Origin of the sequence: Sphaerisporangium sp. NPDC049003, assembly GCF_043197795.1 — a bacterium.
Classification (GTDB): Bacteria; Actinomycetota; Actinomycetes; order Streptosporangiales; family Streptosporangiaceae; genus Sphaerisporangium.
Map to the genome: position 1 here is coordinate 1 of NZ_JBICTU010000040.1, position 53,877 is coordinate 53,877.

The following is a 53,877-nucleotide window of genomic DNA, read 5'->3' on the forward strand; positions in this document are numbered from 1 at the left end:
GACGAACTGAGGGAGATCATTATGATCGACTACACGACCAGGTGGTCCCTTCCTCGTGGCAACTGGGTGGTCCCATCAGGCTGGCAAGCGACAGCACGGTGCTCCAGCGACGGATGCGCCTGTACGCGTCCGATGAGCTGATCGAGGTAGGCGGCATGCTGCCTTGGGGTGAGGGCGACATTGGCGGCGAGCGCTTGCGCGAGCAACTCGAAGGCGCTGTTGTCCCGATGCGCCCACAGCGCCCGCTCGACGGCTCCCGCACCTTCGGGTTCTGAAAGATCTGCAGTTGTGCCGACGGTGACCGCGTCGAGCAGACTCTTCACGTGCGACCGCACGATGTGTGCGCTCAAGGCCGACAGCAGTACATCCCCCCACGCCGGGTCGGCCACCCGCTCGATCATGACACGCTCTTGCTCTTGGAGCGGCAGGGTAGCTAAGTGCAGGCCGGCGAGATGGTCGAAGATGACCCGATGCAGGAATCCGACCTGGCCGGCTCCCTGGGAGACCAGGATCCCGAACTCGTGCTCACCAACCCTCAACGCGGCATCGGCTATACGCCGCGCCTGTTCCAGCGGATACCCCAGGACGTCCTCGTCGATCAGCGCCTCCCGGAAGTGACCGCGGATCTCAGCGCGCGCGACTGTGCCAGCGCTTCCCCGCGACCGCAGCCGGTAGGCCACCGCCTGGAACAATGTTTGGAATTCGTCCGACGAGATGGCGCCGCCCCGAGCCCGAGTGGCACGTCGGCGCATCTGCGGATGCTTCTCGATCAGCAGCTCGATCAATCGGCCGTACAGTTTAAACCGCTGGGCGGGGAGTGGTTCCCCTCGCCAGGTGGCGGCTAGCAAGGTGAGGAAGAGCGGGGAACGGGATAACTCGCTCAGCTCGGGGACCTCATCGAGTTCCTCCAGGAACGGGTCCAGTCGAATCCGTGTGTAGTTCGCGTCATCGGTCCCTTGCACGGTGAGAATCGTCTGAGCCGCGATCGCCCGCCGCTGAGCATCTGTCAGCGCAGTGAGTGCGCCGCGGGTCCACGGCAGCGTCCAGTTCAGACGCGATATGGCATAGGGCCGGGTCGACACGATAGCCACCGCCTGGGAGCGGCCGAGGAACGTCTCCAGTACATAAAGGGCGTGTTCGGCCTCATCGACGTCGCTCCATTCGTCCACGCCGTCGATCAGCAGCAGGAGGCGGTCATCGCTCAAGGCACGTTCAACGAGTTGCCACAGGTTCTCAGCGTCGTGTCTAGCCAACCATGCCCGGGCGGCGGAATGCAGCGAATGAGTCGTAGATTCGGCCAGATGACGGCACAGGTAGCCGAACGGCAACCACACCGGTAGCCGGCCCGCGTGCTCGCGTTGCAACACCACCGACTGAGGCTCGGCAGCCAGCAAGTCACCGGCAGCGAACCGCAGCAAGCTGGACTTCCCAGAGCCGGGAGCACCGATCACCAGGGCGTGCCGGCACTCGGCCAGCCAATCATCGGCTGGCCGATTCATCTCCCCCGTGCCCGCCGGGACGCCCGGACGGTTGAGAAGGCGACGCAACGGCCGCAGCGTGCGCCGTCGCTGGCCGTAGCGCGATCGAGTCACGAATCCGGCGTCGTGCTCGTCGAAGTGCGCAAGCGCCTGCGGGTGTTGGTTCGGCACCGGGTCAGCCAGGGGCTCCAGCTCCTGTCCGACGGGCTGAGGCAGATCATCGCCGGGTACGCCTGGAGCGACGTCGAGAATAACGAACCGGCCATCGTGTCCAGGCTTGGTGCGCGCGTCCTGCGCGGCGAAAACAGCCGAGTACAGGCTCCGTAACTCGTCGCGCAGCCGGGTACTGTCCTGCGGGGTGAGCCGGTGCCGAAGCCCTGATGCGGCGTCCCGACCGCAAAACAGCTCAACCCAAGGGCGGCCGAAGAAGTCGTCGACGATTTCCGGGTGAGGGCGCAACAGCGCAGCCAGTTCCTGAGCCCCCCAGGGGATGAACTCAATTCGATGCTCACCCAGCTCGTCCGTCGCCTCGCGGACGGCGACGTCCAGCGTCCGTTCCTGCAGGTTGGCGGATGTAGCGAAGTAGAACCGCTGGGAGCGCCCAGCCCACTCCCTGCTCAGAAAGTCCTTAACGGCGCGCTTGATACCGGCAGGGGTCAGCTTCTTGACCCGCCGTGACTGCAACGCGACATAGGCGCGGCTATCCGGGGCTGCTGAGGCGAGGTCCAAAGGGAGCCTGGCGTAGGCGTCGATACCCGCCTGGTTCTGTCCCGGCGTCCCGAACAGCTTCGCGTACTGGATACGCCCCTGCGTCTCCAGCAGTCGCACGAAAAGACGTTCGGCGTTCTCCCACGCTAAGTCACCGATCGGCAGCAGCGGCGCCTTCGACTCAACAGGAGGGGGAGGTAGGCGACCATCGGGCACCGACCAAAGCCACGCATCCATTTCCAGAGCATCATCGCCCGCCACGCGACCATCATCACCTATCACGGACCATGAAGTAAGCCGAAATTACGGCCGCCCTGGGCGGCGGTGTGCAGAGTGCCCTCGCACGCGGTCGAGGTCGCCCGCGGCTGATCTCTGGGCGCCCGCGCCCTGCCTTCCACGGGCGCCGTCTGCTTGGACCAGGTGCACCACGTCCACGCTATATACCCGACGTCCTCCAGCGGGTCGCCCGGGGCCCGCAGTGTCAAAGTGATGAATACGACAAGATTGTCATGCTGAAAGACCGCATTATTCGGCCTGAGGCAGTAACGGTGCGCGATGGGGAAGCGATCTGGCAAATGGCTCCCGGAGGTGGCTATATCAGGGAGCAGTAAGGGTCGGCGGCTGCGGTCTGCTCATACGTCCACGTACGATGCGTGTGGCTGTAGTTTGGTCAATGTGACAGACGATGCCCAGACCAAAGCCCTGCCGGAGATGGGCGGGCGGCCGTCGAATTACCTTAGCTCGAAGATTCTTAGAGATGCCGAAACGAATTTCGCAGGAGCTGTAGAGGCTTCGCTCTTCGGTTTGAGCGCTAATGAGGTGATCATGTAGTCGATAACGATCAGATGGAGGGTCCGGTGGCCCGGGCCCGGGCACCAGCCGGCCTCAACTCGACGAAGAGGAAGGGTCTTGCGTTGAGGCAGGTCAGCTGATCAGCGTGATGGGGCCTTACCGATGCCCTGGCGCCGGGATGGATTGCTTGGTGTGGCATGATCTACGTTGTGCATTCCAAACCCTTTCCACATGCTCTTTCCACTGTTGAGATTCTCCGCCGCAGGATGGAAATGCTTGCCGAACGTCTTCATCGTTGCTCCACGTACGTCGTCAACCATCTGACAGCGTCGCCTGTTTCACTGGTTAACATTGCTTAACCACCTCTCAGGCGTTGCTTATTTTTGCTTAAGTGCGTCAGTAGTCAGAATGGGCTCACTGGCTCCAGTTCCACTGGGTCGAGCTTAACGCTTGTCTATGACCGCGAGGTCAAGAGGGCCTGGCAATCCCTTCAACCGTGGAGACGTGTTATGCCGCGATGGCGTCCTGAGACGTTGCTCCGGTTGCCGCTCGGGCGGTCATGATTCGCTCTTCGTAGTCGATCGTAGGGTAGCCCGTCGGCGGCGCTGTGCCGGCGGCGGGCGTTGTAGAAGTCGGCGATCCAGGTGGCGATTCTGACACGTCGTCGGAGGTTATCGGGGCATGCGCCGGCTTGGTCGTCGGCCCCGCCTTCTCCGGCGCGGTGCCCGCCGCCTGGGCCTGGCGCACCCACAAACGCAGCGTCTCCCGGCTGACGCCCAGGTCCCGGGCTACCGAGGCGACCGTCCGAGCCGGATCCGACAGATACAGCGTGACGGCATCGGCTTTGAACTCAGCCGAGTAGACCTTCATGACCACGAGGAACTCCTTGGTCTCCAGATCTCCATGATCTGGCACTCAAGGTGTCCACACCTCGGGGGGAGGCCCCGGTAGCCCGAGGGAATCTCACCCCCGGGCTGCCACAGATCCGTGCGTAACAGTCTCCCGTTACACGGCTCTTGTCGTTCTGATCATCTGACGGCCGGTTTTGCCAAGGCCCAGTGTGCGAAGTACCGAGGGTGCCGGGCCACCGCGTCACGCATCGCCCGGGTGGCCTTCTTCCAATTGCTCAACCTCTTGTACTTGTTCATGATCCACCGCAGCAGGTAGGTGCTGATGCGATGGGGCAGGGGATGCAGCCCATGGCGGTAGAAGGCTCCGTAGTAGGCCATCCAGCCCCGCACCACCGGATTGATCATCCGGGCGAGGTCCGCCTCGGTGCTGTTGACCCGGAGGTGTAACCGCCAGGACCGCACCGTCGCGCTCATCTTTCTTCAGGGCGTCATTGCTGACCGCCGGGAGAAAGGACGTGAAGTGCTTGCCGTTCTTCCCTACTGCCGCCTGCGGTTGGAAGGTGTATCCCAAGAAGGTGAACGACATGCTCGCTTGTTGTTATTGGCTGAGCCGACGTTCCTGGCGCTGGTTCTGCTGCTCAGCCGGTGGTTGGAGGGGGGGCGCAGCCTGGGTACCTTGGGCCTGCTGACGGCGTTGCTGGGCGCGCTGTTGTTGCTGTTTGCGGCGGGCTTGAGTCCTCAGCTTGGACAGGCGGGCTCGCTCCATGCGGGCGGCGCGTTCGGTGTCCCGTTGCGCTTTGCGGTGGGCGGCAAGCTGGGCTTCGACCGGCTGCTGCTCGGCTGTACGGCAGTCTTGGGGACGGTTGTCGGTGGCTTCGTGCCTGGCGCCGTCTGCGGGGGACTGGGTGAGATGGCCGCGTTCGACGAGGACCTGATGTAGTTCCCGGGAGTTGATGGGCTGAGTGACGGCGTGATCGTCGATGCTGTGCCGGTCGCCGAACCAGAGGTCTCCTCGTCGCTGAACGACGGCGGCGTGGACAGCGGCTCGGTGGTCGTCAGGGAGTGCGAGATACACGTCTACGGCGACCTGGATGCGAGCAGGATCGGGACCAGGCCGCTGTGGCTCGGGGTCGAGTCCGGTGATCGTACGGGCGGCGACGATCGAGTTGACGGCGTGCCAGTACGCGGTGCGCTCGGGCCGGCCGGGCTCAGGGTAGGGGCCGAGGATTTGACGCGGATCGTTGGTAAGGACCTTCTGCTGGTCGCGGTAGGCGGCGATGATCCCGACATGGCGGGTCCATTCGGTCTGCGGGTGCAGCTCTTGTGGAGCGTCGCCCAGCGGGGTGGACCAGGCCGGCCGGGTGCTGGTCGTGATGTCGGCGAGGTGTCGGACGCGCGCCGAGATCAGTGCCTCGGCCTGCCCCATGTAGCGGACGAGCTGATGGTCGGGATCACGGTGGGGGCCGCCGGTGATGAGCCAGGGCAGGGGCGCGCTCTCCTGCACGGCCTCGACACCGGAGATCTGGGCGGCAACGTTCTGGGCTTGGTGGAGAACGTCGGGCAGCGTCGCCTCCTGGCTCAGGTTGAGGACCTGAGTGAGGTCGGCTCCGTCCTGTTCCAGCCCCTTGAGTGTCCAGGCGAGCAGCCGCCAGTCGCCTTTTACCTGGGGCTGTTCGCTCGCCTGGTCGGGAACGGTTCGGGTGCTGAGGTAGCGGCCGAGCCTCCAGGCCAGGAGCCGGCTGGCGCCCACCTCGGCCGAGGAGAACTCGCGGGCTTGGGCCACGCGCCGGAGCATCTCCACGGGGTCGTGGCCGTCGCGTTCCGCGCGGCGCAGGGCCGCCTCCAGAGCGGGCCAGGTCGGCTGGGCTCGTAGCCGGTCAGCGGTCTCAGCGCCGAGCGCTTCGGCAGTTATGACGGCGGGCTTGAGCTGGGCCGGGACGGTGATCAGACCGGTAGCTGTGTCTGCGTTCAGAAGGCGTCGTACGGTTCGCGCGAGCGGCGCGAGATGGTCGATTCGATGTTCCGCGTTGCCAGCGGCCATGGTGAGGGTGGCGGTGAGGGGTCTGATAAGTCCGGGGATGTCACGGCCGCTGCGGTGGGCGGCGACCAGGCTCGCGGCCAGATGGGGCCAGGACCGGTGGGTGGCGACGTGTGCGACGGGCACGCCGAGGGCGTTCGCGGTCGTCTCGGCGTAGCCTGCCAGCGCTTCGGACGAGACATAGGGGCTGCGGCTGGTGGCGGGAACCCCGGTCAGGATTGCAGGAGTGCGGGTCGCGTCGGCGGGGTCCAGGGCGCTCTGTCCGGTGAACGTGCGCAGCAGGTCGGCGTACCGGATGGTGTCGGCGAGGGTCGGCTGGGCGAGCGGGCCGGGTGCGGGATGGTCCTGGATGTAGGCGTTGATCCGCCATGCCAGCAGCCGTCCCGGTGTCTCGGCGGCCGGCAGATCTGCGTCTCGGGCGGTGGCGGCGAGCAGGTGGCGGGCTGGCCAGCCGAGAGCTTCGGCGTGGGCGAGGGCGGTGACGGCTGAGGACCAGCCGTCGCAGTTGGTGAGGGCATGGGCGAGTGGCCGGGCCAGGATTTCGGAGGCGAGCTGGGTGTAGTGCTCGGTGGCCAGCAGCGTGGCGGCGTACTGGTGGCGGGGGACGAGTACGGCCAACGATCGGGAGTCTTCGGCGGCCTGGCGGATGCTTTCGGTCGCGGAGATCTCGTTGCCCTCGTGGGCGAGGATGTTGTGCAGAACTTCGCGGGCGGCGTACTGGCGGGCGTCGTGGCGGACCCGGTCGAGGCGGTCGTCGGGGTCGTAGGCGAGTAGCTCGTGAGTGACGACGTGCAGAACGGTTCGCTGGCGGGCGCGGGAGAGGATGACGTACAGGTTCTCCCGGGTCATCTCCGGAGTGATCAGCGGGTGGGCGGTGTCGACGGTGGAGCCCTGCGCCCGGTTGGTCGTCGTGGCGTAGAGCAGCTCGACGTTCGCGGCGATGTAGTCGGCGGGCAGGTGTACGGTTCCGCGGTGATCCAGGTGCCGGACGGTCAGTGATCCGTCGTCGTGGCGGGACAGAACAGACCAGGCGTCGCCGTTCTTCACCCAGTCCTTGCCACGGTGGACGCGCAGTTTTCGGTCGTTGTGGCGGGTGACGATCCAGTCCCCGGCGCCGGCGAGGTTCCCGTCATGCAGTTGCACGCCGTCGGCTTCTACCTGCCCGGCTTCGACGCGGTCCAGGCGGGCCTGGGCGGCGAGCGCGGTGACGTTCACGCCGGTCGCGGCGGCCATCAGGGTGGTGCGCCCGGCGAGCATGTCCGCCTTCCAGCTCGCGTAGGACTCCTCGATCATGGCCTGTTTGGAACCCGACCTGATCCGGTCCTCGCTGGCGTAGAAGTCCAGCCCGGCGGAGTCTCCGACCCGGATCTTCAACGTGGCCTCGGCCTCGTCGGGGTTGTCGAACCGGTAGAGGACGTTCAGCTCGACGGCGCCGGCCTCGGTGGCGATCAGGCGCAGCGCACCGCCGGACTCGACCGCGCCGAGCTGCCGGTAGTCACCCAGCAACCGGACGACCGCACCCCGTTCAGCCGCGATTTGAATGAGCCGGTCCAGCAGGAGGGTGCCGGCCATCCCGGCCTCATCCAGCAGCACCACATCGCCCGGATTGAGCGCGAACATGCCCGCCTGCTCGGGCACGGGCTGCCCGCACCGCAGCTGGGCGGAGTAGGGTCCCCTGGTGTACTCGTGGACGAATTTGTGCAGGTTGTCGGCTCGGACGCCCAGCTCCTTGCCCAGAACGTCGGCGGCTGCCGAGGAGGTGGCGAGGGCGACGATCCGCTGCCCGGCCTGCCCAGCGACGTGGGCGTATGCCCGCATGGCGGTGGTCTTTCCGGCTCCGGCAGGGCCGAGCCCCGCGACGATCAGCCGGTCGTCGGTCGCGAACGTGGTCACCAGTTGCCGCTGCCCGGCGTCCAGCTTGACGCCGCGGGCGTCGAATCCCTCCAGCGCCGCAGCGACCGCGCTGCCCGCCAAGCCGACCGCGGTCCGGGTTTTCGCCGCGGCGACCAGGCGGTCTTCGGCGTCCAGGATGAGGCGGCTGGTGAACCGCGCGGAGGCATGTTCGACGAACACCGACGACCCGTCGGACCGCTGCAACACCTCCGGCTCCGGCAGTAGACCGGGCCCGTCAACGGTCACCGACAACGCCGGCGACAGGCACGCTTCAACGATGCGGGCGACCGTCGCATGGTGCTGATCGGGAGAGTCGAAGACCAGCTTGGCGCGGGCCAGCCGTTCGGCTTCGGCGCGCAGATTCCACACGGTCCACGTGGAACGCATTTCCGAAACCCTCGCCACGACCTGGCTCGCCATTGCCGCGAGGTCGACCTCCGCGGAGGGTTCACGCACGAGAGGCATGCCGTCGGGGACGGCGCCCATGAGCCGGCCGATCGCCTCCACACCGAACTTCTCGGTGAAGGACTGCGTCCAGTCGGTCCGCATCTCCGCAAGCGAGCGCGCGGTCTTCTTGGCGTCGCGGGTTTCGAGGTTGGCTTGCCGGGCGAGCTGATGGGCGACCTGTCTGTTCGGGTCGTAGCCGTGCTCGCGGCGGAACTGGCGCAACAGCTGCTCGTACCGCGCCTCGATATCGGTGCGCCGGGATGAGAAGAACTCGATGAAGCCCAGCGGGATCCCCGCGATCTCCCGGATCGGCTCTCGCTCGTCGCGGGTGTCGGATCGCTCGGTGAAGGTGACCGGAATCCGCTGCTGGAGCTGAGTCTCGAACGCGGTGTTGTAGAACTCGCTGGCCGCGACGGTGACCCGGTAGAGCGCGCGGGCGTCCAGGCTGCGCCACTTGCCGTCCACGCCCTGGATCTTGCTGGAGATAGCGACGTGGGTGTGCAGGTTGGGGTCGCCGGCCCGGCTGTCGTAGTGGTCGAAGACCGCAGCGATCAGGCCGTTCGTCTCGACCTGGGCGACGCCGCCCCTGCCGGTACGGGTGAACGCGGCGTGCTGCTCCAGCATCTCCAGCGCGGCGTCCCGCGCGGCCTCATGGGCTTGCCGGACTGCCTGCCGTACCTGCGGGCGAGGGTCCAGCGCCCACAGCAGGGCGGCGGACTTGACCGGCGCGAAGACCACGTCGAAGCCCGCCACGGCAGCCCTGGCCCGGCGAGCCTCCTCGGCGTGGATCCGCTTGACATCGGTCGCGGTAGCCGGTCGGCCGGTCTCTTGCTCGATCACCTGAAGGCGACGGTCAACGCGGGTCTTGAAGTGCTCCAGCGGCGTGTAGACCGGGAACCGCGCGCCGAGTGTCGCCGCACGGATCGCTCCTTCCTGGAGCGCTTCCAGCTGCCGTTCGGTCATGTGAGCCGTGATGTTCTTGGCGAGGTACTCGGACACGATGGCGTCCGCGCGAGGGTGCATCCCGGCCCCGAACAGGGCCTTCATCTGGTCCTCGGTGACCTGCTCACCGTCCAGGCCCAGCAGGGGAGCGCCGCGCCCCATCCATCTGCCCGGGGGGTTGCCCTTGGCGGTGTAGTACTCGGCTGCGGCCTGGCCCTGTTCCCACTGCACGTCGCCGCCCGCGACCTGCCTGGTCAGGTACGTGTAGCCGTCGCCGGCCGTGAGTTTGTGGATGGTCATCATCGCGACCACCTCGCCACAACAGCGCACCGCAGGACGCCCGACCGACGGCTACAAGTGCCCGCGGAAAAGTCGGTTGGTTCCCTTCGAACGATCCTGGTGGAGGGCGACCGGCGCTCCAGAACGCCGGGTCGGCAATGCTCTGAGACCCCTCGAAACGGGCGTTCCGGGGCGTCGCCGCGACACCGGTTCCCGCCGTCAGGCGAACGATCGACCGGCGCCGTCGCGTATTCGACTGTCGCGTGTTCTGGGAGGGGTTGGGTCACTTCTGGTGGTCTCCGGGGGCGTAGTGCTTGTAGGTGTCTCCGGTCTCTTCGGCGATGCGGGTGGTGGTGGACGGGGCGTAGCCGAGCAGGAAGGCCACGATGGGTGCGGGGGCGTGGAGGAGGAGTTGCCGCAGCGCGGCGGTCCGTCCGGTGAGGTTGGGGATTCCGGCGGCGGCCAGGCGCAGCCGGAGCGTGGTGGGGTGCATGGGTTGGCCGGCGCGGCGGCCAGGGAACAGCAGGGTGCTGCCGGGGTTGGTGGCGGTGACGAGGTTGGGCCGGTTGTTGATGTAGCGGACGACCAGGCCGTCGAACGGCGCCGGGATGGGGGTCGGGTCGGTGCCGAGCTTGATGGAGATCTGGTCGCCGTCGCCGACGATGTCGTCGAGTGTCAGGCGGGTGATCTTCACGACGTCCTGGGCGAACAGGAGCACCAGCAGTGCGACGATCCGGTCCCGCAACTCCAGGGAGTCGTCCTCGGTGAGGCGGCGGATGAGGTCCAGTCGCTGCCGGGCGCTGATCGGTGCGCTTGCCTGGGAGCGTGGGGTGGGGATGGTCAGCTTCGGCATGACCCGGTTGGTGAGGCACCACTTCAGGAACATGTGGGCGCCCGGCCGGGTCTCGGTGGAGCGGGCGTAGAAGGTGTCGATGTCGGCTTGGGTGCAGGTGCTCAGGGTTCGGTCGCGGGTGTCGAGCCAGGCGCAGAAGTCGGCGGCTTTGACGAGGGTGTTGCGGGCGCTTTGGTTGCGGCCGTAGCCGAAGGGGCCACGGGCGGCTGCGGTGCGCAGGCGTCGCAGGATGTGCCAGGTGGCGAACCGTTGGAGGACCTTGCGGTGGTCGGGGTCGACGTCGGCGAGCCAGCCGTCGAGCCACTGCTGGAACAGGATCAGGAACCGGTCGGCGGGTGGCAGGACGCCGCTGGCGATCAGGAGATCACGGACGTGGGCGACCGACCGCCAGGGGGTGAGGGTGCTGAGCCCGTCGTGGGTGAGCGGGGTCTGGCCGGTGGCCAGGGCGCGCAGGATCGGCGGGACGTGCGGCTTGGTGAGCCACAGAATCCCGCTGCGAGGCCGCGGCATGGCGCAGAAATGGTCGTAGAACGGCTTGAGGTCCGGGTTGATCTGGCCGGTCCCGTCGTCGAGCAGGACGGCGAGCCGGTCGGCCAGCACGCAGTGTCCGCAGAGGTTCTTGGAGTGGCGCAGCGCTTCCCGGCCGCAACGCTGGCAGCGGTAGGAGACGTTGATCCCTGAGCAGGGAACGCAGAGCAGCGCGCCGTCATCGTCCCGGCCGGGAGCCAGCCCGTGGTGTCTGCAGCGGGTGCAGGGGGCGTAGGTCTGCATGGCGGTGGCGTAGCAGCCGAAGCAGATCGGGCCCTCGGGCCAGCGGCGGCCGGAGAGCTTGACCACCCGCTGGCAGCGGCCGCAGGCGGGCGTGGAAGGCGTCGTCGTGGTCATTTCGCGGGTCCGATCTTCGCCCGGCGTGGCCGCAGGTCGGCGACCTTGGCGAGGTCGGCGCGGTCGTCGGTGGCGGTCTTGCGAACGCCGGCGTTGGTCGCCTCGGTGATGATGAAGGTGTCGGGCGTGCCGCCGAAGATGTCGCAGAGCGCGGCCAGGACCTGCAACGACAGCCGTTCCGGGGTGCCGGTGACCAGCCGGTGGACCTGGGAGGACGACAGGTCGATACCACGCTCGGCCAGCAGCGGGCCGAGCTCGACGGTGGTGAACATGCCGTGCTCGGCCATGACCTCGCGCAGCCGCCAGGTGTAGGTGACGCGACGCTTCATCGGTTTCCCCTTCCGGTCGTGGCCGGCCCGAGGGCGGCGCTGATCGTGGCATCCAGCGCCCGCCGCAGCGTGCGGGTGCGGTAGTCGGAGGACACGCAGGTGTAGATCGAGGTCGTGGAGGCGTGCTGGTGGCCGACCTGCTCCTGGACGAACCGGGCGTCGTAACCGTCCTCGATCAGGTGGGTGACGTAGGGGCGGCGCAGGGAGTGGAAGTCCAGCAGCTCGTCCAGGCCGAGCTCGTCGCGGTACTGGCCGAACCGCCGGTTGATCTGCGGCGGCCCGACCCGAAGCCCCCGCTCTGACGGCCAGGCGGCGGGGTTGTCGTCCGCGCCGAAGTAAGGCCAGACGTCGGTGAACCACTCCTCCAGGACGTCTGCGGTCCACTCCCAAACGGTCAGCACGCTGCGGCGCTTGGGCGGCGATCCCTTCTGCGCCTTGCCGTAGCGGACGAAGCAGACCCCGTAGTCGCCGAACTCCGGGCCGGAGGGGTTGCGGCCGAAGTCGACGGCGTCCAGCATCCTCGTCTCGTTGCGGCGGGTGCCGAAGCCGTAGGCGGTCTTGAAGATCGTCGCGTCCCGGAACGCCGCCAGCCAGCCCTTGCGGCCGTCCCTGCGCTTGCGCGTCACCTCGTCATCGGCGTGATCGAAGAACGCCTGGAGCTCGTCGCGAGTGAAGGCCCGCTTGCGGGGCCGGGCCTCGCTGTCGGCGACGTGGACCGCGGTGTTCCACTCGTGGTCCACCTGGATCGGGTGCGTCCCGAACCGCATCTCGCACTCGCTCGCCCACCCGTAGGCGGGGTCGGTGACGTAGTCGCAGAACGACTTGATCGCGTGCTGATAGCCGCGCAACGTCGAATGGCTGACGTGCCGGATCGCTCGCAGGTCACCCGACCATTCATCCACCAGCTGCGGCGTCCACTGCCACGGGAACGCGTTGCTGAACCGCAGGAACGCGTTCACCTTGCGGGCCCGGTCCTCGATCGTCGTCGTAGCCAGGTTCCGCGCCAGCTGCTGGTTCCGCCAGCCGTCCAGCATCGCCCCGAAGATCTGCTCCTCCGGACGCAGCAACGGCACGCCCTCGGCCAGCAGCAACCGCGCCGAACCCGGCACCGAGCCCTTCAACACCACCACAAACACCCTTCGCATCACTCGCATCTGATGCGAAAGTATCGCATCGGATGCGAGATCAACAAAGAAGCCCCAGGTCGGACGCGGCGCCAAACGAGCCGCCGTCCTTGCGCCGCCGCAGGCGTTCACGACGAAGCGGTGAGCGAGCTCGGCACCGTAAACGCCCTGGCCCAGCGCGTCCGCCGAGCCGCAAACCGAGCCCCCGAACGCACCGTTGCGAGTTCGCATCTGATGCAAAACGCAGCGCTTTTGCTGGAGGTGCAAGAGGTGTCTTGTTGGCTTTGAGGTTGATGGGAGCAGAACTGCCGGAACGGCGGGCGAGCAGTGCGGAAGCCGGAGCGGGCGTAGGGAGGTGCGTGTGCAGGACGCGAGCGTCCGGGAGAAGGCGTGATGGGGCTGGTGTGCGCGTTCGCACCACGTGAGGTGGCCGGCCCGGTGAGGCCCTACCTTGACAGCTCCCATACACATGAGTTTAAAGTATTGCGAGCTTTTAGCCAATGTAGAGAGATGTGAGGTGTGTGATTGGGGCAACGAACCACATCCCGCCGGGCCGCCGCGCTGAGGAAGGCACGGGAGGCCAAAGCCGCCAGGGACACCGAACGGCTGACGCGCGAGCGGCAAATCGAAGCGGCACTCGCCGACTTCTTCGAGTTCTCGGGACGGGCGGAGCAGATCAGACAGGAGGCCGGCCACAGAGCCAAGAAGATCCTCGACTACGCCGAGCGTGAGGCGCGTCAAGCCGACATCGAGGCCGGCGAGGCCGTCCGCGCGCTGCGAAAGCTCGACCAGACCAACGCGGAGATCGCCGAACTGTGCGGGCTGAGCGTCCCCGTTGTCAGGGCCATGGCCAACAGCATCCCCGGGGACGACCCCGGGGATGACCCCGGCGACCAGACCGGCGAGCTATCAGGGGACACGGCGGACGGCCACGATGGTGAGGCCCACGCCGAGCAGCAGGCCGACGCAGGAGCGGCCCGCGTGCTCGCGCCTAGCCGGCAGCCTGCCACGGATGGAGGGTCAGACGCGCATGCGGGCGCGTCATGGGGTCAGTTCCGGTGAGGTAAGGGCGGGGGGACGGCCTCCTGCCCTTACCGGTCACCAGCGGGCGGCCAGCTCCTCGGGCAGTTCGCGGGCGGCGGACTCGGCGCCGGCGATCCACGCCGCCACCTGCGGGTACCACGGGTCATCCGCGCCGCGATCGGTCACTTGCCCCTCCAAGGGCGCGTCCAGCTCCTCGGGGGTGGGAAGCCACGCGGGACGCTCGGCGGTCTGGGTGACAGAAGTCTGAAGGGTGGGCTGGTTCACGGTCGGGCTCCGTCCTGAGGGCGGGAGCCCGAGGGCTCCCGTGCGGTGTTCCTGTGCCTCGGCCCCCAGCGGGCCCGGCCGTGTCGCGCAACTTCCACGCCAGGAGTTCCAAGATGTTTCGGACGAAGGAGAAAGATCTTGGAACTCCGCAGCCGGCGCGGACCCGCGCTTCGGCGGCGGGCCTTGATGCAGGTTGCGCGGCGCGGGTGGGTCTGCTGCGCTCTGGGCGCTGGAATGCCGTGGGGGAGCCCGACGCACGACAACCCGGCGCTCGACAAGCCTGTCATCACAAAGCCTGCCCATCCAGGCCCCGCACCGACCAGAGGTACTCCTTGCCAGGGCGTCCCAGCGCGTTTACGACCGCTCGTCCCATGCCGTGCCGGCAAAGGCTGTCACCTCCAAAGGGACAGGCGGCCGGGGCGGCGGGAGAACACCGCCACCCCGGCGCCGGCCCCTCAGACGTACTCCGCGGAGTCTCCCCACACCTCGGGCAGACTCCCGTGGGTATCGCGGATCTTGTCGCGCACCGTCTCTGGCGGGATACCGAGGTTGAGGCAGTACCCGATCAGCTCGGCCATCGTGTAGGACGGCGCGAGTTGACGGCACCGGTCGAGCGCGATCCTGGCCAGGCTCCCGTTCCCGTTGATATAGGCGAGAAAGGCCAGCAGCACCGCCGGCGCGGCGGCGTACTCACCGGCCGCGCGGCGGGTCACGTCCTGCCACAGCCGCAGTTGCTGCCGTGGATCCAGGGTCGGGATGAGTGCCAATGCCTCATCGCGAACCCGGAGGCTGGTGAGGACGATCGACAGTCGTGCGACCTCGTGGTCGGTGAGCCCGCGGTCCTGGCCGATGAGCGAGCGGACCAGCTGCACCCCCTGCTGGACCAGCAGCGAGGGGGACCGCGTGATGTCCAGTAGTTCCTGCTCGGCGCGCTCGGTCTCGGCCGCCATCCACACCCGGTCCTCGCCGTCGACGGGCGCCACCATCGCCGTCATCTCCTCGCGACTGGCATAGGCGACCAGCCCGGCGAAGGTGGCCTGGGCGGCGAGGCGGGAGGTCGCGATGTCGTAGGGGGTTCCCTCCGCGGGGCAGCACTGTGGGTCGGTGCACATCAGGGACCACCAGCGGCCCCCGTCCACGTGCACGACGTCCTTGACGGTGACGATGTCGGTCAGTGCGTCCCGCACCTCGGCCAGCAGCGGAACCGCGGTCTCCTGCGGCCCGTAGCCGAGCAGGACCGCAGCCTCGGCGTCGTTGCGGGTCAGGAGACCGGACAACTGCATCAGCAGGTCGCTGTAGCGCTCGCGGCCCACCAGATCCAGGCGAAACGCGAAGCTGCCCTCGCCGCCGTGGCCGAGGATCACCAAGGAGTCGTGGGGGTGGAATCCCAGCAGGTAGGGAGTGAGGGCGATGGCGTCGGGAGGGGAGGTGACGGCGAGCTTGCGGGGCAGGTTCACGGCGATGTCCTTCCATGTACGAGGGGGCGTAGTACGAGGGGGCGCAACGGCCCAAGCCGAAGCCGCAGCGGTGGGGAATGGCCCGGTGCTCGAGGCGGACCGGGCTGAAGAGAGGTGAAGAGATGGGGGCTTGCCGCCCCCGGGCGGCCGCGGCCGCCCGGGGGCGGCGGCGGTCAGGACGCGACGCTCACACCGGCGAGGACTTCGCCGCTTTCGGGGGTCTGGACCGTGACGTGGCGGATCTTCTCCAGGGTGAAGACGGCGCTGCCGCGAACCCACTCGCCCTGCTTGTTCTGCCAGGGCTTCTCGACCCGGACGTTGTCGGCGATGATCTCGACGAAGGCGCCCATCTGGTAGTCCCGGATCAGGCGCTCGGCCATCACCGTGTCGTAGGTGACGACCTTGACGCGGGTCTCGGCCGTGGTGGGGATACCGAAGGAGTTGTAGAAGCGGCGGGTGACCAGGACCCGCAGGTCGCAGCCGACCCCCTCGCGCAGGGAGAACGTACGGGGCGCGGCGATGACGTGACCGACGATGTGAGCGGACAGCTGGCTGTTCATGGGGGTCCTCCCGGTTCCTGCCGGGAGGTCGGCCGCCGTGCTGGCGGCCTGGGGTCGTCTGCCCCTTCCCGGCAGCAGGCGCCCGCGACGCACGCCCGCCGGGCCGCAACCGGGCGGTCCCCTGGCCGCCCCGATGTTTTCCGACGAAGGAGGAAAAGATCTGGCAGGCCGGGGATGAGCGCAGCGAAAGCCCGGTTGCGGCTACGGCCAGTGCGGCGCAGACTGCGAAGCCGGGATCAGGGAGCAGACAGACCCACCGGCACAGGCGGCGTGAACGCCTGTCTCAGAACCCCGGGGCGATCCCCCAGACAGGTACCGCACCCATCGTGATCAGCCACCGCAACGTGACGACCGACCTCATCATGAGCGTGGTCCCGGGCTCCGGGCGCCGGTGTCCACTGGCCGCCGCTGCGCTGCTTGGCGGTCGCCTCGCCGAAAAGACCATTGCGGCTACTCGTCAGCGGTGAACGCTGGGCGCACCGTGAGGGACGTCGGAGGCGCGCCCGCCTCCGCTAACGGCATGGTGGGACGTCAGACGGTCTCACCCAACTGTTCGGCCACCCGCTCCAGGCCACCCTTGATGAGCTGCCCATACTCGTCACCTCACACCTGGCGGACCCACTCGGAGTTCAGCGGACCTGCTCGCCGGGGCCCGGCTGCCTGAATCGCCGCTTGCGGGTCGACATGTTCGGCGGCACGCTCCGCTTCCACCTGATCGGGCGGCTCGCACAGTTCGCCGGTGAATCGGGGCAGATGGGAAAGGGAGCGGCGGAAGGCGCGGTCACCAGATCACCCCGTGAGAGGGCTCCGGATTCGGTGGTCGCATCCAGCCGTAGCCCTTGCGGGCCTCGGCGGACGGTTTGGCCAGTACCAGCCAGTCGCACGTGGTCACCACCTGGCCGGGCTGACCCCCCGGGCCCCGGACCCGGAAGTAGGGATCCAAGACGTCCGGCTCCTTGGGGTGGGGGTTGTAGGAGATGCAGGTCAGGCCACGCAGGGACGGTGAGGAGTTCACCGCCTGGACGTGACCGCGTACCCAGGCGTGGACGGTGCGCTGTCCGATCCTCTTGACCCGGCGGTGCCCGGCCTCGGAGACGATGAGCTTCGCACGGGTGACCGTTACGTCGTCCAGGTGGGCGATGACGTGGCCCTTGTGCGGGCCGGCGAGCGCGGTCACGCTCCACAGGTGCGTGCGGAGGTTGAAGTGGATCTGAAAGTAGCCGCCCAGGAGACCTGGCGGGTGCATCAGTTCTTCCATGCGATCTCCCCGCGTAGGTAGGGGGAGAGATCGAAGTCGCGGTACCAGCACGAGCCGTCGTCGCAGAAGCGGGCCTCGATGATGGTGTCCCCACCGCGTTTGTCCACGCTGATGGTGATGGTGTTGTGCCCGTGGGTGTGAAAGGTGACTTCGGGAGTGAGACCGCGCAGGTCGGTATGGCTCATCTGGGTACTCCTGGGCGGGTCAATGGTCGAGGGGCGGAATGGTGAGGGTTGAGTGATTGCGCCACCAGCGGGCGGTGCGGAGTTGCATGGGCTCAGGCGGCAGGATCTCCAGGTCTGCGGTGGGTGAGCCCGGCAGGGGGCGGAGCTGGATCGCGAGGGTGCGCGTGCGTGCGGGTGTAAGCCCGTGGTAGCGGTAGATCCAGGTGGTATCGAAGGCGCGGCTGGTCGCGAGGATCCGGGCAGGACCGGTTGACGGCGTGGCCAGGTGTGTCCAGTGCTCGTCCAGGAGTTGCATGATGAGACCGCGTAGCAGGTTCACCGCGGTCATTGACACGTCTGGGGGGAATCCTCGCGTGCACAGCTCGGGGAGACCGAAGCGGCTCAGCCCCCACGTCTCGGCTTTCAACGTCTCGCCGGTGCTGTCGTCCTGGGTGAGGAAGACGGTCATCCAGTGGTCGGCGGCGTGGAAGACCTCGTTCTCCTGGTCGAGGTGGTGGGCGTCGGGCACGATGTGGTGCGCCGCCATATCGGCCAGCACTCCGCGGGTGTTGGCGGCCAGTACGCGGGCGATCATGCGAGACAGCTGGGCGGTCCGTGGCTGCTGCCCGGTGGGCGCCGCCACGGTGATGATCTGATGGAAGAGGCAGGCGGTCAGCACCTGAACCTGATGGTCGGGGCCGGCGAGGTCGGCCAATTCCTCGCGCCACCCGGACTCGGCCGCGGGTACCGTCTCCACCTCCACCTTCGAAGAGCGCAGCAGGGCGAGCGCGTCGGCGGCGAGAGGGTGACCTTCGGCGTGGAGGCGTACGAGCCGGCCGGCGACCAGGTGGGCGGGCCGGCTGACGTTCAGGTCGGTCGCGACCACGAAGTGGCTGCGGACGCTGGCCGGGATTTCGAGGGTGAACTGATCCATAGGCAGGACTCCTTGGCGGAGGGATGAAGAGACGGGAGAACGGCGAGAGCGCCCGGCGGAACCTGTCGCGGGCGCTCTCGGCAAGGGCCGACGCTGAAGCGTCGGGGTGCACAAGGGCGAGGGCCGGCGTGAGCCGTCTCGCGCGGGCGCCGGCGCGCAGAGCGCATGGTGGAGCGCCCGCAGCGGGTGAGGAACGAGCCCGCGAGGACGAACGACCTGGCGCGGCAGCCGGCGTCTGCGAGGCTCCGACGCCGGATGTCGACCTGCGCGATCAGGTACGAGCAACGTACATAGCGCGGCTACCCCGGAACTCGTGCGTGCTTGGGTGTCCTCTCAGCCGATAAGAGAATGTCCGCCGCCAACGGCGGTCAACGAGCGCGGGCCCTACTGTTCTGGATCGTTGCTCATAGCGTGAGCCTCCCGATCACCTCCCATTCCGTCATGGCTTGGAATGAGGGAGCCAGCACGTATAGATGACCCGCTACCAGCCGAACTGCGACTGCAGCACGGGAACCCCGCGCTCTAATCGGACATAAAGCCGATTTTGACGATTCCGCCAGCCATGCCCCCTGAGTGTCAGATACTGCGATGACTACCTCACGTCCCACACGCCACACGCGTGGGCGCGTGCGCTAGTCCGAGCCGATACTGAGGAGCACGGTGCAGCTGACATACGCCGAAGTGGCGAACTTCCGCTCGCTGGAGAAGGCGAGTGTTCGAGTCGACTCGCTCACGACTCTGATCGTCGGCCGGAACAACAGCGGCAAGACCTCGTTCGTCAACCTCTTCGAGAAGTTCTTCGGCGAGGAGGATGCAAGGTTCGTCCTCGAGGACTTCTCCACGTCGCGGATCGCCGACATCAAGAAAGCGATCTCACGCTACGACCGCGCCCAGAAGAGGAAGGCCGCAAACGACCACGAGGCCAGCGAGAAGCTGCTCGAACAGGCGTTCGCACTCCTGCCCGCTATTCGCCTCCTGCTGACCATTGCCTACGAGGAGGAGGACGACCTGGCACCGATCACTGACCTGATCCTCGACCTCGACGAGAACTGCCATGAGGTCAAGATCGAAGCCGCGGTGATCGTGGAGAGGCCCGCGGACTTCCTCATGCACGCATGGCAGGCGAGCCAAAGAGCTGGCTTCAACCTGGACAAATACCTGCGCAAAAGCTTCGGCACCTACTTCACGTCCATCTATCACGCCATCGGAGCCGATGCGGCTTCGCCCCAGTACGAGGAGATTCCCCGGGCGCTGGTCCGGCGGGTCCTGTCCGTCAAGTTCATCTACGCTCAAACGAAATTTGACGACAACCCCTCCGACAAGACCAGGAACCTGTCCAAGACATTCGAGGCTTACTACAAGGCCAACAGCGACGACAACCACAACCACAACATCGAGAAGATCGAGAGCGCGCTGGCGCTCGCCTCACGGAAGGTGGACCAGAACTACGACGAGTTGTTTAGCCCAATCTTCGATGACTTGCAGACCTTCGGCGTGGGCACCATCGCGCCCATCCAAAAGCCCCGCATCGTGTCCCTCATCGAGCCCTCCGGCGTCTTGCGCGGCAGCACCCGCATCCAGTACCCATCCGGCGACAGCGCTTACCCGCTCCCCGAGGGACACAACGGCCTGGGGTACAGCAAGCTCATCTATACGATCCTGCAGGTAGTCAGCTTCTTCGAGACCTACCGGCGATCCACCCCCAGCCCTGCCCTCCAGCTGCTGTTCATTGAGGAACCCGAGGCCCATCTGCATCCCCAAATGCAGGAAGCATTCATCAAGAACATCCAGGGGTTCATCAAAGGCAAACCCGGCTGGAAGGTGCAGGTGATCATCACCACGCACTCCTCCCACATCGTCGCGAGCAGCGGTTTCGAGTCGGTGCGGTACTTCGATTGCACCGGCCCCCACCTCACCGTCAAGGACCTCTCTGCATTTCAGAACACGGTCAAGCCAGACCCTCGGGGTGAAGAAACCCTGCGGTTCCTCAAGCAGTACATGGTCCTGCACCGTTGCGACATGTTCTTCGCCGACAAGGTGGTCCTGATCGAGGGGACCACAGAGCGGCTGCTGCTGCCCGAAATGATCCGCAAGTGCGCCAGGGGGCTCCTTCACCAATACGTCTCGGTTATCGAGGTAGGTGACGCTTACGCCGCCCGCTTCAAGGAACTGCTCGCGTTCATCGGCGTGCAGACCCTGATCATCACCGACATCGACTCCGTTTCCCCCATGGACGGCCGGACCTCCTGCCCGACGAACACGGACGGCGCCATCACCTCCAACACGACCCTCAAGAAGTGGCTGCCCGGGGAGAAGAGCATCAAGCTCCTCATGGAAGCAGACGATGCCACGAAGACGCGAGACAATGTTCGGGTCGCCTACCAGGTCCCCGAGAGCGCCGGCATGCCATGCGGCCGGAGCTTCGAAGACGCCTTCATTATCGCTAACTCCGCTGTCCTGGCAAAGAACAGCGAGCAGCTCGCGCTGAAGGCCAACTTCACCAACGAGGTCGGCGCGGCACTGACGGCCGAGGAGATCGAGGAGAACGCCGGGGAGATCGCGAAGAAGCTCAGCAAGAAGAAGACCAACTTCGCCTTCGATATCATGCTCCTCGACGACTGGGCCGTGCCGCGCTATATCCAGGAGGGCCTGCAGTGGCTGATCTGAGCGCGTCAGCCCAGGTGGAGCACGCACTCGATGAGAAGCGCAGTTTCCTGGTCGAAGCAGGCGCTGGCTCTGGCAAGACTCACACACTTATCCACTCCCTGCACCACCTTCTGGGCCACCACCGGCGGGATCTGGAGAGGGAAGGCCGCAACATCGCCTGCATCACCTACACCAACGTGGCGAAGAAGCAAATCAGCGAGCGCATTATGAATGACCCGCTGGTTCACGTCAGTACGATCCACGAATTCCTGTGGAGCGTGATCCGAGCGTTCCAGAAGCAGCTCCGGGAACAGGTGCTCGAGTACAACGAGTCACTGCGGAATCCCGAGGACCTGGCGGACTGGTCCGCAGATGTCGAGATCATCTACAGCGACCGCGGACGCCGGCTCCGCGAGGGGAGAATCTCCCATGACGAAGTCCTCGAACTCGCCTACCAACTCGTCTCGACGTACCCAAAACTCGTACGAATCATTGCGGACCGCTATCCTGTCATCTTCGTCGATGAGTACCAGGACACGTCTCCCCGTACGATCCAGCTCCTTCTGGACCATCTCGCCGGCGTCCGGCAGAAGCGGTGCGTCGTTGGCCTGTTCGGGGACTCGATGCAGAAAATCTACCGGCACGGAGTGGGAGCTGTAGAGCACGAGAAGCTCACCCGTATCACCAAGTACGAGAACCACCGCTGTTCCGAGCCCGTCGTCGCCGTCCTCAACAAGATCAGGCCAGAACTCCCCCAGCACGCGGTCGCTGAACAGCGCGAGGGAGAGGTCCACCTCTTCCTCAATGCGGACGTCCCACCCGGCGCCGAACGGCTGAAGTCCGCCCGCGAGACCCTGGAAGCGAAGGGCTGGTCGACCCAGGACACCAAGTACCTGATGCTCACCCATCGCGGCATCGCCGGAACCCTGGACTACGCAAACGTGCTCAAGCTCTATACCAAGCTGGGCCCCTACGGTCGCGACGACCTGATGGAGGGCACCGACCCCTTCGCCCAGTACATGCTCCAGATAGAGCTCCTATGCCGCTCATACGAGACGAAAGACTACGCGGAGCTGTCCCGACTGTTAGAAACGGGCGCCATGGCGATCACCCATCACTCCCGGAAGGCTGAGATAGCTCGGGCCATGCGCGAGCTCCTCGATCTCCGGCAGTCTGCGACAATCGGCGAAGTATTCGACTTGGTACATGAAAGTGGACTGCTTAGAAAACCTGGGAAAGTCAGGGCCGTTGAGCGGACTCTCTCCTCCACAGATCTTGAGGAGCGCGCCCAACGCAAAGCGGACTTCGCGCTAGGTCTCCGCGCTCTCCCGTACCTGGAAGCAATCGCCTACGTGCAGTACAGGAACGAGCTCACCCCCTTCGCCACCCAGCACGGCGTCAAGGGCGACGAGTTCGAGAACGTCGTCGTCGTCATAGATGACGGGGCCTGGACGCAATACGACATGGGCAAGATGCTGGCAAAGACCGACCAGGAGCAGCGCACCCAACGTTCCAGGAATCTTTTCTACGTTTGCTGCTCACGCGCGAAACGACGCCTAGCCGTTGTTTTCATGACTGATCTGCCTCCTGGAGCCGAGACCGTGGCCCAAAACTGGTTCGCCAGCGGCACCATTCACCCCTGAACCTTAATCCACCGTGTGATTTATCGCGCTACGCATCGACACGCCCCAGAACCCAACTGGCCCACCCGCACCGACGCAGTCAAATTCCTGGAGGGCGTCCAGGATGACCTGTCACTCGGGAACGCCCCGCGCCGCGTGTCCGGCGTTGTCGCGGGTGGTCTGCGGGTCGATGGGCTCGCCTGCAGCCATCCGTTCTCTGGTGCCAGCGCGAACCGCTCGTCCTGCTCGATTCTCAGCTGGTCGCTGTGCCCGGGCGCGTCGATGGCCACCACCGATGTGATGTTCACGACGTATTCGCGGGTGGATGCTCTCTTTCATGAGTTCCTCAAGTGTCGGACCCCGCCGATAGGATCGAACCAGAAGCTTCGGCCTCGGATCTGTGGCCGACCTGCACAACATCGACAAGCGGAGTAGGTGCATGCTCGAAGGCCGGTGGACCACAGTCACCGAGTCCGAATTCGATCATGAACGTCGTGGCTTGCAGGCCATTCGTGAGAATCTGCCTGACTCCGAACCCTGGCGGGCGTGGTCGAACTTCACCTTCACGGCACAGGCCGGACATGTGCGGGAGGTCGACTTGCTGATCGTCGCTCCCGGCGGCGTACACATGATCGAGCTGAAGGACTGGCACGGCAGCGTTGCCACTGAGAACGGCACCTGGGTTCAGACAACCCCAGGCGGGCGCCGGGTTCCTCATGGCAACCCTCTGCACCTTGTGGACAAGAAGGCGAAGGAGCTCGCCGGACTGCTGGGTAGGCACGGAAAGCGCGTCTGGGTCGGTGCAGCGGTCTGCTTCACCGACTCGTCACTCCGCGTGCGGCTGTCTCCGAACGACCAGAACGGCGTCTTCACGATCAGTGAGCTCGTGCAGATGCTACTGGAGCCAGCCCGTGACGACCGTCGGAGGGTCACCCTCACCGACTCCAGGGAGATCAAGTCCGCCTTGGAGAAGATCGGCATCCGCCGTAGCGACGCCGAGTACAAGGTCGGCCCCTACCTGCTCGAACGCAAATCCTTCGACACCGGCCCGACCTGGGCCGACTACCTGGCCCGCCACAGCGAGCTCCCCGAGCTGGCACGTGTCCGCATTTACCTGCGCGAGCGCGGCTCGGACACCTCGATCCGCCAGTCGGTGGAGAACGCCGCCCGGCGTGAGGCCGCCATCCTGCGGCGCTTCCGCCATCCCGGCGTTGTCCAGCTGAGGCAGTATGACCCTTCCGGGCACTCGGCCGGTCCCGCGCTGATCTTCGATTACCACCCGCACACTCTGCGTCTGGACGAATACCTGGTCCAGTACGGCGACAAGCTGGACATCCTGGGCCGGATGGCCCTGGTCCGGCAACTCGCCGAGACGATGCGCTCAGCGCATGCCAGCCGCATCCATCATCGCGCCCTGGCTGCGCGGTCGATCCACGTGATTCCGCGTAACCGGGGCCGTGAAGGCCGGACTGTCGGTGAGGAGGCCGCCTGGCTTTCTCCGAGTCTGCAGATCTCCGATTGGCAGATCGGCACCCACCGCAGCGGCGGCCAGTCGCAGGGCATGACGAGGTTCGCCCCGACCGCGCTGTCGGCGACCCATCTGGCCGAGGGCTCCGATCCCTACCTGGCCCCCGAACTGACCGCGCTCAAGGCCGATCCGATCGCTCTGGACGTGTACGGGCTTGGCGTGATCACGTATCTGCTGGCTACGGGCCGGCCTCCGGCAGCGAGCCAGGCCGAACTGCTGGCCCGGCTGGAGGCGGGGGAGGGTCTGCGGCCCAGTGCCCTGGTGGACGGCCTCTCACAGGACATCGATGAGCTGGTCCAGGCCGCCACCGCCTACCGGCCCGCCCAGCGGCTCTCGTCCGTCGACGAGTTCCTGGAGATGCTGGAGTGCGTTGAAGACTCGCTAACCGCACCTGAGCCCGGTGCGGCTGAGGCTGATCACCACACCCAGGCGCCGGAGAAGGACCCGCTGGAGGCAGTAGCAGGCGACGTCCTGGCCGGCCGCTGGGAAGTACGGCGGAGGCTGGGCACCGGCTCGACCAGCCGGGCCTTCCTCGTGCGCGATCTGCCGGCCAAGGCGCGGGGCGGCTTTGCCGTATTGAAGGTGGCCCTGTCCGACAACCGCGGTGACGTTCTCGTCCGCGAGGCCGAGGTGCTGGGGCGGCTGCGGCCCGACTCGCGGATCATCCGGCTCGTGGAGCCCGAGCCGTTGATCATCGGTGGCCGCACCACGCTGGCCTTGGAGTACGTCGGTGACGAGCGCGACCCCGATGCCCCGACGGAGCAGGGCGTCGTCGTCCGCCGTCGCGAGGAGACCGTGGCGCGGCAGCTCCGCGAGGGCGGTCGCCTCCAGATCGACCAGCTTGAGGCCTACGGCGACTACCTGTTCGGTGCGGTCGACTTCCTGGAGGGCGAAGGCGTCTGGCACCGTGACATCAAGCCGGACAACATCGCCATCCGGGTGCGTCCCAATCGCACCCGCGAGTTGGTGCTGATCGACTTCTCGCTGGCCGGATACTCGGTGCAGGAGACCGAGGCCGGTACGGACGGCTATCTCGACCCGTTCATCGGGTCGCTGACCCGCTCGGTCTACGACGCTCATGCCGAGCGCTACGCCGTCGCCGTGACCCTGCATGAGATGGCCTCGGGCGAGCTGCCGCAGTGGGGTGACGGCAAGGTCTCCGCTCGCCAGACCGACGCGGAGGATCACCCGTTCCCATCGGTCGCCATGGACGCCTTTGACCCCGCGATCCGCGACGGGCTGGCTGCCTTCTTCCGGAAGGCCCTGCACCGCGACGTCGCACAGCGGTTCGCCGAGCTCAAGCCGATGCGGGACGCCTGGAAGAAGATCTTCCTGGACCTGGCGGAGTCCACGCCATCCACGCCTCGGACGTCCCGGCATCCCTCCTCTGATGAGGCCCCTGCCCCGCCGATCGCCGACGCCGAGCCGGAATCGGCCGAGCAGCAACGCGACCGGCTCGCCGCCGAAGCCACCCGCGACACACACCTATCAGCCGCGGGCCTCACTCCAGCCGCCGAGTCCTTCCTGTACGGCTTGGGCGTCACCACGGTGGGCGGGCTGCTCGACTTCAGCCAGCGCAACCTGGTCAACGCTCCCGGCCTGGGCGCCAAGACGCGCAACGAGATCCAGCGCCGTCAGCGTGAGTGGGGTGAGCGGCTGCGCCTAATCCCGGTCTCCCCGCTCAGCCCGGAGGGGCGCCGAAAGGCCGACGAGGAGCTGAAACAGCTCAGCTCCGTAGAGGCCTCCGTCGTGACCGTCCTGGCCACGGGCGAGAACGCGGACATGCTTCCGCAGCGCACCCTGCGCTCGGTCAGCCTCGACACCCTGGCCACGCTGCTCGTGCCCGAGCTGAGGAAGAACGGGTCGAACGGCAACGAGGTGGAAATGGTGCGGCTGCTGCTGCGCCTGCCCGACGAACATGGCGTACTGCCTGGGCACATCGGTGTGTGGCCGAGGCAGAAGGACGTCGCCGAGGCGCTGGGGCTCAGCGCCGGCCGTATTCCGCAGATACTGAAGACCCAGCGCCAGCGTTGGCAGAAGCTCCCGGTTGTCGCGGCGCTCCGGGAAGAGATCCTTGAACTGCTGGCCGGGCTGGGCCGGGTCGCCTCCGCCGCTGAGATCGCCGACACGCTGGCGGTACGGCGGGGCACACGCCTGCAAGGGCGCGAGCGACGCAGGGCGCTGGCCCTGGCGGCGGTCCGGGCCGTAGTCGAGATCGAGCAGCTCGATCCGGCCGGCAGTCAGTTCCGGCACCTGCCCAACCGCGAGGCCACACACGAGGCGATGGGCGCGGGCCTGCTGGCCTTGGAGGTCGGGGAAGACGAAGGTCCCGATACCCCCTCCGCGCCAGGCCTGCTCGACTACGCCCAGCGGCTGGGCAAGGTCGCCGACCGGCTGGCCAAGCTCGACACGCTGCCGACTGCGACCATCGTGCTGAGCGAGCTCGGCGCGATCACTCCGCCGCCGGGCACCATCGAATGGGATGAGCGCCGCCTGGTCGCTCTGGCCGCCGCCGCGTCACGGAACGCAGCCGCCACACCTCGGCTGGAGATCTATCCCCGTGATCTGCCCCTGGTGCGGGCGCTGCGGCTTACGCAGGCGGGCTTGGTCCGCCTCATCCCCGGCGTGCAAGAGGAGCGCCAGCCCGGCCTGACTATCGCTGATGTCCATGAGCGGGTGCTCGCCCGGTTCCCGGAGATCACGTATCAGGGTCAGCCGGACCTGCCCACCGGAGGACTGCTGACCAAGGCCCTGCGTGAGGCGGGATTCGACCTCACCCTGTCCACCCGCGAGGACACCAGGACGGGCCGCTACCTGCCCACCCGCATGGACCAGGCGTCCAGCTACCTGTCGGTCGGTGCCTGGCGGCTGGCCACGCGACTGAGCGGCGCCAACCGGTACGCCGATGATCCGCAGCTCGCAGGTGCGGTGCGCGCGGAAGAACGGCTGACTGTGTCGTCGGGGCGGGACGGCTTCCGGGTCCTCACCGTGCGGGCCGGGCTGAGCCAGGGGGCGGTGGCTGAACTCACAGGTGACAGGTTCGGAGCCCAGGTGACCTCGGTGACGGAGCTGTTCGTTGAGGTCATGCACGAGTTGGTACCGCCCGGAACCAAGCCGACGTGGGAGACGATCCTGCGCGCCGATGCCGCCGAGCCTGGCACGAAGGCGGCGCTCAAGTTCGCCGAATACGCCCGCACGGCCTGGGGCCGGATCGAACCGCAGATCAAGGAGCAGCTCGACGACGGGTCCGGGCCGGTACTGCTGACGGACGCCGGGGTGTTCGCCCGGTACGACGCGATGGGCGTCCTGGACCGGCTGGCCGCCGCGGCGCGGCTGGGCCGTCGGGGCCTGTGGGTGCTGTGTCCGCAGAGCGATGCCGCGCGCGAGCCGCGACTCGGTACGGTGGCCGTGCCGTATCAGGCCGGGCTAGGTGAGTGGATCGAGCTGCCGGACTCGTGGGTGCGCAACACCCACCGAGGCGGCGAGCACGTCAAGACGATGCGATCGGGAGACGCCAAGTGATCGACAGCGAGCGGCTGCGGGATGACCTGAAGGTCCAGGTCAAGATGGTTGAGGCCGACCTCGGCAGGCAGGTCAAGGCTGTATCCGAGGTCGGTACGCGGTTGCGGGCTGAGTACGACGAGGCACGGAAGCTGGGGCGGACGGCTGCGACGTGGGGCTCCTGGCTGGACGAGCGCGTGACACAGGTCGCGGTGGCATGGGTGCTGGGCACGGTGTTCGTACGCTTCTGCGAGGACAACCAGCTGATCCCCGAGCCGTACCTGACGGCACCCGACGCTGAACGGCGCGACCTCGCACAAGCCCGATATGAGGCGTACGTAGAGGAAGACCCGGACCCGACCTATCGCGGGTGGTTGGAGCGGTCCTTCGCCGAACTGAGGGAGGGACAGGCGGGTGAACTTCTGTTCAGCCAGCGGCACAACCCGATGTTCCAGATTCCGCTGTCGCACGACGGGGCGCGGGAACTGGTCGAGTTCTGGCGCGAGCGAGACGAGGCCGGTGAACTGGTCCACAACTTCTGGGATCCGCTGAACGAGGACGGCACGAAGGGCTGGGACACACGGTTCCTGGGCGATTTGTACCAGTGGATGTCCGAGGACGCGCGGAAGACATATGCGCTTCTTCAGACGCCCGAGTTCGTCGAGGAGTTCATCCTCAACCGGACCATGGATCCGGCGATCCGTGAGTTCGGCTACGAAGAGCTGAAGATGATCGACCCGACCTGCGGGTCTGGCCACTTCGTGCTCGGCGCCTTCCGGCGCCTCATCCGGCTGTACGGCGAGCGCCAGCCTGGCCGGGACCGGCACGAGCAGGTCCGCGCGGCGCTCGACTCCGTACATGGGGTGGATCTCAACCCCTTTGCGGTCGCCATCGCCCGATTCCGGCTGCTGGTCGCGGCAATGGCCGTCGCCGGGACGCGGACGATGAAAGAGGCCGCCAAATACGAATGGCCGATCCATCTCGCTGTCGGCGACTCGCTGATCAAGGCGCGGCAGCTTGCGTTGAAGCTCGGGGATGAGGTGCCGAGCGATCCTCTCGCCGAGTTCGCGTACGCCACCGAGGACGTACATGAGCACGCGCGTATCCTGGAGCCGGGCCGTTATCACGTAGTGGTGGGCAACCCGCCGTATGTCACGGTCAAGGACAAGAAGCTCAACGAGCTCTATCGGGATCTTTACGACGCTTGCGCAGGGACGTACGCGCTCTCGGTGCCGTTCGCGCAACGGTTCTTTGAGCTGGCCAAGCGTGGGGATGCTGATGGCCGCGGTTACGGCATGGTTGGGCAGATCACCGCTAACTCGTTCATGAAGCGTGAGTTCGGTACCAAGCTGATCGAGGAATTCTTCGCCCACAAGGTGGAGTTGACCGAGGTCATCGACACCTCAGGGGCATACATTCCCGGGCATGGCACGCCGACCGTCATCCTCGTCGGCACCCGGCGATCTGGTCGTATGCGGGGAGAGACCGTTCGGACTGTACGAAGTGTCCAAGGGGAGCCGTCCGCGCCGGAGAGGGGAGAGGATGGGCTGGTCTGGCGCGCAATCTTGGACCAGATCGACAGGCCTGGCTCAGTCAACCAATGGGTATCGGTGGATAACCTCGGTCGTGAGCGCTACTTCGGTAGGCAGCCGTGGATCCTCGCAGACGGCGGACTTGAGATGGTCGAAGAAATTGAGAGTGCCTCCGATCGGCTACTTGTCCACATTGTCGATGAAATTGGGTATGGCGCTGTTACGCGTGAAGATGATGCCTTTATGATCGGATCCGGAGCTCTGCGGAGACTGAGGGTTACTGCTGACTATCAGCGTCCGATTGTTGAAGGTGTCCAGGTTCGCGATTTTGGTATCTGGAACCCGGTCGATTCTCTGTGGCCCTATTCTGCTGTGGATTTGAAGGCCGAAGCCTCTAAACCTGTAGGGCGGGCTCTCTGGCCCTACAGGGCGCAGCTCCGGGTGCGCGTGGCGTATGGGCAGACACAGCTGCAGAGGGGACTCGCCTGGTTCGAGTACTCGATGTTTTTCAAGAAGCGGTACCGGACGCCGCTGTCGATCACATTTGCGTTCGTGGCGACGCATAACCATTTCGCCCTGGATAGAGGTGGAAAGGTATTCAAGCAGACCGCGCCAGTGATCAAGCTAAGGGAGGGAGCGAGCGAGGAAGAGCATCTGCGTCTCCTCGGCCTCCTCAACAGCTCCACCGCTGGCTTCTGGCTGAAGCAGGTGAGCCAGTCGAAGGGCAACGGTGGGATCGGCGGGGGCATCTCCGATGAGTTTTGGGAACATCGGTTTGAGTTCACCGGTACGAAGCTGGCGGAGTTTCCTCTTCCGGTCATATATCCAACCAAGCTCGGGACGGAGCTGGGCAAGCTGGCCCGGCACCTCGCCGCCGTCAGCCCGGCCACGGTAACGGCTACAGGAGTTCCGACAGCTGTTGTCCTTCGGGAGGCCAAGGCTGAATGGGACGGTACTCGTGCTCGGATGATCGCGCTGCAGGAGGAAATCGACTGGCAGGTCTACTCCCTCTACAACCTGCACGCTAAAGACCTATATGCGCCCGCGGAAGCAGTGCCGGAGTTGGCGCTCGGTGAGCGTGCATTCGAGATCGTGCTCGCTCGAAAGGCCGCTAAGGGCGAGGCCTCCGGGGAGTGGTTCAAGCGGCACAACTCCACGCCGATCAGGGAGATCCCAGCCCACTGGCCGGAGCCGTATAAGAAAATCGTCCAGAAGCGGATCGACGCCATCGAGTCGTCGCGGGCGATTGGCATGGTGGAGCGGCCGGAGTACAAGCGGCGGTGGGCGACCGAAGGTTGGGACGCTCTTCAGGAGAAGGCACTGCGCTCGTGGCTGCTGGACCGGATCGAAACCCGAGACCACTGGCATGACGAGAACGGGCAGCCGGTTATCCTCTCGCTGCCGCGCTTGGTCGATGCGCTCTCCCAAGACAACGATTTCGTCTCCGTCGCCGCCCTGTACGCCCCACGCCGGGATCTGTCGGCGGTCGTCTCCGACTTGCTCTCCACCGAGCACGTCCCGTTCCTGGCCGTGCTCCGATACAAGTCGAGCGGGCTGAAGAAGCGTGCCGACTGGGAAGAGGTCTGGGACCTGCAGCGTCAGGAGGACGCCGCGCCCGAGTTCTCCGCCGATCCACAGGTGAAGACCAAGCGACAGATCCGGGATTCGATCCCGGTGCCGCCGAAGTACACCTCGGCCGACTTCCTGCGCAGCTCCTACTGGTCCGCGCGCGGCAAACTTGACGTGCCGAAGGAGCGGTTCATCTCCTACGGCACGGTCAACACCCAGACCCCCCACCTCTACGGATGGGCGGGCTGGGATCACCGGGAGCAGGCGCAGGCGCTGGCCACGTATTTCACCAACCAGGCCTTGTCCACCGAGGAGATCACCCCGTTCCTGGCTGGCCTGCTCGAGCTCCAGCCGTGGCTCTACCAGTGGCACAACGAGTTCGACATCATGTACAGCGGCTCCCCGGCGGATTTCTTCGCGGCCTACCGCCACCAGATGCAGGGTGAGCACGGCCTGACCGACGACGACTTGCGCAAGTGGATGCCGGCCAAGCCGGTCCGCGGCAGCCGTACGAAGAAGAAGTAGACGAGGGAGAGCGACCTATCCATGGCACAGCAGCCGTTGCTCCGCGACGTCATCGACATCAAGGAGTCGATCTCCACCTCCGACTTCGTGCTGCGCCTCGCCGAGGCGGTAACCCCCGAGGGCGCCGAGCACGCGCTCAAGGACTACGTGGTCACCGAGCGGCTGCTGGAGAACTTCGACGAGGCGCTCGGGCTGATCAAGTCGGCGCTCGACGGGCACGCGTCGAAGGCGGCCTACCTGCACGGATCATTCGGTTCGGGTAAGTCGCACTTCATGGCCGTGCTGTACGCGCTGCTCAGCGGTAACCGGACGGCTCGCGCCATGGGGGACTTCGACAAGGTGCTGACCAAGCACGAGTGGCTGGTCAGCGATGGCAAGAAGTTCCTGCTCGTGCCATACCACATGCTCGGCGCGAAGGCCATGGAGCAGAGGGTGCTGGGTGGCTACGTCAGCCACATCAAGAAGCTGCACCCGGACGCTTCGACGCCGCAGGTCTACCGGACGGACGCACTGTTCACCGACATCCGGGCCATGCGCGCCCGGATGGGAGACACCGCGGTCATCACCGGCCTCGGCGGCGGTGACGCCGACGAGGATGACGAGTGGGGAGAGTCGTTCGCCTGGACGTCCGAATTGCTCGACCAGGCCTTGGCCGCGGAGGAGTCGCACGACGGCGGCGAGGCGCTGAATCTGGTGCACCCGGTCACGCCGGCGGAGCTGCGGGCCAAGCTGGTGCAGGATGCGAGCACGAGCCTGTTGCCGGGGTTCGCGCAGAACGCAGTCGAGGACGAGCACGGCTTCATCTCCCTGGACGCCGGCCTGTCGGTGATCGCTCAGCATGCCAAGTCCCTCGGCTATGACGGGCTGATCCTGTTCCTGGACGAGCTGATCCTCTGGCTGGCGACGCTTATCCACGACCAGAAGTTCGTGGCCCGCGAAGCCAGCAAGATCACAAACTTCGTGGAGGGCGGAGACGCCCGGCGCGCGGTCCCCGTGGTGTCGTTCATCGCGCGCCAGCGTGACCTGCGGGAACTGGTCGGCGAGGAAGTGGACGCAGGTGCCGCGGAGGCGTCGATCCAGGACACGCTGAACCTGGCCTCCGGTCGTTTCGACAAGATCACCTTAGAGGATCGGAACCTCCCGCAGATCGCCCACGCTCGCCTGCTCAAGCCTAAGGAGGGCAAGGCGGCGCTGATCGACGAGGCTTTCGCGCAGACCAAGAGGGTCGGCCCGCAGGTGTGGGACACACTGCTGGGGTCCGAGCAGGGGATGACGGGGGCGGACGAGGAATCGTTCCGCCTGACCTATCCGTTCTCACCCGCATTCATGGACACCCTGGTCCATATCTCCTCGGCCCTGCAGCGCTCTCGCACCGGTCTGAAGCTGATGGGTCAGCTGCTCGCCAACCACCGTGACGACCTGCGGCTGGGTCAGCTCATCCCGGTGGGCGAGCTGTACCCAGTGATCGCCGACGGCGGTGACAAGCCATTCGTTGACAGCCTGAAGGTGGTCTTCGAGGCCGCCGACAAGCTGTACAAGACCAAGCTGCGGCCCTACCTGCTGACCTCCGCGGGCGTCACAGAGGACGAGGTCGAGCAGTACCTGCACCGGCCCGAAACCATCACCGACCTGCAGCTCACCCAGCGCTGCAAGGTGTTCGTCGGCGACAACCAGCTCGTGTGCACCTTGCTGCTGTCCGCGCTCGCCCCCAGCGTCCCCGCGCTCAGCGACCTCACGAACCGCCGCCTCGGCGCGCTCAACTACGGCTCGGTGACGGCGCCGATCCCAGGCAGCGAAGTCGGCATCATCACGAACAAGGTGGCCGAGTGGGCTGCCCGCTTCCCAGAGATTAAAGAGACCGGTGCCGGCGCCAACGCGGGAGTGCGGCTGGAACTCGCGGGCATCGATGTCGACACGGTCATCGCCAACGCCGCCGTCAACAACAACCCCGGCAACCGGATCGCGCTCGCCAAGAATCTGCTCATCGAGGAGCTGGGTGTCGACCACGCCGACAGCCGGCTCGGTGCCGACGAACTGCGTTTCGTGTGGCGCGGCTCCAACCGCTCTGTCGAAGTGATCTTCGGGAACATCGCGGACGAAGATGAACTGCTCGACCATGACCTGCAGCCCCAGGTCGACGGTCAATGGCGGATCATCGTCGACCTGCCTTTCGACGAGAACGACTACGGTCCGGTCGACGACGTCAACCGCTTGCGCGCACTGGGCGAGCGGCAACGCGAACGCACGCGGACGGTCGCCTGGGTACCCACGCACCTGTCCACCCAACGGCTGGATGACTTCAAACGGCTCGTGATCGTCGACAAGGCGCTCTCGGACGACAGCCGCTTCGCCACGCAGTACGCGGCACACCTCAGCCCGGACAACCGGGCAAGGGCGAAAGGGCTGCTGGAGAGCCAGAAAGGGGCGCTGCTCAAGCATGTGAAGGGGGCCTTCAAACAGGCGTATGGTCTGGCGAAGCAGACGGAGGCCGATGTCGAAGTGGGCTTCGACGACCACCTTGTGTCGTTGCGGGACGTGGGTGATCTGACCCTTTCGTTCGGGCAGCCGATGCATGAGGCCATCCGTGCGGTCGCCGGCAAGCTGCTGGCGGCGCAGTTCCCGGAGCACCCAGACCTTGACCAGGACGGTAGCCGGGTCGCGGTCAAGCCGAGCGACGCGAAGACGGTCTTTGCTCACGTACGGGCCGCTGCCGAAGCGCGGGACGGGCGTGTCGAAGTCCCGCTGAAGGACCGCAAGCTGATGGAGCGGGTGGCTGGACCGCTCGGGCTCGGACAGCAGAAGGAGGCCTACTTCGAACTGTCCCACCGCTGGGCCGACCACTTCCGGCGCATGGCACAGACCGAGGGCATCACCGGGGATCTGAGCCTGATTCACCTCATCGACTGGATGGACAAGCCGAACAAACGCGGCCTGGAGCCATTCCTGGCCAACCTGATAGCCGCATCCTTCGCCGAGATGGACGATCGGGTGTGGGTACGCGGCGGTGTTCCACTCGACCCCGCTCCCGAACTGGCGCAGATAAAGCCGGGAGATGCACTGCGCAGCCAGCCGCTGCCCAGCGAGAACGACTGGAACACCGCGCGGGAGCGGTACGAGACGATCTTCGGTGCCAAGGCGCCGACGCTTCGGCGTGGCCGGATGGTGCACCAGTTCGCCCGGCAGATCCTCACGGCCGCGCGGCACTACCAGGAGACGGCGACCGGGCTGGTTGAGCAGTTGGAGCACCACGCCGCGTTCCTCGGCTTGGATGAGACGGACGAGAGCGGACGGCTCGTGATCGCCCGCCGCTCTCTCGATCTGCTGAAGGCGCTAGTGGCTACCGGGCAGGCAGGTACCGGGGCGCCCTCGGCGAAGAAGACCATCGAGACGCTTACGCGGTTCGACCTCGCCCCCGTGAGTCCGGACCGGTACGGCACGTCGATCAAGAAGGCCGGCGCCGTCACGCAGGCACTGGCCGGGGCGGCGTGGGACACGCTGGACCTGGCATCGGGGCAGGGCGCCGAAGGCCAAGCCTTGCTTGAGTCCCTGCGTGGGGTGGCCCGTGCTGACCAGCGAACGGCTGACCTGATCGAGGCGCTGGACCGTACTCGTCGTGAGGTCACCGCGCTGATCAAGCGCAACCAGAAGGACTCGCAGTCCACGCCTCCTTCGCTCACCCCGACTCCGCCCGCACCTGGGCCCGGGAACGTGGACCTGAACACTGTCACCAGCGACCCGCGGGTGCCCGTGGACAACCCCGCACGCCGGTCGAGTGGCCGGCGCAGGACGACGGCCGCCAGAGCAGCCGCCGACCTGCAGGCCGAACTGTCGGAGCTTGCCGCCCAGCGGCCTGGAGCCACCATCGAGATCAGCTGGCAGGTCGTGGATTGATGAGCACCACGGGCGCCACCCTGGGAACGGTACGGCTGAACGCCACGACCATCACCCAATACCTGACGTCGCAGTCGTCTCTGGCCTCCTCGTTGACGGGTGAGGGACGACGGCATGTCGTCTTGCTGCGCTCCGCGCCCCAGTGGGATGGGCCCGGCGAGATCGTCTTGGGCTCCGGTCAACGAGTCCAGGTCGCGACCGCTTCCTCCCCGCTGGCCGTACACGAACTGGTGCTCGGGCATCTCAAGGCAGGTGTTGACGCGCTCGCGGTCCTGGTCGTGCTGACCGATCGCGAGCAACCCGAGCTCGATCCGGCGATCCTCGCCCGTGTGCACAAACAACGCATCGAGACCGTCGATAACTGGAACATCGTGCGGGAGGCGTTTGGCGCCGAGCAGATCGATCCCCGGCTGCGGGACACCAACTGGGCGGCCGAAGCGCTCTTGGACGCCACTCCGCCAGGGGGCTGGCCTCCGCTGGCTGGGGGCCTGCTGTCCCGACGGGCCGCGCTCACCGAACTCGCCCTGCGTCGGCTCCGGCTGGGACGCTACGACACCGACCGTGATCAGGTGCTCGGCGACAACCTGGACATCTACGCTCTGCTGTCATGGTCGCTCAGCCCGGGAGGGCCGGAGCGGCTTCTCGCCTTGCGTGGACCGGAGCGCGAAGGACTGGCCGCCTTCCTCGGAGAGGAGGACCAGGCGGGAGCAGCAGGAAAGGCGCTCCTGGCACTGGTGACGGCTGAGCACGGAGCCGATGCGGTGCCGTACGGGCTGGTGTGTGCGGGGCTGTGGCAGCATGCCGAGGCCGACGGGCAGACCTTCCGGGCGAGGGGGCGGGCCGAACGCTGGCTTGGCGAACAGCCACCCGCAGTGGGCGAAGCCCTGGACGGGCTGGTGGCGGCGTTCGGGCGGGCATGCGAGGAGTTCGTGACTGTGCTGCTCGGCGTGAGCCGTACCGACGTGGACGAGAAAACGGCGCGCGAGGCACGGCGGATCACCAGCATGGTGCTGGACCGGGCAGAGGTGCTTGCACGGCAGTTCGGTTCCGAGGCTGGAGCGGCGGCCAGCCCCGTATTGGCCGCGGGGCTGAAGGCGCGCTTCGTCGCGGCCGGGCGTGCCCTGGCCACCGGAGAGCCGCAAGCGATCGTAGACGCCGTCCGGGCATTGGATGTCCACCACCTGGCTGTGGATCCGGATGCGCGAGTGCGGATCGAGCGTGCTCGGATGGGACAGCGACTGGCCCAGTGGCTCGCAACCGATCCGGTCATGGAAGTCGAGACGGTCGCGGCGGCAGTGCAGCGACACGTTGCCGAGACCGGCTGGGTGGATCAAGCCCTGGAGCACATCGAGTCAGGAGGGGATCCTGAACCGGTGCTGAAGGCCGCCTACGACGCGTTGGGCGCCCGTGCTCGCGAGCTGAGGAGAAAGATCGATCGGTCGTTCGCCACGACGCTGGCGGGGTGGACCGCGGCCGGCACCGACCCTGGGTCCATGCTGACGGTCGAGACATTCTTGAGCGGGGTGGTCCGCCCGCTGGTGGCATCCAAGGCGGGGCGCCGGGTGCTGCTTCTGGTCTTGGACGGCATGAGCGCGGCGATCGCCGTCGAGCTGAGTGAGGAATTGCGCAGGCAGTGGGCTGAATACGACCCGGTGTCCAATGCGGAGGGTCAGCCGCGACGCCGTGCCATGGCTGCGGCGCTGCCCACCTTGACCGCTGTGTCGCGCACGTCGTTGTTCGCGGGCAAGCTCATGAAGGGGAGCCAGGTCGAAGAGAAACGGCTGTTTCCCGCTCACCGGTTCTGGGGCGGGGCTCCGGCTGCGGTCTTTCACAAGGACGACTTGCGGGGCGAAACGGTCGGCGATTCGTTCGGGCCCGAACTGACCGCTGCGCTCACCGATCAGCGCACCCATGTCGCAGTCGTGCTGAACACCATCGACGACCGACTCGCCAAGGAACAGAAGCTGGGCGACGGCGCCTGGCGACTCGATCAGATCGGCAAGCTGCGAGAACTGCTGCGGATCGGCGCAGAGCAGGGGATGGCGGTAATCATCACGAGTGATCACGGACACGTCGTGGACCGCCACGGGGTGAAGATCGACGGCGACGGCTTCGGCTCCGCCCGCCACAGGACGCCCGGGGGGCCACTGGCGGAGACCGAGATCGCACTCTCGGGTCCACGGGTGGTGTGGCCGGAACCCGGTGGCGAGGTCGTGGCACTGTGGGACGCGGACTCTCGGTACACCGCACAGAAGGCCGGGTACCACGGTGGTGCCTCGCTCGCCGAGTTCACCATTCCCGTCCTGGCATTCCTGCCGTTCGGCGCCGAGCCCCCCAAAGGGTGGCGGGAACTCGGCGACCAGCGTCCGAAGTGGTGGTCACTGCAGGCGGAAACCCTCCGGCCGGTGGCCATGGAACCCAAGAAGCCGGCCAAGGCTTCTAAGCGGGTGAAGTTCCAACCGGCCGCAGGCGAAGCGTTGTTCGAGATGGAACTGACCCAGCATGACGCCCCTGCGGTGCCGTCGGCCGGTGATGCCCTCGTTGACGCGCTGCTCGCCTCGGAGATCTTCAAGGAGCAGGTCACACTGCTGGCACGCAAGCCCCCCATGGACAAAGTCGAAGCGGCCATGTGCGCGCTGCTCGACACCGGCACGCTTCCCGCTACGGCGCTCGCCCAGCGCATCGGTTACCCAGTCGCCCGCGCCGACGGCTTCGCCGCGGTGCTGCGCCAACTCCTGAACTACGACGGCGTACAGGTTCTAGAGACCCTGCCCGACGGGCGGACGCTACGACTGAACATCGGCCTGCTGCGGGATCAGTTCGAGCTGGGACACTGATGGGCATGGGTAACGTTCGGTCATCACAGGTCAGCGCGACGCGACGGCGTGCGGTGATCGACGCGCTGCGGCGCGGAGCCGTACCCGAGAGCGGTCTTGATCTGCTCGCCACTGGTCTGGATCGCTTTGAGATGGCGCTTGACGCCGAGTTGGAGGCCGTCGCCTCCGGGTCGTCGGTGTTCAAGGCTGTTCGGGGGGAGTACGGCTCGGGCAAGACGTTCTTCACACGCTGGCTGGGGGAACGTGCCAAGCGCCGGAACTTCGCCGTCTCGGAGATCCAGATTTCCGAGAACGAGACCCCTTTGCACAAGCTGGAGACCGTCTACCGGAGACTGATCGAACATCTCACCACCGCCAGTTTCCCGCCGAGCGCGCTGCGGCCGGTCGTGGACGCGTGGTTCTACGCAATGGAAGAGGACGCCCTGGCTGCTGGAGCCACCGAGGAGGAACTCCCCGCCGAGGTGGAGAAGCTGCTGGTCGCCCGGTTGGCTGAGGTGTCTCGGCACGCACCGTCCTTCGCCACGGCATTGCGCGGCTACCGCAACGCCCTTGCGGCCGGGGACGAGGCGACTGCCGCCGCTGTGCTGGCCTGGCTCGGTGGACAGCCGCACGTGGCCGCCGCCGCTCGCCGGGCAGCTGGGGTACGCGGAGATCTCGACCATTTTGGGGCGTTGGGATTCCTGCAGGGGCTGCTCACCGTGTTGCGCGACACCGGGCATCCGGGGCTCTTCGTTGTTCTGGACGAGGTCGAGACCCTGCAGCGGGTGCGTTCCGACGCCCGTGACAAGGGACTCAATGCACTGCGTCAGCTCATCGACGAAGTTCATTCCGGTCGCTTCCCCGGCCTGTATCTTGTGATCACTGGCACCCCGGTGTTCTTCGACTCCCAGCAGGGCGTGCAGCGTCTCGCCCCGCTGGCTCAGCGTCTCGCGACCGACTTCACGACCGATCCCCGCTTCGACAACCCCCGTGCTGTGCAGCTTCGGTTGTCCGGATTCACCCTTGAGTCGCTGGTCGACCTCGGGGTGACCATTCGCGACCTGTACGCCATCGGATCTTCTGAGCGGGTGAAGATTCTCGCTGACGACGCGTACATCGCCGACTTGGCGCGAGCGGTTGGCGGGGCGCTCGGCGGCAAGGTGGGAGTGGCGCCCCGGTTGTTCTTGAAGAAGCTCGTGGGCGACGTGCTCGACCGAATCGACCAGTTCGAGGACTTCGACCCCCGCCAGCACTATCGGCTCACTGTGACCAGTGGCGAGCTCACCGACGTCGAACGAAACCTCGCCGCCTCTGCCGACGACATCAACCTGGACCTGTGATGGCGGAGCCGCTGGATCGGCTCGATCCGGTTGTGTTGCATCACATCGTCAACACTCTCGGCTGGCCGGACCTGCGTCCACTGCAGCGCGCGGCGATCGAGCCGCTGATGGACGGTGACGACGCGGTGCTGCTCGCCCCTACCGCTGGGGGCAAGACGGAAGCAGCATGCTTTCCGATCCTGTCCGCGATGACCCGGAAGCATTGGACCGGGGTGTCGGTGCTCTACCTGTGCCCACTCAAGGCGCTCCTCAACAATCTGGCTCCACGAGTCGACTGCTACGCCCAGTGGGTCGGACGGCGGGCCGCGCTCTGGCATGGCGACGTTCGTGAATCGCAGCGGCGCCGGATCCGACTGGATCCACCGGACATTCTGCTCACCACCCCCGAGTCGCTGGAGGCGATGCTGATCGGGGTGAAAACCGATCACGCGCACCTGTTGGGACAGGTCCGGGCGGTGATCGTCGACGAGGTACACGCCTTCGCCGGCGACGACCGCGGGTGGCACCTGCTGGCCGTACTGGAACGGCTGGAGCGGGTGACCGGGCAACCCATCCAGCGGATCGGACTGTCGGCGACCGTCGGCAATCCGGAACACCTGCTCAGTTGGCTGCAAGGAGCCCAGGCGGGGAAGCGGAACGGCCGGGTGGTCGCGCCGGACCTGACGCCATCGGCTGGGGCATCCCGCCCAGCCGGTGAAGTCGAACTCGACTACGTTGGCTCGCTTCAGAACGCTGCGAAACTGATCGCGACACTGCATCGAGGCGAGAAACGGCTGGTGTTCTGCGACTCGCGTCGGCAGGTGGAACAACTGGGGGCTGCGCTGCGCGCCCGTGAGGTGACGGTGTTTCTGTCGCATGCCTCTCTATCGGTGGAGGAACGGGCTCGGTCGGAGCGGGCATTCGCCGAGGCCCGTGACTGCGTCATCGTCTCCACGTCCACGCTCGAACTCGGCATCGATGTCGGAGACCTGGACCGAGTGATCCAGATCGACTCGCCGAGCACGGTCGCGTCGTTCCTCCAGCGGATCGGGCGAACCGGACGGCGGGCGGACAGCGTACGCAACTGCTTGTTCCTCGCGACGCGGAAGGACACTCTGCTCCAGGCTGCCGGTCTGCTGCTGCTGTGGGGGCGCGGCTGGGTGGAACCAGTGATTCCGCCGCCGGAACCGCGTCATCTGGTCGCGCAACAACTGCTGGCGGTTACACTCCAGCAGTTCAAGATCGGTGATCAGGTGTGGGCTGAGGAGTGGAACGAGCTGGCCCCCTTCGACCGCTCCGCAGGGCCTATCTTGCGCCACCTGGTCAGCGAGGGGTACCTCAACGAAGACAGCGGGCTTCTGTTCATCGGGCCCGAGGCCGAGCGGCGTTTCGGGCGACGGCATTTCATTGAGCTCACCGCGTCCTTCACCGCGCCGCCGCAGTTCACCGTGCTGGCGGGACGGCAAGAGATCGGGCAGACCGACACCTCGGTGCTGACCGAGCAGCGAGAAGGACCGCGCCTCCTGCTCCTGGGAGGCCGGAGTTGGCGAGTGAACTTCATCGACTGGACTCGCAAGAGGGTCTTCGTCGAACCGGCTGACGGCGGCGGCATCGCCAGATGGAGCAGCAGCGGGATTTCCGGGTTGTCGTTCGCCCTGACCCGCGCGATGCGGGATGTGCTGCTCGGCGCTGACCCTCCGGTGTCGCTGACCCGCCGAGCCCAGACGTGCCTGGCGGAATGGCGGGAGGAAGAGGCGCTCGGCGTCGTGCATCCCGGTGGGACGTTGATCACTAGAAATGGTGAAGACGTACGCTGGTGGACCTGGGCCGGCTACCGAGCCAACGCGACCCTGGCAGCCACGCTGCCCTCGGTCACCGATCCGGTGCAGAGGCCAACGGACTTTTCCGTCCGGCTGCGCGAGGATCTCACGACTGCCGCCTGGCGCGAGGCTTGTGAAAGCGTAGGTGACGGACAACTCCTAGTGCTGCCAGATGTCGATCGTCGAGCCGTCAATGGGTTGAAGTTCGCGACCGTGTTGCCCGAGCGGCTGGCAGTCGCGACGGTCGCCGCCCGCCTGGCCGACTTCGAAGCGGCTCGCGCCACCTTGACTGAAGGAGTCCGTCTGCAGCTTGGGAATGATGTGCCCTGAATGTTGGCGCTGTCAGGCTTGAGGCGATTCAGCTTCTCGTTGCTTGTGAGTCGCTGCTGGTTAGTCAGCACCGTTTCCAAAGCCTGACCTTCCGGCGCCTCCCATAGATAAGCCAGATACTGCAACGCCTGATGAGGCTGGCCGGCTGTGCGGGGAAAGGCAGACCCCCAGCGAGCGCGTCGTCGACCGGCCCGGGCGGGCCGGTGTACCAGTGCGGGAACGCCGACACGCGCGCTGCCGTCCGCCACGTGGCGGATAACGGCCGTCCAACGCACGACGTCACCAAGGCAGAACCGGCCGTGTTCCACCGACTCGACAAAGGACTCCAAGATGGGAAGGCGGGTCAGGACCGCCTTGCCGGCCGAGACCCACAGGACGGCGACGCCCACCAGGAGGCGCGATCGAACAGGCCCTACCGGAGCCGGTCAGCCGGATAGCTGGCGGATTAGTGCCTGCCACGGTGGCACCACGGGAATCTCTAGCCGGACAGCGGTCACGAGGTCCTCGAAGCGGAACGGCGCCCGATCAAGGGCAAACGAGGCGTGCGGTCACGCAAAGATGAAGCGAGGTGGGTGATCGGGGCTGGGCAGTGCGGGCAGCGGATTTCGTCGCCGGTGATGGACCATCGGTCCTGCTCGGCGCTGAGCAGTGCTTCGGCCTCGCTGTAGCTGTCGCTGGTTGAGTCGTGAACCTCATCGCAAACGTCGCAGGCCACCTCGTAGACGGTCCAGACGCGGAAGCTCATGCCGCCCTCCCACCCAGAAGGCCGTGACGGCCCCCTCCGGGCGGACGGCGCCGTCGCCACCACGGCTGCGGCCGGACGGCGTTCACCGTGCGCTCGAACTCCTCGGCCAGCCGATGGCCCTGGTACAGCAGTTCGGCAAAGGCGAACTCGATGTTCTCGCGCGTGCCGGCGCCGGGGGACGGGGCGACGAACTGCCACGCCTGGACGGTCAGGGTCGCCAGGCGGAGCCCGGTGGGCAGATCGAGGGTGATGAGGGCATCGGGCTCGCCGGAGCTGGGCCATACACGGATCTGCTCGATTGGATGGGTGTAACCGTCCGGGATCGCGTCGCAGACCTCGCGCTGGAACCGGTCGACGTCCTGGATGGTCTCGATCGCGAACGGCAGCTCCTCGTCGTAGCGCTCGGCGAGCGTCGCCCCGACGACCCACCCCAGCAGCTCGGTGTCGCCGAGCCGGGCGCGCGCCGCCGCGGCCGCGCCACGGACACACGGTCCTGACCGGGCGGTCGACATGGTCACGGTCGCGGGTCGACGGGGGCGGGCCGGCGGCCCGAATTCGCTGGGATCGAGCCCGGCCAGCACGGCCGTGATCTGCTCTGGTGAGGGCGGGGCGACGAAGGACCCGGCCAGGGTGAGCGTCGCGCCGGTCGCGGTGTCCAGAACGTCGAAGCTCACGCCCCCGCTGGTCCAGGCGGTCTGCTGCACCAGGACGCGGCGGCCGGCCAGGTTGTGCGTGGTGATGATGTGCTGGGAGGCGATAGTGCCCATGGTTCGGTTTCTCCTGAACAGGTAATAAGGGACGACCAGCCGTACCGGTCGCCGACGTGTGGAAACGTGCCTGTGATCGAGACTTGGGGTCACGCCGCGAACAGGGAGGTCTGGTCGACGAGCCGGGTCCACAGGCCTGCGAAGCTTTTGCGCTGCTTGTCGTGGACGCCGGCCGGGCCGACGCTCAGGAATTGCTCGGTGGCCGGGTAGCGGCCCACGTCCGGCGCGCGGATTCGTGCGCGTGTGATGGCGAACTCATCGGTCCGCGGTTCGGCTCGGTGGCTGCGGGCGAGGCGATGCAGCTCGCCTGCCATCTGATCCCTGGTTCCTTCGGCGAGCGTTGTGACGCTTCGCCATGCGGCGCCTTTCTTGGTCGCGATGTGCCGGCGGGTCTGCTTATCGGTCGCGGGGTGATAGATGCGCCGCACGTCGTACAGGGCCCACGGCCCACCGTGCAGCATCTCTTCGGTGAGCGCCAGGACATGGTCGAGCCGGTGGTCGATCGCGAACTGCAGGGCGCTGCCCCGGGAGAACAGCGTGGCCCGGTGATTGAGGGCGAGGGAACGCCGCTCCATGAGCAGGGCCAGAGCAGCGCCTTCCGGCTCTCTGCGCCATCTGCCGGCGAGATACTCCGGGTCCGACAATGCGAATGGGCAGTAGACGCAGCAACTCCTCGGCCATGCCGTGGAGAACACTTCGTGGAGATAGCCGCGCGTGTCCGCGCGCGTCCAGCCCCATTCCGCCAGCGGAAAGCGGGCCAGCCGCGAAGAAGAGGCGTAGACGGAGTCCTTCAGGATGCGGTCGCCCTCTTCGGCGGAGAACCCCAGGACGTGCTGGTAAGGCTGTCCGTCCAGATTGTCCTGTTTCCACCAGTCCAGCGGTTCTCCTTTGCTCTTGATCGAGCACGTACGCCTGTTGCTCGCGAACTGCGGCACGGTGCCGTTGCCGAGCTGCTCATCGCGCAGACGCCAGGGGCCCGCCATGCGCATGCGCCGCGGCTGCCGGGAGTCGTCGAGCACCGCATACCGGGAAGCGGCGAGCTGGCCGCCCCGGGAAAGCTGCACGTACCGGACCGAGAAACGGCGCATGAGCGGCAGAACGAACCTCTCCATGTGCTCCGCCGTCTCAGAGAACTCATCTCCTGTCATGGACGTCATCACGATCAGATCGTCCAGATCGAAATCACGAGTCTCCGGTTCGAGCAGGAACCGGGTGAGCACACCGACCGAGTCGACACCCATGCCGAGAGAGACGACGACCTTCGCCACCCATGACCTCCTTTCTTCCATCGCTTTCGGAAATGCCGAAGGCCGCGGCCGGTGCTCGGCTGCGGCCTTCGGCAATGGCCAATGATCAGAACGGGGGCGTTGCGGAGTTCGGGCCGACGCCCGCGGGGACGGGCGCACCCGTCCACGGATCCGCAGGCGCCGCCGCCTGGGCATCCCAAGGGCCGGGAGAGGGCTGCGGCAGGCCGGCGGGAGAGTCGGGAACGATGACGCGCTGGGCCTTGGTGACCTTGGCGGTGGCGTTGGCCAGGCAGGGGCCGATGTCCTCGGCGTCCAGTTCCACCACCGTCCGCCGCTCGCCTTCGGGGGTTTCGTAGGAACGCTGTTTGAGGCGCCCCCGTACGATGACCTTGTGGCCGCGCTGGAGGCTTTCGGCGACGTTCTCGCCTTGCCGGCCCCAGATGTTGCAGGTGATGTAGAGGGTTTCGGCGTCCTTCCACTCACCCGTGGATCGATCAAGGAATCGGGGAGTCGAGGCGACGCGGACGCTGGCCACGGCACGGCCCGATATCCCAACTCCCGTGGGTTGCTGCTGGTGAGATCGCCGCTGGCCAGGTGGATGGCCAGGCCAGCCTGGGTTCGTTGAGTCTCTGGCGAATTTTGTCGTTTCGTCGAAATTCCCGACCGTTCGCTGATATCTATCTGTGGTTGCCGGGATTGGTGAGCCTGCTGAGGCTCGGGATGGAACGGAGCGTTCGTGACGCTGGCGGTGGTGCGGTCGTTGGGAACCGCGCGGCGGCTTCGGTCGGCTCAGGAGCTGGAGGACTTCGAGCAGGAGCTGGTCGATCAGTACGCGCTCGCATCGGCGGGGGCGGGGATCACTGACCGGCACATCACCGAGGAACGATCGGTGATCTTCCAGTTCCTGCGGTTCTCCGGTCGTCCGGTGTGGGAGGCGACCCCAGATCTGGCGGACCGGTTCCTGGCGCATCAGCGTAAGGAGTTGGGGCTGGCCGCCACGACGGTGGCGCGCAAGTCGCAGACGCTCGCACAGTTCTACGAGTTCCTGATCTTCCGCTATCAGGGTGACGTCCATGCGCTTACCGGGCATGTGCTGGTGCAGCCGATCGATGAGTACAACCGTCCATCTGATCCCAGCGGACAGACGATCCGGGTGCCGCCGCGCGAGGATGAGATCGAGCGGCTGTTCGCGGCGTGGCGGGAGGCTTTGCCGCAGGCGCGTAAGTTCCTGCCGGCGGCGCGCGACTACATGGCTGCGTCGCTGTGGCGGCGGGTCGGGTTGCGGATCAGCGAGACGGTGTACCTGGACATCCGGGACTGGCGCCCGGACCTGGGTGAGCTCGGCAAACTGCATGTCCGCTTCGGCAAGGGCAGCCGCGGCAAGGGCCCCAAGACCCGGCTGGTCCCGGCCATCGAGTCGGTTGATGCGCTGATGGAGTGGTGGCTGGGTGACATCCGGCACCAGTTCGGCGACGACTGGGACGACCCCGACGCGCCGCTGCTGCCCAGTGAACGCCGCGACCGGATGACCGGCCGCTGCCTGCGGGCCGGAGACGACGCGCTGCGCTCGGGACTGACGGCCATGGTCGCGGAGTGCCTTCCGGCCTGGCGCGGCCGGCTCACCCCGCACGTGCTGCGACATTTCTGTGCCTCCTCTCTGTATTCGCGAGGAATGGATTTGAAAGCGATCCAGGAATTGCTCGGCCATGCTTGGCTTTCGACCACGACCCGTTACATCCACGTCCACGATGACCACATTGAGAACGCGTGGGCGCAGGCCAACGACCGGGTGGCGGCCCGGCTGGCGACACAGGGAAGGTGAAGTGATGCGCTGGAATCTGCGGATGAAAGCGGCTGAGCGAGGTATCTGGAAATCGACTGAGATGCGGCGGCGGTTGGCCGCTGCGGGGCTGGAGATCAGTGCCGGGAAAATGTCGGCGCTGTGGACCGGGGCCCCGACCACGATCCGGCTGGACGACCTGGACGTGATCTGCTTCGTGCTGGAGTGCGCGCCCACCGACCTGCTGATCTGCGAGCCGGAGCAGGTGAAGGCCCGCAAGCCGCGCACGGTGCAGGAGCCCTCGGCGGCCGGAGCCGGGGCGTCCATCACGCCGCGGCTGGGCCGCAACCGGACACTGCCGCCGCTGTGACCGCCGCCCGCATCTGCACGCGGTGTCGCGCCAAGCCGGTGGCGACCGCTCGGCATGCTCACTGCTACGACTGTCTCCCCGACGGCCCGCGTATCGCGCCGCCGTGCCGCAAATGCGGCTCGGACCGCGACTACTACTCCGCCGGGCTGTGCCGCCGCTGCCACCGGTTCGCCCCGCACGTCATCGACTCGTGCGTGGGCTGCCTGGGCTGGGGCACCACCCGCCATACCAGCTGGCTGTGTGAGGCCTGCCGAAGCTGGCGGCGCCGAGTGTCCAAGGGCGAAGGCGCGTGCGTCACCTGCCGGGACTGGTCGGAGTTGAACGGCGAGGGCCTGTGCCGGTTGTGCCGACGTCAGACCGCACTGGTCCGTACCCTGCACCGCGGCGTCACCGCGACCGAGGCGAACCGGCACGGCCAGCAACTGTTCATCGTCGATACCTTCCACCAGCAGCGGCCACGCCCCTCCACCGGCACACTCCGCATCGGCCTGCCGCCCGGCTATCCCGTCCCGCATCGCCAGCTCACGCTGTTCGACGCAGCCCGCGACCTGACCCGGCTGCGCAACGGCGGGCACCTCCAGGTCCCCGAGCCCCGCGATCCCGTCCTGGCCGCCGCGCTCCTGCTCGCCGCCGACGAGCACGCCACCCGCTACGGCTGGAGCCGCACCCGCAAGGTCGACGCCCGCTCGGCGATCCGTATCCTGCTCGCCCTTCAGGACACCCCGGGAGCTGCGATCACGGCCAGTGCGGTCCTGGAGTTGGTCCAGCGCTTCGCAGCCCAGCCGGTGCTGGACATCCTCGCCGAGACCGGCATGCTCAACGACGACCGGGAACCCTCGGTGACCGGCTGGTTCCACAACAAGATCAGCGGGCTTCCCGAGCCGATGGCCGGCGAACTGCGCACCTGGTTTCAGGTGATGCGCGACGGCAGCGCCAGCCCCCCGCGCCGGCTGCCGCGGTCTCACACCACCATCCGCCTCCACCTGCGATTCGCGTTGCCGACCCTGACCTCGTGGGCCACGGCCGGTCACACCTCGCTGCGGGAGATCTCCCGCAGCGACGTCCTGGCCGCACTCCCACACCAGGGACCGGCGCGCGCCACGGTCGGCCAGGGCCTGCGGTCGATCTTCACGGTCCTCAAAGGCCGGAAGGTCATCTTCGCCAACCCCATGACCCGTGTCCGCACCGGCAGAGCCGAGGCCAACGACCCGCTGCCCCTGGCCGAACTCGCCGGGCTGCATCAAGCCCTGGACTCCGACGACTCCGCCCGGGCCGCGATGACGGCCCTGGCCGCCTTCCACGGGCTGCGCAACCATAACCTGCGTGAACTGCTGCTCACCGACCTCGACGGGGTCCGGCTGCGCATCGGCGACCGCAGCATCCTGCTGGCGGCCCTGGCCCGCCGGCGCTTGACCGCCTGGCTCGACCACCGGGCCGCCCGATGGCCGACGACCCTCAACCCCCACCTGTTCATCAACGTCTACACAGCCGTACGCACCGGACAGGTCAGCACCGTCTACGTCAACGAGAAGGTCGGCATGCGGGTCCAGCGCATCCGTGAGGACCGCATCCTGCACGAAGCCCACGCCACCGGCGGCGACACCCGGCGGCTCTGCGATCTGTTCGGGCTGTCCATCGGCGGTGCCGAACGCTACACGGCGACCATCAACCACCCTGACCTGGATTGCACCGACGAGCTCGAGTGAGGTGCGCGCATCCATGACCGAACTCCCGAGCCCGGTCAAAATGGCGGCTCGCTGGACGAACCCCCGCCGAACCCGCCGGTCGCAGCGGGCGCAAAGGCCCACGGATCAGTTTCCCGGGCGAGGCTGTCGGCAGGCTGCGCGGCGCGATCACGCTGAGCCTTGTTGACCTTGGCAGTCGCCCACTTCAACGACGGACCAACATCCTCGGCATCGACCTCGAAGACCGTCCGCTTGATGCCTTCCTTGTCCTCGTAACTACGCTGCCGCAGCCGGCCGGTGACCACGATCCGTGAACCCCTGGCCAGCGACTCCACAACGTTCTCGGCCAGCTGCCGAAACGCCGAACACCGAATGAACAAGGTGTCACCGTCGGTCCACTGACCAGACGCCTGATCGAACACCCGGCGGGAGGCCGCAACGGTGAATCCCGCGACGGCGACGCCCTGCTGACTGAACCTGAGCTCCGGATCGGCAGTGAGGTTCCCGATCACGGTAATGGTGGTGTCTCCAACGGACATGACGGTGCTACTCCTTCACTTGGAGGGGAAGAGGCTGAACAGGAAGATCGGCCAGCGTCGAGGCGGCCAAGGCCTGGCTTGGTGGGGCAGCGGCGCGACAGTCGGCGCGGTCGGCCCTCGCAGCCACCCCGTCCGCCGTTCCTCGCGGACACCACCGCCCCGACCGAGCCCCACGCCAGTTCCCGAACCGAAGCATCCAGATACGCTCATCCACGGGTGCCCACCCCCGGGTTCGAGTGGACAGACCCTTCAGAAATCACGAACCCGCGGGGGACGGGGACGAACCGGAGGTCGGGGTCGGCCACGAGGTTCCCGACGACGGTAATGGTGGTGTCGTTACTCACTAACATGCCTTTCTGCGGTGTCGGGTGGCTGAGCGGCGGCCGGTCGGCCGCCAATGGGCGATCAATGAGGCGTGGGTGGTAGGTGGGCCGCTGACGTCGCCGAGGAAGGAGTTGACGACCCGAATGCAGGACGTCATGGGCAGTCGCCCTCGGTTGCCGTCGGCGGGCCGGCCTGGGCGTTGCCATCGGCCCCTTCCTGCTTGCGGTCCTGGTGGCAGGAGCGGTGGGCGCGAGGCGCCCACGCCGCGAGCTCGGGGTAGACCCTGCTCAGGGCGGGACCGGAGCCGATGACCAGCAGGTCGGCGCGGCTGACCGGGCCTTGGCAGTACAGGCAGGTGGGCATCGGGACGCGCCCGCTGCTGGTGGGTTCGCTGGGCCACTCGCCCCAGCCGGGCAACGTGCCCTCCAGCATGAACTGGTCGGCACGCTCGAACGGGACGGAGCCGCAGGTACCGCGGGAGTAGGAGGCGTCCAGCCATTCGGCGCCGCTGTCATGGTCGTAGATCCTCAACCGGGCCATGTGCGTCCGGTCGGGGTTCAACCAGACCTCCGCGCGCCAGCGATCGTGCATCTTGACGTGCAGGCTGCCTTCCTGCACGAACCACCATCCGCTGGTCGTGGCGGTGTCCGGCGTCTTGTGCAGAGGGTCGCCGTTGTAGGTGGTCAACCGCACGACTCAGCCCCCTTTCCGGGAGGGCAGGAGTGCGCGGCGGCGGCCTCCAACAACACGTGGAGAAAACGGTGCGCCACGGTCTCGACTCGGCTGCCGCAGCGGACGCACACCAGCTCCAGCCCACGCTTGCGGCGATCGGCGGTCGTGAGGACCTGGAACTGGGCGGGATCGAACCTCAGCAGTCGAGCGGGAGCACCATCGACCAGGACGTGCAGCCGCTGCTCGCCCGCCTCGGTACGCCGGTGCAGGTCCACTACGACCGCGTCGCGCTGGCCACCGGCCCGTGCGCTGGCTTCGGTGGGCCGGCCGGCGTAAACAAAGACGACGATGTCACCGGCGTCGATGTAGATGATCAGCGTTCCGTCGTCACGTTCGAAGCGTTGCACGCAGATCTCCTCGGCGCCGGGCTGGGCCCGCGACACAACCCCGGCCAAGCCACGGGTGGTGAAGATCTCGGCGTCGTCCTCGCTCGGTGGATCACTCAGGCAAGCCGGTCGGGCGGCCCGGACATCGGGAGAGGCGGGAACGGCCCGAAGGTGGCGCGTCATCATTAACCTTTCTGTGAAGGGGTCGGGGAATGCGAAAGCCCCGCCCGGCGGGTGGCCGGGCGGGGCCAGGGTGGTGCCGGGAAGAAGGCGTCAGCCGCGAGCGGCGAGCTGCAGGACCTGCAGGGCGCGCGATTCCATCTCGTGCGCGGCGTCGGCGTCGGCGAGGGTCTGGGCGACCGAGGTGACGGCGTGCATCACGCCGCCGGCGGTGAGGTCGCCGCCCTTGATGAAGTGGCCCATGATCGCGTCCTGCTGCTGGTCGGAGAAGCGCAGGTGCTGGGAGAGGTTCTGGATGGTCTCGGCCGGGCGGACGATCGGGACGCCGGCCTTGGCCTCCATCGTGGTCACGATCTTCTGCACGTAGGCGGGGGTCAGGAAGCGGCGGACGGCGTCGGTGGTCTTGGCGGTGATGAGTTCCAGGTTCTTCTGGTGGGTCGCTCCGCTCCAGTCGATGACCCCTTCGTCGAGCTTGCCGCCCAGGTGCACGGTCCGGTGGGAGTCGGCGGTGATGGTGTGGCCGTTGTCGCAGACCTGGAACACGATCCGCGGGGTGATCGCGGCGGCCCCGCACCCGGTCTCGGAGTTGGTGATCACGAATCCGGCCCAGACGACCGGGTTGTCCGCGCCCCTGGCGCCGGTGAACGGGCTCCGGTAGCCCTCCAGCAGCTTGGGCGCCAGCACCTGGACGGCCGGGGAGTAGACCCGCACGTACATCCGCTGCTCGGTCAGGTCACAGCCCTGGATCGTGATCGGAACCCCGGCCTGCTCCACGCCGTCCAGCGCGGCGGTCAGCACGTCCAGGTGATCGACCCGCTTGTAGGAGTCCGACAGCAGCGCCCGCGCGACCCCGGGTCCGCTACCCGAACCTCGGAAGCCGCGGATCAGGAACTTGTGGTCGCGCGGTACCCGGTCCAGCCAGCCGTTGACGTTGACGTCCCACAACTCGATCGCCTCGTCGCGGCATCTCCGCAGGTAAGACAGGTGGATCTTGAGCTTCTCGGCGATGCCCTTCTCGCACGTGGCGGTCGGCCGGTAGACGCCGTCAGTGGTGGTGACACCAGTCGCGGTCAGGATGGGCTCGGTGCCGGAGATGATCAGGTGACCGCGTTCGGCCCGCAGCGCGGTGGGCGGGGCGACGATGTCGACCTTGCGGCCCTGCTGGTCGCGCAGCAGGGTCACCAGGTCCTTCAGGTCGGCGTGCCGGGTCGTGAACACCTCGGCTGGTGCAGGCGTGGTCATGGATCTGTGTCCCTTCCGGTCCGGGGGAGGACGGAGGGCCCGCCCTCCCGGCGGAAGAACTCCATGCGTCGGCCGCCCGCGGTGGGCAACCCGGCGGTCCGGGGTGGACAAGATGTTTTCCGACGAAGGAGGAAAAGATCTGTGTCCCGGCCGGGACGAGCGCAGCGAGAGCCGGGTTGCCCTCCGCCAGGCCGGCGCAACACCACAACCGCCCGGGAGGGCACGGCCCGACACCCCGGGACGGAGCAATGAACACTCGAGCGCGCCTCTATGCCACCACGCAGTTGTAGGCGACACCAACCAGCGGTCGGCGGCTATGCGGATGGTGTCGACTATCTCGCGCTCAGTCCATCGATCCCATCGCTGTCCACGGGGCTGAGGTGGTCAATATTGCGCCAATGATGTGGCTCAGCCGCAGATCCGCGGAGTGGGCAGAGTCGGCTAAGTAGGGGGCGAGGTAGTCGGTGGTGAGCAGCCTGCCGCTCGGGCGGTCGTGGAGGCTTACGGCGAGTGGACCGGTTTGCGCGGCAATCTCTATCAGCAGGTTGACGAGGTGGTGAGCTTGTACGTCGACGTACAGGAGCCGGTTGTCGTAGGGCGCCAGGTCGGCGAGTTGTCGTCTGGTCAGGGTGGTTTGGAGGTGCCTCTGTCGCAGTGCGCTGTGGTTGAGCACGACGCCGGCGCCCGTGCGGTCGCGTATGGCAGTAGCGGTTCGGGCCAGGACTTCGCCAGGGTCGGGGGAGGTGTTTCGCCACCGCTCACGCAGAGGGCCGATGGACTCATCAAGCTGTTGGTCGATCTTGGCGATCTGTGTGGTGAGAGCATTCAGCTGCGCCGGTGCGGTCGCGGCCTGGGGCATGATGCGTGAGCGCGCCGTCCAGCCCGAGGGTTGGAGTTCGGCGGTGGCGTAACCAGCGCCGTGTTCACGCCCTTTGACCACGATGGTGCCACCGGCGACCCGGGTGGGGCCGTTGCGGCTGCTGTGGCAGTGTCCTGAGAAGACGAGGTCGAGGAAGGGGCACTCCCGAGCGAGGTCGATGTCGTGGGCGAAGCCGCTGTGGCTGAGCAGGATCCAGGAGTCGGCTTCGTGGCGGTGCGCGCGGTGCAGGCGTTGAAGTGCGGAGATGGGACTGATGACGTCATGGTGGGCCCGCAGGTCGGGCGCGATGCTGGCGAAGGCGCCCTCGCCGATGACCGCGGTGATGGCCACGCGACGGCCGCTGATCCGGGCATGGTGGAGGGGACGGAAGAGTGGGGCTGCGGTGGATCGGTCGATGGTGTTCGCGCACACCGTGATCCGGCGCAGGGCGGGGTCGAAGTGGTGGGTCCAGCCGTGGTTGCCGGGTGCGATGACGTCGTAGAGCTCGGTGAGGATGTCTCGTTCCACGCGGCCGCGGGTGAGCTGATAGTGCGGGCCCTCGAAGAAGTCGCCGCTGTCGACGATCAAACTGCGGGGGCGGGTGTGGTGCAGGTGAGTGAGTAGTGGTACGGCGTGATCGAGGGCGGAGTGGACGTCTGTGGTCGCCACCACTCCGGTCAGTGGGCCTCGGGGCAGTGTGTTCGCGAGAGCGGTCATGGGTGTTTCAGGAATGTGGGACCGCGGTGCCGGGCGCGGGTGCCGGCCATGCGCGCAGCGCGTCGCGGAGGGCACGGTGGGCTTCGGCGGCGAATGCTCGGTGGCCGTTTGCGGTTGCGGTGACGACGATGGCGGCGGCGTCGGTGACGCCGCAGGTCCGCATGAGTTCTCTTTCGGCGGCGTCGGGTTCGCGGCCGTACCCGTGGTAGAAGGCGGTGCGCAGATCGGGCCGGTCGCGCAGGATGCGCTGGGTGATGCGGAGGAAGTCGCGTCCGACTGCTTCGTAGCGGCTGGTCTCGAAGTCCAGGACTGCGGATCGCTCGTCGTTCCACAGGATGTTGCGGCTGGTGAAGTCGAGATGGGAGGGCTGGGCTTGTTGCGGGGGCATGGCCTCCAGGAGTTCCAGGGCTTGGTGGGTGAGGTCGATCTCGGCGGGGGTGAGTGGATCCATGCCGTGGGTGAACTGGGCGCGGATGTAGGTGGCGCGGTCACGGCCGAAGGAGGACAGGGTGCGGCGGGGACCAGCCTGGTGCAGCGCGCGCAGGATCTGGCCGGCCTGCCGGTAGGCCTCCCGCTCCTGGTCGGCGGTCAGGATCAGGGTCGACAGCGGCCGGCCGGGGACTGCCGTCATCAGAAGGGTCTGGCGCCGCTCGTCAACGTCGATGAGTTGAGGGGCCTGTGAGGTCAGGACGGGCGTCCAGTGGGCCAGGGCTCGGTACTCGCGTTGGAAGCTGTCGGAGCTGGTGTTGCGTTTGACGATCATCTGGTGCCCGTCGGGCTTGCGCAGCCGCATTACCGTGGTGGACGTGCCGGGCCAGCTGTGGTCGGCGATGATCTCGGCCGGCCAGGGCAGGTCGTCCAGGGCTAGGCCCTGTCTCAAAGCCTGGTGAGCCAGTCGTTGATCGCGGTTATGTGGATGGCGGCTTGGTAGCGGACTGCGAGTTTGTCGTATCTGGTTGCGATGG

At 66.9% G+C, this 53,877-nt stretch carries 35 protein-coding genes; 12 read left to right on the forward strand and 23 right to left on the reverse strand.

Features of this window, described 5'->3' with window-relative positions; genetic code table 11:
• Positions 1 to 29: 29 nt before the first annotated feature.
• The 7 genes from ACGFIV_RS32225 to ACGFIV_RS32255 form a co-directional block, all read right to left on the reverse strand.
• Complete coding sequence (locus ACGFIV_RS32225; RefSeq protein ID WP_392838626.1) at positions 30 to 2,447, reverse strand: NACHT domain-containing protein; 2,418 nt, start codon at positions 2,445 to 2,447, stop codon at positions 30 to 32.
• A gap of 1,038 nt (positions 2,448 to 3,485) precedes the next feature.
• Positions 3,486 to 3,848: a transposase gene (locus ACGFIV_RS32230; protein ID WP_392838694.1), complete on the reverse strand. Its 363-nt coding sequence runs from the start codon at positions 3,846 to 3,848 to the stop codon at positions 3,486 to 3,488.
• A gap of 158 nt (positions 3,849 to 4,006) precedes the next feature.
• Positions 4,007 to 4,303 carry a group II intron maturase-specific domain-containing protein gene (locus ACGFIV_RS32235; RefSeq protein ID WP_392838628.1) on the reverse strand — a complete coding sequence of 99 codons (297 nt, stop codon included), beginning with the start codon at positions 4,301 to 4,303 and terminating at the stop codon, positions 4,007 to 4,009.
• A gap of 124 nt (positions 4,304 to 4,427) precedes the next feature.
• A complete protein-coding gene (gene mobF, locus ACGFIV_RS32240; protein ID WP_392838630.1) occupies positions 4,428 to 9,452 on the reverse strand; it encodes a MobF family relaxase in 5,025 nt (1,674 codons plus the stop codon).
• A 259-nt stretch (positions 9,453 to 9,711) separates the two neighbouring features.
• Positions 9,712 to 11,166 carry a hypothetical protein gene (locus ACGFIV_RS32245; protein WP_392838632.1) on the reverse strand — a complete coding sequence of 485 codons (1,455 nt, stop codon included), beginning with the start codon at positions 11,164 to 11,166 and terminating at the stop codon, positions 9,712 to 9,714.
• Entirely contained in the window at positions 11,163 to 11,495 is a 333-nt protein-coding gene (locus ACGFIV_RS32250) for a helix-turn-helix domain-containing protein (protein WP_392838634.1), read from the reverse strand. Before ACGFIV_RS32250 ends, ACGFIV_RS32245 begins: the two co-directional genes overlap by 4 nt.
• Positions 11,492 to 12,640, reverse strand: a complete 1,149-nt coding sequence (locus ACGFIV_RS32255) for a tyrosine-type recombinase/integrase (RefSeq protein ID WP_392838636.1) — start codon at positions 12,638 to 12,640, stop codon at positions 11,492 to 11,494. The genes ACGFIV_RS32250 and ACGFIV_RS32255 overlap by 4 nt, the downstream gene beginning before the upstream one ends.
• 504 nt (positions 12,641 to 13,144) lie before the next feature.
• Here ACGFIV_RS32255 and ACGFIV_RS32260 point away from each other — a divergent pair.
• Positions 13,145 to 13,681, forward strand: a complete 537-nt coding sequence (locus ACGFIV_RS32260) for a hypothetical protein (protein WP_392838638.1) — start codon at positions 13,145 to 13,147, stop codon at positions 13,679 to 13,681.
• A gap of 36 nt (positions 13,682 to 13,717) precedes the next feature.
• Here ACGFIV_RS32260 and ACGFIV_RS32265 read toward each other — a convergent pair whose 3' ends face one another.
• The 6 genes from ACGFIV_RS32265 to ACGFIV_RS32290 all read right to left on the reverse strand — a co-directional run bounded on the left by ACGFIV_RS32265 (position 13,718) and on the right by ACGFIV_RS32290 (position 18,300).
• Entirely contained in the window at positions 13,718 to 13,927 is a 210-nt protein-coding gene (locus tag ACGFIV_RS32265) for a hypothetical protein (RefSeq protein ID WP_392838640.1), read from the reverse strand.
• A 455-nt stretch (positions 13,928 to 14,382) separates the two neighbouring features.
• Positions 14,383 to 15,384 carry a DUF4192 domain-containing protein gene (locus ACGFIV_RS32270; RefSeq protein WP_392838642.1) on the reverse strand — a complete coding sequence of 334 codons (1,002 nt, stop codon included), beginning with the start codon at positions 15,382 to 15,384 and terminating at the stop codon, positions 14,383 to 14,385.
• A 173-nt stretch (positions 15,385 to 15,557) separates the two neighbouring features.
• The gene (locus tag ACGFIV_RS32275) at positions 15,558 to 15,944 is read right to left on the reverse strand and encodes a hypothetical protein (RefSeq protein ID WP_392838644.1); all 387 of its coding nucleotides are present in this window, start codon (positions 15,942 to 15,944) and stop codon (positions 15,558 to 15,560) included.
• Between the two features lie 781 nt (positions 15,945 to 16,725).
• Positions 16,726 to 17,202 carry a hypothetical protein gene (locus ACGFIV_RS32280; protein ID WP_392838646.1) on the reverse strand — a complete coding sequence of 159 codons (477 nt, stop codon included), beginning with the start codon at positions 17,200 to 17,202 and terminating at the stop codon, positions 16,726 to 16,728.
• Positions 17,190 to 17,387 carry a hypothetical protein gene (locus ACGFIV_RS32285; RefSeq protein WP_392838648.1) on the reverse strand — a complete coding sequence of 66 codons (198 nt, stop codon included), beginning with the start codon at positions 17,385 to 17,387 and terminating at the stop codon, positions 17,190 to 17,192. Before ACGFIV_RS32285 ends, ACGFIV_RS32280 begins: the two co-directional genes overlap by 13 nt.
• Before the next feature lie 19 nt (positions 17,388 to 17,406).
• Positions 17,407 to 18,300: a hypothetical protein gene (locus ACGFIV_RS32290; protein WP_392838650.1), complete on the reverse strand. Its 894-nt coding sequence runs from the start codon at positions 18,298 to 18,300 to the stop codon at positions 17,407 to 17,409.
• Positions 18,301 to 18,960: 660 nt separating this feature from the next.
• On the opposite strand from ACGFIV_RS32290, the gene ACGFIV_RS32295 reads away from it, so the two are divergent.
• The 8 genes from ACGFIV_RS32295 to ACGFIV_RS32330 all read left to right on the forward strand — a co-directional run bounded on the left by ACGFIV_RS32295 (position 18,961) and on the right by ACGFIV_RS32330 (position 41,399).
• On the forward strand, positions 18,961 to 20,967 hold the full coding sequence (locus ACGFIV_RS32295; protein ID WP_392838652.1) for an ATP-dependent endonuclease: 2,007 nt from the start codon (positions 18,961 to 18,963) through the stop codon (positions 20,965 to 20,967).
• Positions 20,955 to 22,589, forward strand: a complete 1,635-nt coding sequence (locus tag ACGFIV_RS32300; RefSeq protein ID WP_392838654.1) for a UvrD-helicase domain-containing protein — start codon at positions 20,955 to 20,957, stop codon at positions 22,587 to 22,589. The genes ACGFIV_RS32295 and ACGFIV_RS32300 overlap by 13 nt, the downstream gene beginning before the upstream one ends.
• Positions 22,590 to 23,007: 418 nt before the next feature.
• Positions 23,008 to 27,618 carry a BREX system serine/threonine kinase PglW gene (gene pglW, locus ACGFIV_RS32305; RefSeq protein ID WP_392838696.1) on the forward strand — a complete coding sequence of 1,537 codons (4,611 nt, stop codon included), beginning with the start codon at positions 23,008 to 23,010 and terminating at the stop codon, positions 27,616 to 27,618.
• Positions 27,615 to 31,223 carry a BREX-2 system adenine-specific DNA-methyltransferase PglX gene (gene pglX, locus ACGFIV_RS32310; protein ID WP_392838656.1) on the forward strand — a complete coding sequence of 1,203 codons (3,609 nt, stop codon included), beginning with the start codon at positions 27,615 to 27,617 and terminating at the stop codon, positions 31,221 to 31,223. The genes pglW and pglX overlap by 4 nt, the downstream gene beginning before the upstream one ends.
• 21 nt (positions 31,224 to 31,244) lie before the next feature.
• On the forward strand, positions 31,245 to 35,114 hold the full coding sequence (locus ACGFIV_RS32315) for a hypothetical protein (RefSeq protein WP_392838658.1): 3,870 nt from the start codon (positions 31,245 to 31,247) through the stop codon (positions 35,112 to 35,114).
• Positions 35,114 to 37,951, forward strand: coding sequence for a BREX-2 system phosphatase PglZ (pglZ, locus tag ACGFIV_RS32320; protein WP_392838660.1), 2,838 nt, complete (start codon positions 35,114 to 35,116; stop codon positions 37,949 to 37,951). The genes ACGFIV_RS32315 and pglZ overlap by 1 nt, the downstream gene beginning before the upstream one ends.
• Before the next feature lie 5 nt (positions 37,952 to 37,956).
• Positions 37,957 to 39,270: a BREX system ATP-binding protein BrxD gene (gene brxD, locus ACGFIV_RS32325; RefSeq protein WP_392838662.1), complete on the forward strand. Its 1,314-nt coding sequence runs from the start codon at positions 37,957 to 37,959 to the stop codon at positions 39,268 to 39,270.
• Positions 39,270 to 41,399, forward strand: coding sequence for a DEAD/DEAH box helicase (locus ACGFIV_RS32330; protein ID WP_392838664.1), 2,130 nt, complete (start codon positions 39,270 to 39,272; stop codon positions 41,397 to 41,399). Before brxD ends, ACGFIV_RS32330 begins: the two co-directional genes overlap by 1 nt.
• A 493-nt stretch (positions 41,400 to 41,892) precedes the next feature.
• On the opposite strand, the gene ACGFIV_RS32335 is transcribed toward ACGFIV_RS32330, so the two are convergent.
• The 4 genes from ACGFIV_RS32335 to ssb all read right to left on the reverse strand — a co-directional run bounded on the left by ACGFIV_RS32335 (position 41,893) and on the right by ssb (position 44,693).
• Positions 41,893 to 42,144 (reverse strand): hypothetical protein, encoded by a 252-nt coding sequence (locus tag ACGFIV_RS32335; protein ID WP_392838666.1) that lies wholly within the window; start codon positions 42,142 to 42,144, stop codon positions 41,893 to 41,895.
• Positions 42,141 to 42,911 (reverse strand): hypothetical protein, encoded by a 771-nt coding sequence (locus ACGFIV_RS32340; protein ID WP_392838668.1) that lies wholly within the window; start codon positions 42,909 to 42,911, stop codon positions 42,141 to 42,143. Before ACGFIV_RS32340 ends, ACGFIV_RS32335 begins: the two co-directional genes overlap by 4 nt.
• Before the next feature lie 89 nt (positions 42,912 to 43,000).
• The gene (locus tag ACGFIV_RS32345; protein WP_392838671.1) at positions 43,001 to 44,179 is read right to left on the reverse strand and encodes a hypothetical protein; all 1,179 of its coding nucleotides are present in this window, start codon (positions 44,177 to 44,179) and stop codon (positions 43,001 to 43,003) included.
• An 85-nt stretch (positions 44,180 to 44,264) separates the two neighbouring features.
• The gene (ssb, locus tag ACGFIV_RS32350) at positions 44,265 to 44,693 is read right to left on the reverse strand and encodes a single-stranded DNA-binding protein (protein WP_392838673.1); all 429 of its coding nucleotides are present in this window, start codon (positions 44,691 to 44,693) and stop codon (positions 44,265 to 44,267) included.
• A gap of 201 nt (positions 44,694 to 44,894) precedes the next feature.
• Between ssb and ACGFIV_RS32355 the strand changes: the two genes are divergently transcribed.
• The 3 genes from ACGFIV_RS32355 to ACGFIV_RS32365 are packed head-to-tail and all read left to right on the forward strand — an operon-like array spanning position 44,895 to position 48,014.
• Complete coding sequence (locus ACGFIV_RS32355; RefSeq protein ID WP_392838675.1) at positions 44,895 to 45,980, forward strand: tyrosine-type recombinase/integrase; 1,086 nt, start codon at positions 44,895 to 44,897, stop codon at positions 45,978 to 45,980.
• A gap of 4 nt (positions 45,981 to 45,984) precedes the next feature.
• Positions 45,985 to 46,308, forward strand: a complete 324-nt coding sequence (locus ACGFIV_RS32360; protein ID WP_392838677.1) for a helix-turn-helix domain-containing protein — start codon at positions 45,985 to 45,987, stop codon at positions 46,306 to 46,308.
• Positions 46,305 to 48,014, forward strand: a complete 1,710-nt coding sequence (locus tag ACGFIV_RS32365; RefSeq protein WP_392838679.1) for a hypothetical protein — start codon at positions 46,305 to 46,307, stop codon at positions 48,012 to 48,014. The genes ACGFIV_RS32360 and ACGFIV_RS32365 overlap by 4 nt, the downstream gene beginning before the upstream one ends.
• A gap of 35 nt (positions 48,015 to 48,049) precedes the next feature.
• On the opposite strand, the gene ACGFIV_RS32370 is transcribed toward ACGFIV_RS32365, so the two are convergent.
• The 6 genes from ACGFIV_RS32370 to ACGFIV_RS32395 form a co-directional block, all read right to left on the reverse strand.
• Positions 48,050 to 48,532: a single-stranded DNA-binding protein gene (locus ACGFIV_RS32370; RefSeq protein WP_392838681.1), complete on the reverse strand. Its 483-nt coding sequence runs from the start codon at positions 48,530 to 48,532 to the stop codon at positions 48,050 to 48,052.
• A gap of 477 nt (positions 48,533 to 49,009) precedes the next feature.
• Positions 49,010 to 49,549 (reverse strand): hypothetical protein, encoded by a 540-nt coding sequence (locus tag ACGFIV_RS32375; protein ID WP_392838683.1) that lies wholly within the window; start codon positions 49,547 to 49,549, stop codon positions 49,010 to 49,012.
• Positions 49,540 to 49,935, reverse strand: a complete 396-nt coding sequence (locus ACGFIV_RS32380; RefSeq protein ID WP_392838685.1) for a hypothetical protein — start codon at positions 49,933 to 49,935, stop codon at positions 49,540 to 49,542. The genes ACGFIV_RS32375 and ACGFIV_RS32380 overlap by 10 nt, the downstream gene beginning before the upstream one ends.
• Positions 49,936 to 50,187: 252 nt before the next feature.
• Complete coding sequence (locus tag ACGFIV_RS32385; RefSeq protein ID WP_392838687.1) at positions 50,188 to 51,336, reverse strand: DUF932 domain-containing protein; 1,149 nt, start codon at positions 51,334 to 51,336, stop codon at positions 50,188 to 50,190.
• A gap of 343 nt (positions 51,337 to 51,679) precedes the next feature.
• Positions 51,680 to 52,864 (reverse strand): hypothetical protein, encoded by a 1,185-nt coding sequence (locus tag ACGFIV_RS32390; protein WP_392838689.1) that lies wholly within the window; start codon positions 52,862 to 52,864, stop codon positions 51,680 to 51,682.
• Between the two features lie 55 nt (positions 52,865 to 52,919).
• On the reverse strand, positions 52,920 to 53,792 hold the full coding sequence (locus ACGFIV_RS32395; protein ID WP_392838692.1) for a phosphotransferase family protein: 873 nt from the start codon (positions 53,790 to 53,792) through the stop codon (positions 52,920 to 52,922).
• Between the last annotated feature and the right edge of the window lie 85 nt (positions 53,793 to 53,877).

What these genes read in the sequence shown, in the direction of transcription:
- ACGFIV_RS32230 (WP_392838694.1), bottom strand. Translation starts at nt 3,848, where the DNA reads ATGAAGGTCTACTCGGCTGAGTTCAAAGCCGATGCCGTCACGCTGTAT.
- ACGFIV_RS32235 (WP_392838628.1), bottom strand. Translation starts at nt 4,303, where the DNA reads ATGAGCGCGACGGTGCGGTCCTGGCGGTTACACCTCCGGGTCAACAGC.
- mobF (WP_392838630.1), bottom strand. Translation starts at nt 9,452, where the DNA reads ATGATGACCATCCACAAACTCACGGCCGGCGACGGCTACACGTACCTG.
- ACGFIV_RS32245 (WP_392838632.1), bottom strand. Translation starts at nt 11,166, where the DNA reads ATGACCACGACGACGCCTTCCACGCCCGCCTGCGGCCGCTGCCAGCGG.
- ACGFIV_RS32250 (WP_392838634.1), bottom strand. Translation starts at nt 11,495, where the DNA reads ATGAAGCGTCGCGTCACCTACACCTGGCGGCTGCGCGAGGTCATGGCC.
- ACGFIV_RS32255 (WP_392838636.1), bottom strand. Translation starts at nt 12,640, where the DNA reads ATGCGAAGGGTGTTTGTGGTGGTGTTGAAGGGCTCGGTGCCGGGTTCG.
- ACGFIV_RS32275 (WP_392838644.1), bottom strand. Translation starts at nt 15,944, where the DNA reads ATGAACAGCCAGCTGTCCGCTCACATCGTCGGTCACGTCATCGCCGCG.
- ACGFIV_RS32280 (WP_392838646.1), bottom strand. Translation starts at nt 17,202, where the DNA reads ATGGAAGAACTGATGCACCCGCCAGGTCTCCTGGGCGGCTACTTTCAG.
- ACGFIV_RS32285 (WP_392838648.1), bottom strand. Translation starts at nt 17,387, where the DNA reads ATGAGCCATACCGACCTGCGCGGTCTCACTCCCGAAGTCACCTTTCAC.
- ACGFIV_RS32290 (WP_392838650.1), bottom strand. Translation starts at nt 18,300, where the DNA reads ATGGATCAGTTCACCCTCGAAATCCCGGCCAGCGTCCGCAGCCACTTC.
- pglW (WP_392838696.1), top strand. Translation starts at nt 23,008, where the DNA reads ATGCTCGAAGGCCGGTGGACCACAGTCACCGAGTCCGAATTCGATCAT.
- ACGFIV_RS32315 (WP_392838658.1), top strand. Translation starts at nt 31,245, where the DNA reads ATGGCACAGCAGCCGTTGCTCCGCGACGTCATCGACATCAAGGAGTCG.
- pglZ (WP_392838660.1), top strand. Translation starts at nt 35,114, where the DNA reads ATGAGCACCACGGGCGCCACCCTGGGAACGGTACGGCTGAACGCCACG.
- brxD (WP_392838662.1), top strand. Translation starts at nt 37,957, where the DNA reads ATGGGTAACGTTCGGTCATCACAGGTCAGCGCGACGCGACGGCGTGCG.
- ACGFIV_RS32330 (WP_392838664.1), top strand. Translation starts at nt 39,270, where the DNA reads ATGGCGGAGCCGCTGGATCGGCTCGATCCGGTTGTGTTGCATCACATC.
- ACGFIV_RS32335 (WP_392838666.1), bottom strand. Translation starts at nt 42,144, where the DNA reads ATGAGCTTCCGCGTCTGGACCGTCTACGAGGTGGCCTGCGACGTTTGC.
- ACGFIV_RS32340 (WP_392838668.1), bottom strand. Translation starts at nt 42,911, where the DNA reads ATGGGCACTATCGCCTCCCAGCACATCATCACCACGCACAACCTGGCC.
- ACGFIV_RS32360 (WP_392838677.1), top strand. Translation starts at nt 45,985, where the DNA reads ATGCGCTGGAATCTGCGGATGAAAGCGGCTGAGCGAGGTATCTGGAAA.
- ACGFIV_RS32370 (WP_392838681.1), bottom strand. Translation starts at nt 48,532, where the DNA reads ATGTCCGTTGGAGACACCACCATTACCGTGATCGGGAACCTCACTGCC.
- ACGFIV_RS32385 (WP_392838687.1), bottom strand. Translation starts at nt 51,336, where the DNA reads ATGACCACGCCTGCACCAGCCGAGGTGTTCACGACCCGGCACGCCGAC.